The following is a 56135-nucleotide window of genomic DNA, read 5'->3' on the forward strand; positions in this document are numbered from 1 at the left end:
CGGCCGTACGATCAATTCCCTGCAGCGCGCCTTTCTGCTGCGCACCTGCACCGACAGCGTTTTCGAGACGCGGACGCGGCCCTGCCTTCTTTACCAGATCAAGCGCTGTTCCGGCCCCTGTACGCACGAGGTCAGCGATGCGGGGTATGCCGAACTGGTCAAGGAAGCATCGGACTTCCTCTCGGGCGAGAGCCAGAACGTCAAGACGATGATCGCCAGACAGATGGCGGAGGCTTCGGACGATCTCGATTTCGAGCGCGCGGCGATCTATCGCGACCGGCTGGCCGCACTTTCGCATGTGCAGAGCCATCAGGGCATCAATCCGGCCGGCGTCGAGGAAGCAGATATCTTCGCCATCCATCACGAGGGCGGCCTGACCTGCATCCAGGTGTTCTTCTTCCGCACCGGACAGAACTGGGGCAACCGCGCCTATTTCCCGAAGGCCGATCCGCAGATGCCGGGCGCGGAAGTGCTAAACGCCTTCCTGGCGCAGTTCTACGACGACAAGCCCATACCCAAGCAGATCCTGCTGTCGGAGACGGTCGAGGAACAGGACCTGCTGGCGCTCGCCTTTTCGGAAAAGGCCGGACACAAGATCGCGATCCTGGTGCCGCAGCGGGGCGAAAAGCGTGATCTGGTCGATCACGTCGCGGCCAATGCCCGCGAGGCGCATGGGCGCAAGCTGGCCGAAACCTCGTCACAGGCGCGGTTGCTGGCAGGGCTGGCCGAGACATTCAAGCTGCCCTACGTGCCGCGCCGCATCGAGATCTACGACAATTCCCACATCATGGGCACCAATGCGGTCGGCGGCATGGTCGTGGCCGGACCGGAAGGCTTCGTCAAAGGCCAGTATCGAAAGTTCAACATCAAATCGACCGACATCACCCCCGGCGACGACTTCGGCATGATGAAGGAAGTGATGACCCGCCGCTTCTCCCGCCTGATCAAGGAAGAAGGCATTCCCGACCGCAGCATTTCGGCGGGCACGAATGCACAGGCCCCGGCCGAGGCGACCGGTGACGACATCAGCGATGCCGCCTTCCCGGCATGGCCCGACGTGATCCTGATCGACGGCGGTCAGGGGCAGATGACGGCGGTACGCGCCATTCTCGACGAACTCGGCATCCGCGACGTTGTGACGGCGATCGGTGTCGCCAAGGGCGTCGACCGTGACGCCGGTCGCGAGCGGTTCTTTGCCGATGGCCACAGCGATTTCTCGCTGCCGCCGCGTGATCCGGTGCTCTATTTCGTCCAGCGCATGCGCGACGAGGCGCATCGGTTCGCCATCGGATCGCACCGGGCGCGGCGCAAGAAGGAGATGATCAAGAACCCGCTGGACGAGATTTCCGGTATCGGGCCAGGCCGCAAGCGCAAGCTTCTGCAGCATTTCGGCACGGCAAAGGCGGTTTCGCGCGCCGGCCTGAACGACCTGATGGCCGTCGAGGGGATTTCCGAGGCGGTCGCCAAACAGGTCTACAATCATTTTCACGAAACGAGGGCCAATTAACCCGTCGACCGGCCGTAATCGGCGGTTTTGCAACCGATCACGAAACCACTGACGCAATCGTCTGTAAAAAAGCCGCGAAACCGGTTGACGCTTCGTGCGAGAAACATCAACTAGGGACAAACCGCAGATACAGGTCCGCCATGGCATCCCGCGCATACAACATTCCGAACCTCCTGACCTATGCGCGCATCCTTGCCGTGCCGGTAATCGTCTTGTGCTTCTTCGTCGAAGGCAGGCTGGAAAGCTCCGATTTCGCCCGTTGGGCCGGCTTCTGGCTATTCGTCGTCGCCTCGATCACCGATTATCTCGACGGCTATCTCGCCCGCATCTGGAACCAGACGTCGAATATCGGCCGCATGCTCGATCCGATCGCCGACAAACTGCTGGTCGCATCCGTGCTGCTGCTGATGGCGGCCGACGGCACGATTGCCGGCTGGTCACTGTGGGCGGCGATCACCATTCTCTGCCGTGAAATCCTGGTATCCGGCCTGCGCGAATATCTCGCCGCGCTCAAGGTCTCGGTGCCGGTGACGCGTGTCGCCAAGTGGAAGACGACGATCCAGATGGTGTCGATCGCCTTCCTGCTGGCGGGGCCTGCCGGCGACAAGATCCTGCCCTACACGACCGAAACGGGCATCGCGCTTCTCTGGGTTGCCGCATTCCTGACGTTCTATACCGGCTACGATTACTTCAAGGCCGGCGTCAAGCATCTGGTGGATGAGGAATGAAAGCGAACCTCGTCTATTTCGCCTGGGTACGCGAGCGTATCGGCCGGGCGGAAGAGGAAATCGAGCTTCCGGAAACGGTCGTCACCGTCGGTGATTTGTTGAATCATATGAAGGGGCTGGGCGAGGAATACGAGAACGCGCTTCAATATCCCGACGTGATCCGCGTGGCGATCAATCAGGAACATGTCGAACATTTCGAGAAGATCGCAGGCGCCCGCGAGATCGGTATCTTTCCGCCGATGACCGGCGGGTGAAAGCGATCCGGCAAAGCCGGAGAACACCATGACGATCCCGACGATCCGCGTCCAGCAACAGGACTTCGACCTGCAGGCGGAAATCGATGCGATGACTGCCGGCCGCACCGATATCGGCGCCGTTGTCTCCTTCACCGGCCTGTGCCGTGGTGAACAGGGCACGCTTTCGGCGCTCGAGCTCGAACATTATCCGGGCATGGCGGAAACCGAGATGCGGCGCATCGCCGATCTTGCCGTCCAGCGCTTTTCGCTGATGGGCCTGACCGCCATCCACCGCTATGGCCGTATCGAACCGGGCCAGAACATCGTGCTCGTCATCGCCGCCTCGCCACACCGCCAGGCCGCCTTCGACGGCGCGAATTTCGTCATGGATTACCTCAAGACCTCCGCGCCGTTCTGGAAAAAGGAACACGGCACCGACGGCAAGGCCGGCGACTGGGTCTCCGCCAAGGACGCCGACGACAGCGCGCGGGATCGCTGGACGTAAGCGTTCCGGACATCACCAGAGGCGTATAACATCTGGCAGGCTGTCCAAGACCGCATCTGCCGAGACGACCGCCATATTGCCGAGCAGTGCCGTTGCGGCCAGAATGCGGTCGAACGGATCGCGATGATCCCAAGTCATGATACCCGCGCGCACCGATATTTCCGGCGTCAGCGGGGCGACATGACCGCCCTGCTCGCTCAGCAGCCGTGGCAAGCTTTCGACGAAGGGTTCCATCTCCGGCCATTTGCCGATGCGCACTTTCTGGGCGATCTCAAAGAAACTAATCGGGCTGACGAGCACGCTGTCCGCACCGAGAATAACTGCGGCCGCGGCGGATGACAGGCGCTCATCGCCCGTCAGCGACCAAACCCAGGCATGGGTATCCAGGACAACCGCACTCACGATCTCCCTTCCCAGAGATCGATGTCTTCAGCCGACATTGGTTCGAGAAAGTCGGGCGCCTTGCCTAACCCGTTGTCCTTCAAAAGGCCGATCTTGAACGGGCCGTGGAGGATCGGGACGATGCGGGCGATGGGCGTGCCGCGCTCGGCGATGACCACCTCTCCCCCATTGCGTACACGCTCGATCAGTTTTGACAAATTGGTTTTGGCCGCTTGGATGGTGACTTGCATACGCTGCACCCCGGTTTTCTGACCGGCGCAAGATAGCAAACTGCAAGCGCTCGATCCAGAGACCGTAAACCCGTATGACGGAACACAAAAAAGCCGAGGCGAGCCCCGGCTTTTTCGTTTGGTCTTAAACCTGATCGGGCAATCAGCCGACGATTTCGGTTTCTGCGAACCAGTAGGCGATTTCCTGGGTGGCGGTTTCCGGAGCGTCCGAGCCGTGAACCGAGTTTTCGCCGATCGACAGGGCGAACTGCTTGCGGATCGTGCCTTCGTCAGCGTTTGCCGGGTTGGTGGCGCCCATGATTTCGCGGTTCTTGAGGATGGCGTTCTCGCCTTCCAGAACCTGAACGATGGTCGGGCCCGAGGTCATGCCTTCAACCAGTTCGCCGAAGAACGGACGTTCCTTGTGAACAGCGTAAAAGCCTTCGGCTTCGCGCTTGGACATCCATACGCGCTTGGAGGCGATGATGCGCAGGCCGTTGTCTTCGAATACCTTGGTGATGGCGCCGGTGAGGTTGCGCTTGGTTGCGTCCGGCTTGATCATCGAGAAGGTGCGTTCAATCGCCATGTGTCTAATCCTTTAACTTCCGTGGAAAGTGGGCGGTATCTACCCGCCCCTTTGACCGGAAACAAGGGGGTTTGGCCAATTTCACGCGGCCGTCACACTGCGACCGATGCCGTCGTGGAGATCGAGGCAGCGTTCGAACCATAAGGCGACGGGATCACCGGCGGCAAAGACTGTCGCGCCCGCCGTGATCCGCATCCATTGCAGAGCACCGAACAGGATGTAGTCGGCAAACAGCGGCGTCTCGCCGCCGAGGAACGGCTGGTAACCGAGCGTCTGGCGCAGCGGCTCCAGTTTGGCGGCGAAGGCTGAGACTGCCGCGGCCCTGTCTGCCCTTATCTCCTCCAGCGTTCGGCCCAGCAGCTTTTCGCGCGTGGTCCTGAAATAAAGCTGGTCCGTCTCGTCCAGCATGTCGTGGATGTCGGCGACCGCGATGCCGGTGACAGCCGGATGAATTATCGACTGGGAAAAACGCTCGACGAAGCGCGACAGCGCGATACCGCCCTCACCGCCGAATAGCGTCGGACGATCCGGGTAACGCTCCTCCAGATAGAGCGCGATATCGAAACTGTCGCGGACCAGTTCATGACCATCACGCAGGATCGGCACCGTCGCGGAGAACCCGCCTTCGATAACCGGAACCTTCGTGAAGGGCGTCGGCTTCTCGATGAAATCCAGCCCCTTGTGCTTCAGCGCCAGAACAACCTTCCAGCAATGGGGCGAAAACGGCCGGGCCTCGTCGGCGCCGCAGAGGGAATAGAGAATACGGGTGGGCATGTATGGGGCTCCATAAAATACGCTTGCCCGATCATGACGGCGAATGCCGGCACGATCCAATTAGAAGATTTCATGGATTGCATCAGCGTGGCGCACCGCGCTTTATTTGCACGGCAGGATCGGACGGGAGGAACAGATGCAGCGCCATTTCCAGATGCTTTCCCATTACAACCAGTGGGCCAACGGGCGCATCTATGACGCCTGCGCCGGGCTTTCGGACGAGGAATACCGGGCGGATCGCGGCGCGTTCTTCGGTTCGGCCCATCGCACGCTCAACCACCTGCTCGTCGCCGATCGCATCTGGCTGCGACGCATTACCGGCACCGGCACGGCACCGATGGAACTGAATGTCATTCTCTTCGAAGACTTCGCGTCTCTGCGAAAGGCACGCGCGGCAGAAGACCGGCGCTTCATCGACCTGACCGGCTCGCTCACCCCAGACGCCTTTTCCCGGACCGTCACCTACACTCCGGTAACAGTGAAAACGGAGATGACCGAACCGCTCGGCGGCATGCTGGCGCATGTGTTCAACCACCAGACGCATCACCGCGGGCAACTCCACGCGATCCTGACTTCGCTCGACAAGCCAAGCGTCGTGCTGGACATGATCAGCTTCCTGCGCAACGAGGGAAGAGAGTGGATGTGAACCGCTGCTTAACCCTGTTTTGGTTCAGGCCACGTCCAGCCGTGCAATCCAGAGCGGTATTTTAGCGGATATTAACGCGGCAGCCCGATCAATCATGATCAAAGATCAAGATTTGGGGACGAGACGGATGCCGAACCAGGCCCGCAGACCATCGCAGGACAGAACATTGCAGGCGGTGACGCAGCACATGCTGCGGCTGGAGGCGAGCGGACTGCCACGCAATTACGAACTGTTCCACGAGGCGCTGTCCAGCACCGACGCCAATCTCAGCCGCGAAATCATGGCTTTGCCGATCGCGCCGCGCCAGGCAGTGCTCGACGAGATCGGCGCGCGCTACCAGCTTTCCGGCTTCGTCGCGAGCGGACTGCCGAAATCGCGCGACCACGACATCCGCATCCTGTCCGACCTGCGCGAGAAGATGACGAGCGGCGTCGAGCAGAAACGCGGCTTTACCCGCGTACTGGAATCGGTGGCACGCAGCCTGCGCGAGGATACCGGCGCCGGTCCCGGCGACATTCTGGCCGAGATCGAATATCTGAGCGTCTCCTTGTCCGACGCCGTGGTCGCAGAGACCGAGCTTGAGGCCGCGCTTCGCTCCGGTGCGACGCTTCTCAGCGAAGCCGAGCGCGATGTTTCCACGGCCCGCGCCGTGATGCTGCGCGACCGCATGACCAGCCTGCCGAACCACGCAGCCTTTACCGAAAAGCTCGAAGCGCTATACGGCGACGACGGCGAGGCAATCGACACGGCGCTGTTTCTGGTGGCGATCACCGACATTTCCGACCTGGCCGACACTTACGGCGAGGCGGCTGCGACGCGCATCGTCAAGAAGGCGGCGGCGATCTTCCGCAAGACGATCAAGAAGGACGATTTCGTCGCCCGTATCGGCAAGGGCGAATTCGCCTTCCTGTTCCGCCATGTCAGCCGCGATGCAATCAGGCCGATTGCCGATCGCCTGACGGCCTCGATCGCCGACAATCTGGTGTTTGCCACCTCGGACGGTGCGCCGGGTTCGCCGCTCATCAAGCTGACCATCGGTGCCGCCTTGCGGGCCGATGCGTTTTCTCCGCAACTGCTGCGCCAGCAGGCGGTGCTGGCGGCGGAAGCCTCACGCGCCAATCCGCGCGCGGGCGTCATCCTCCACACGGACGGCAGCAAATCCGGTCTGTGAAAGAGCGGGCGGAGCGCGCCCTCAGGGCGTCAAATCTGATGCCGGCACTCCCTTGCCTTGCGGTTCAGTTTCAGCCAAAACCGCGGCCATGATCACGATTACCGATATTTCCGCCCGCATTGCCGGCCGCCTTCTTCTCGACCATGCCAGCGTCTCGCTTCCGGCGGGCGCAAAGGTGGGCCTTATCGGCCGCAACGGGGCGGGAAAATCGACGCTTTTTCGTGTCATTACCGGCGATCTGGTGGCCGAAAGCGGGGCGGTGACAATCCCCAAGAACGCGCGGATCGGCCAGGTGGCGCAGGAAGCGCCGGGAACGGAAGATTCGCTGATCTCCATCGTCATGGCCGCCGACAAGGAACGCACGGCGCTTCTGGCGGAAGCCGAAACGGCGACGGATCCGAACCGCATTGCCGAGATCCAGGTGCGGCTTGTCGATATCGACGCCCATTCGGCGGAAGCCCGCGCCGCAAGCATCCTGGCCGGCCTCGGGTTCAATGCGGAAGCACAGCTTCGCCCGGCCTCGTCCTTTTCCGGCGGCTGGCGCATGCGTGTGGCGCTTGCGGCCGTGCTGTTTGCCGAGCCGGATCTGCTGCTGCTCGATGAGCCGACCAACTATCTCGACCTCGAGGGAACGATGTGGCTGGAGGACTATGTCCGCCGCTACCCGCACACGGTCATCGTCATTTCCCATGACCGCGACATGCTGAACAACGCGGTCAGCTCGATCGTGCATCTTCATCAGCAGAAGCTGACCTTCTACCGCGGCAATTACGACCAGTTCGAACGCCAGAAGGCCGAAGCCGACGAATTGCAGATGAAGGCCAAGGCGAAAAACGACGCCGCGCGCAAACATCTGCAGAGCTTCATCGACCGCTTCAAGGCCAAGGCGACCAAGGCCAAGCAGGCGCAGAGCCGCGTCAAGGCGCTGGAACGGATGGGCACGGTGGCGGCCGTGATCGAGGATCATGTCCAGCCGATCAGCTTTCCAAAGCCGGAAAAAATTCCCGCATCGCCGATCGTGGCGATCAACAAGGGGTCGGTGGGCTACGAGCCGGGCAAGCCGATCCTGAAGAACATCAGCCTTCGCATCGACAATGACGATCGCATCGCGCTGCTCGGTTCGAACGGCAACGGCAAATCCACCTTCGCCAAGCTGATATCCGGTCGTCTGACAACGGAAGCCGGCGAGATGAAACTCGCATCGAGCCTGTCGATCGGCTTCTTCGCCCAGCACCAGCTGGATGACCTGATCCCCAACGAAACACCCGTCGACCACGTGCGCCGGCTGATGCCGCAGGCGGCGGAAGCGCAAGTGCGCGCCCGCGTGGCGCAGATGGGACTGGCGACGGAAAAGATGGCGACCGCCGCCAAGGACCTGTCAGGCGGCGAAAAGGCACGCCTGCTGATGGGCCTTGCTGCCTTCCATGCGCCGAACCTGCTGATCCTCGACGAACCGACCAACCACCTCGACATCGACAGCCGCCGGGCGCTGATCGAGGCGCTCAACGATTACGACGGCGCCGTCATCCTGATCTCCCACGATCGCCACCTGATCGAGGCGACGGTCGACCGGCTGTGGCTGGTCAACGAGGGTACGGTAAAGCCGTTCGAGGGCGATCTGGAAGAGTATCGCGACCTGATCGTCGCGAGCGCCCGCAAGAAGGACGACAAGGCGGCGGCGGCCGGCGACGAAACCGTTTCCAGGGCCGACCAGCGCAAGGCGAGTGCCGAACGACGCGCCTCGCTTGCGCCGTTGAAGAAAAAGATCAACGAAATCGAATCCTTGACGGGCAAGCTTGAGAAGCTGATTCAGGCGCTTGATAAAGAGCTTGCGGACCCGGCACTCTACGAAAAGGCTCCAGCCAAGGCTGCACAAAAGGCCAAGGAGCGCGGCGAGGCGGCAGCAAAGCTGTCGAATGCCGAAGAGGAATGGCTGATGCTGTCGTCCGAATATGAAGAGGCGATGGCGGGGTAAAACCGCGGCCGTCGCCGCCCCATATCTCGCACGCCATGTTAACCCTCGGGAAAATCTCAATTCCTAGGCTGACTGACATTTCCTGACGTCAGTACCTGTTGAAGAGATTTTCCCTTGGCCGAACTGAATTCTGTAAGCATCGAAAAAACGGATCGCCCGGTTGACCTGCCCGAAATGAGGATCAACGGAAATAGAGTCCGTTTCTTTACCGACACGATCCTGGATACGAGCAGCATTACAGCCAACGCGGACAACAGCCACATCCAGACGGCCTTCTTTGAAGGATCACGGTTTGAGACAGGCCTGACCGCTACATATACCAGTGAGACCAGAGGCGATTGCCTCTTGCGCGGCATGTTCATCAACAGTGCTCCGGATCAGGAAGCCGTCAGGAGGGCATCACGGTTCCTGAGGAACTCCGACAGCCTTCAGTTGGAAGACGCAGAACGGATGTCGCAGGATGGATTGCTCTTCGTTGGCAATGGCGGCTTCGTCTATGTCGGGAAATATCTCCATAGATTCGAGCGCATGGTTCTGATCGCCATGCTGTGCCGCACTTATGTGGACATTCTCGAAAAGCAGGTGAAGGAACTGTCTGCCGCGGTGCGGGAGGATCCCGTCGCGGAAAAGAGCATCAGGCTTTACGAGGAGATGCTCACGTTCAATGCAGGCTTTTATCAGCGCCTGCCGGTCAGCCTCGCAGGCCATGAGGTCAGTGCAGCCTGGGATAAATTTTCACGCAGCTATCGCATCGACGAACTGCGGCAGGAACTCGATGCCCAGCTATCCGCGCTTGCTCTCTGGGTCGAGCGGGATCAGGCCAGAAAGGACGGAGATGCGCGGGAGAGGACGCAGGCGCGGGATGCGAGACGCGTCTACCGCATCACGACCGGGCTCACGCTTCTTTCCCTGCTACTCACCGCCATCTCCACGCCTCAGGAGACGCTTGCGGAGAAGAGAGACTGGCTGGTGGAGACATACGGCGCAGTCAGGAATGCCATTCGATGATCGTCGACAGGTTGTCAGCTTCACCGTTCATGCCTAGGTAGAGGCTTCCAAAGCGCATGAGGAGGCCTGAGATGAACCTGTTTCTCGAAACCGACACCGATCCGAACACGATCGCCTTCGTCAGCGAGCAGAACGACAAGGCAGACCATGCGTTCCGAACGGCAGAATTTGAGAAGGATCGCGATGCGCTGAAGACGATGATCGAGCGCGAGGACCGGCTGATCGTGCCGACGCGGCGCGGCGGGTGGCTGTTCGATTTCCATCGCTCGAAGGACAATCCGCTCGGCATCTGGCGTCGTCTGCCGGCGGAGCAGGTGCCACGCCATAACGCCGAATGGGAAACCGTCTTCGATTTCGACGCCTTCTGTCTGAAGGAGGGCAAGCGCTGGATCTATTCCGGTGCCATAACCTCTCCTTACGCGCCGAACCGGGTCATCCTCATCCTCTCCGACGGCGGGTCCGACCAGCTGCGCATGCTGGAATTCGATACGGATGCTAAGGCGATCGTCGAGGGCGGTTTCGACACGCCCCCTGCCCGTGCCCATGCCGCGTGGCTGAGCCCGGACGAGCTTGCCTATTTCGGTTCGGTCGACGCGTTTTCCGCGACCCGTTCCGGCTGGCCGCGCGTCGGCCGCATTCTCAAACGCGGCGTCGATCCGAAGGATGCGCCGATCCTGTTCGAGGCCGGCAATGACGACGTCTATGGTGCTGCAAGCGTCATCGATCCGCTCTACTGGGGCGGCAAAGCGGATGAGCGGAAGATCGAATTCTTCTCGGTCGGTCACGAGATCGGCAAGACGAGCGTGCATATCCGCAACGACGCGGGCGTGATCGTGCGTCTCGACCTTCCCGTCGAAAGTGACAGCGACCTCAACCACACACATGCGGTCTGGCGGGCACGGGACAGCGAGCGATATCCGGCCGGCACGCTTATCCTGCAGGATTTCGCCCCGTTCGGCGAAGTGCCGCTCAGCAATCCTCGCATCCTGTTTTCACCGAAGCCGGGGCAGTCGGTGTCACAATTCATCCTGCTCAAGACCTGGATCGTCTTCATCGTCGTCGACCGGATGGAGCCGAAACTCTATCTAGTCGATCTGACGAGCCCGACCCCAACACCGGTCGAACTGCCTTTGCCGGAAGGCCTTCAGACGGTCAGCCTGAAGGTGCTCGATGCCGACCTGACGCTCGGAGAGGAAGTGCTTACCGTGGTCGGCCAGGGCTTTCTGCAGCCATCGACGGCCTACAGCCTCGACCTCACCGATCATGCCGCGAACCATCAGCTTGTGCCGGTCGGCACCTCACCCGCCTATTTCGATGCCGCCGGCATGACATCGGAGCTGCTCGAAGCGACCTCGGAGGATGGCACGAAAGTGCCTTATCACATCGTTCTGCCGAAGGATTTCACCAAGGGCGAGCTGCCGGTGCTGATGTATGCATATGGCGGCTTTGGCGTATCGCTGTCGCCGGTCTATTCGGGCGCCTACGGCCTGTGGCTCGATCAGGGCGGCGCTTTCGTACAGGCCTATATCCGCGGCGGCGGCGAGCTCGGGCCGGACTGGCATACGGTCGCCAAGGGTCGGGGGCGAACCAAGGCGTTCGAGGATTTCGTGGCCGTGGCGCGCGATCTGGTCAGGCGCGGCTATACGAAACCATCGCGCATCGCCTGCAACGGCGGCAGCAATGGCGGGCTTTTGACCTCGGTCATGGCGACACGCTACCCGAAGGATTTCGGCGCGGTCTGGACTTCGGTTCCCGTCATCGACATGTCTCGCTTCCATCTTTTCCCTTCCGGCAAGGCCTGGATGGACGAATACGGCAATCCGGATGTCGCCGAGGAGCTGGCCACGATGCTCGCCTATTCACCGCTTCATCAGGTGAAGACGAAGGACGAGATCACCTATCCGCCGATCTACATCGACAGCTCGACGAATGACGACCGCGTACATCCCTCGCATGCCCGCCGTTTCGCCAAGCGGCTGATCGATGCCGGACATACGCCGTTCTTCCGCGAATACGACACCGGCGGCCATGGCGGCGCCGGCGACACGACGGAAATGGCCGAACGCCACGCCATGGGCTACAGCTTTCTGCGCCAGACGATCATGAAGGATTGAGGCGGGCGGAAGACGCCACCGACGCGGTGGTTGTGGCAATCCCGGAGATACACTATCTTCGGACCGGATTACGCCGAGGCGACCCGATCATGGCTCTGGACCTGACAGATACGGAACTCGATGCGCTGGCCGAGCGTGCGCGCCAGGTTCTCAACGCGCCCAGCAAACAGGATGCAGTGCGGCAGGCGCTGGAGCGGGTGGTTGAAACGCCTGCAGAGACTTCGGGCGCGCTTGATCGCCCGAGCAAACCAGTGGGCGAGCGGCTGAAAGCGCTCCAGGAGCAGTTGAGCAAAATGGGCACGCCTAACCCTGATTTCGACGACAAGGCCTTCCTGGACGAAATGTGGGAAATCTGATGTTCGTCGATACATCGGCAATTGTCGAAGCACTCATCGTCGGGCCTCAGGCTGACCGGGTTGCTTCCATACTCAAGTCTTCCGAGACGCCGTTGGAAACAGGCCCAACTGTCATTTACGAGGCATCGGCAGTCATTGCCGGGAAGCAGAATGTCTCGGTACAGGACGCCGAGGCGATCGTACGTGCTTTCATCGAAGACTTCGGCATGTCCATCACGACCATTACGGATGAAACCGCCTCCATCGCCCTCGACGCCTTTTCCCGATATGGCAAGGGCCGGCACCCGGCGCGGCTTAATTTCGGCGACTGTTTTTCCTATGCGGGGGCCAGATCCGCGCGGGTTCGCCTGCTGTATGTCGGCAACGATTTCGCCCAGACGGATCTGGGCTGATCCCGCCTCACGGCAGGCTCAGGCCTTTTTCACCCAGCGACCTTCCGGCGATTGCTGCCAATAGGTCAGCGCATGCCCCTCGCCCTTCAGTCGTTTCCATTCCGCGCGGGCGCCTTCAAGCTGTTGCTGATCGTAGCCGTCGAACATGAAGACGACCCGTTCATAGGCGTCGAGCGGCGGCGTTTGCGCGCCATCGACGATGAAGCGGACGGTGGCGCCATTGGCGTTTTCGCCGGCCGTCGTCAAAAGCACCGGCTGGGCTTCGGCCATCGGCCCCGCATCGGTTCCGTGCGGCAGAAAGCTTTCGTCGCGAAAGGTCCACAGATGCGCGTCGAGCATGTCGCGGCGCGCATCGTCATTGGTCTGGACGACCACCTTCCAGCCGCGTTCGACGCTCTTTTCGAGGAGCGCCGGCAGCGCATCCTCCAGCTTCGATTCGGTCAGGTGGTAGAAGAGTATTTCGGTCATCAGCCTTCGTAGTTCGCCCGGACCAGTTCGTCCAGCAGGCGCACACCGTAACCAGAGGCCCAGGACTGGTTGATCTCGGTCTGCGGCGAGCTGAGCGCGGTCGCGGCGATATCGAGATGCGCCCAGGGCGTATCGCCGACGAAGCGCTTGAGGAACTGCGCCGCGGTGATCGATCCCGCCTGACGGCCGCCGCTGTTCTTCATGTCGGCAAAACGACTATCGATGATCTTGTCGTATTCCTTGCCGAGCGGCATGCGCCACAGCTTTTCGGACGTCACCTCGCCGGCAGCGGTCAGCTGGCCGGCCAGCGTGTCATCGTTGGAAAAGAGACCCGCATGGGCGTTACCGAGGGCAACGACGATCGCGCCGGTCAGCGTCGCGAGGTTGACCATGAATTTCGGCTTGAAACGCTCCTTCGAGTAAAACAGCGCATCGCCCAGAACCAGACGCCCTTCGGCATCGGTATTGATGATCTCAATGGTCTGGCCGGACATCGAGGTGACGATGTCGCCCGGACGCTGGGCATTGCCGTCAGGCATGTTTTCCACAAGACCGATGACGCCGATCGCATGGACCTTGGCCTTGCGTGCGGCCAGCGCATGCATGAGGCCGGTCACGGCGGCGGCGCCGCCCATGTCACCCTTCATGTCCTCCATGCCGGCGCTGGGCTTGATCGAGATACCGCCCGTATCGAAAACGACGCCCTTGCCGACGAAAACGATCGGCTGATCCTTGGCCTTGCCGCCCTTCCAGTGCATGACGGCAAGCCGTGGCGGACGCACCGACCCCTGCGCCACGCCGAGAAGCGCGCCCATGCCGAGCTTCTTCATTTCCTTTTCGGTCAGCACTTCGACCTCGATGCCGAGGCTCTCGAGTTCCTTCGCCTTGTCGGCGAACTCGACCGGGCCAAGCACGTTCGGCGGCAGGTTGACGAGATCTCGGGCAAGCGTGACACCTGCGGCAATCGCCTGGGTGGCGGCAAAAGCCTTCTTCGCGGCCGAATGCCCTTCAGCCACGATGACGACGTCGATGGCCTTGCCATTCTTGTCCTCGTCATCCTTCGGCTTGGTCTTGTAGGCATCGAATGCATAGCTGCGCAGAAGCATGCCGAGAGCGAAATCGGCGATCTGGGCCGCACCGACGTCCAGACCCGGCACATCGAAGAAGACTACAACCTTTTTCGCGGTCTTGATGTTTGCGGCCGCGACACCGCCGGCGCGCAGCCAGTCATAGGCGGCAATCGCATCCGGCTTGCCGAGACCGATGATCGTCAGGCGGTCGGCATCCGACCCGTGCGGCGCGATCACATCAAGCACCGTCATCGGCTTGCCGGAGAATTTTGCAATCCCCGCGGCGCGCGTACCGACAGCTTCCGGATCGGCGAGTGCCGCACCGGAAGCGGCTTCATCGCCTGCGAGCTTCAACTGAATGGCGAGGGCATTTTTGAGAGGGGCGGACTTGGCAAACGATATCTTCAAATCGACGGACATGGGTACTCCACGCATTTACTACAAAAACAGAGGTTCGATCTTCACGGTTTCCGCCGCGAACGCAAGTGCAGGCATGGTTCGGGCAAGCGCGGCATGGTTCACGAGCGATGCAGCTTGTCCGAAAGTCACAACAAAAAATAAAACGCGCCTAGCCAACATATTTGTGACATGGCATCTGTCGAAAATGCCCCGCCGATCACTTAGATAGGCGCGGTTCGGTCGCCTTCCGATAATGGCGAAACAGCAATAGACGGGCGGGAATGAAGCTTCTCGAAACTTACATCCTGCGCCGGATTTTCCAGATGTTCCTCGTGGCACTCGTTCCGGTGCTGACGATCATCTGGACGATCCAGGTGCTCGGGCGCATCAATCTGGTCACTGACAGTGGCCAGTCGATGGGCTCGTTCATGCTGCTCGCCAGTTTCATTCTGCCGACCATCGTGCCCGTCGTCATGCCTTTCGCGCTTGTCATCGGCATCACCCAGACGCTGACGGCGATGAACAACGACTCGGAGCTGCCGGTCATCGACGCGGCCGGCGCATCGCGCAGCATCCTCTATCGCCCGGTCATCGCGCTTTCGATCGTGCTCAGCCTGTTTTCCTTCGCCGTCACCAATTTTGCCGAGCCGCTGTCGCGGCAAGGTGTCCGCTCGATGATCGCAGCCGCTTACGCCGATCTTCTCTCGTCGGTGATCGAGGAGAAATCCTTCCGCACCATCGAGCCCGGCCTTTATGTGCAGATCTCGGAGCGTCATTCCGGCCGCCTGCTGAAGGGGCTGTTCGTCGTCGACTATCGCGACCCGAATTTCGACCTCATCTATTATGCGCGCGAAGGTTCGGTCGATCCGGGCGGCACGTCGCTGACCATGCGTGACGGCGAAGTGCACCGCAAGACCGCCGATGGCCGCATCTCCATCGTCAAGTTCGTCTCCTACGCGTTCGACCTGTCGGCTATGACCAAGTCGGAGGGGCCGATGCCGCTCAATGCCGGCCAGCGCGACCTTTCATTCCTGATCAATCCCGATCAGAGCGACCCGTCCTACCAGCGTTCACCCGAGAGTTTCCGGGCAGAACTGCATCGCCGTCTTTCCGACTGGCTCTATCCGATCGCCTTTGCGCTCGTATCGCTTGTCGTCGCCGGCAGCAGCCGATCGCATCGTCAGGCACGCGTGCATCCGATGATCTGGGGGCTCGTCGTCGCGTTCGCCATCCGCTGGATGGGCTTCTCGGTCACCAACCTGACGGAGCGCAGCGCCGCCTGGGTGCCGGCTGCCTACGGGGTGCCGATCGTGACTTCGCTGATCGCCATCTACATGCTGGCCACTAATCGCCAGATCAAGGTTCCGGATGCCGTTGGCCGCGGCCTCAGCCGCATGACCGGCCCGTTGCAGAAACGGCTGTCGCGGTCGGCAGCGAAATCCGGCGGAGGTGCCGCCTGATGATCTTCTCCACACTCGGCCGCTATTTCTTCAAGCGCTATATTGCCATCGCCTTCTGGTTCCTGCTCGGCGTCAGCGGCATCATCTTCCTGGCCGATTTCAGCGAGACGACGCGCAGGCTTTCCGACCTGACGGATTACAATGTGTTCGGTGCGCTGGCGATGACGCTGATGCGCCTGCCGTCGATCCTGCAGCAGACGATCCCGACGCTCAGCCTGTTCATCGGCATGACCGTGCTGATCGCGCTCAATCGCCGCTACGAGCTGGTGGTGACGCGCGCCGCCGGCATTTCCGTCTGGCAGTTCGCCTCGCCGTTCCTTCTCGGCGCCTTCCTGCTCGGCCTCTTCACGCTGTTCGTCATCAGCCCGCTCGGCGCCTGGGGCCAGCGCGAATCGGCAACGCTGGAAGCCGACTGGCGTCAAAGCAGCAACAAGGCACGCGCCAGCAGGTTCGTGCCATGGATCCGCCAGATCAGCGGCGACGAGGATGTCATCATCGGCGCCAAGAGCTACCGCAACAACGGGACCGAACTCATCGATGTCGTGGTTTTCCACTTCGACGACGACAGCCGCGTGACGCTCAGGCAGGATGCCGCGACGGCAAAACTGGAAGATGGTTACTGGCTTCTTACCGATGTGCTCGAGAACAGGCCAGGCGAGATTCCGGCCCGCAAGCCTACGGTGCAGGTTCGTACCAACCTGAAACAGGAATACATTCAGGAGAGCGTCGCGCAGCCCGAAACCGTTGGCTTCCTTGAGCTTTCGCGCAAGATCGAAGTCGGCCGCTCGTTCGGCATCTCAACAAAGGCGCTTGAGACTCAGTTTCATTCGCTGCTATCGCTGCCGGTACTGCTCGTGGCCATGACTCTCATTGCTGCAACAGTATCGTTAAAATTCAGTCGCTTCGCACAGTCTCGCTCCATGATTCTGGGTGGCATAGTTTCGGGCTTCGTGCTTTATGTCGTCAGCGTGCTTGTGAAAGCGTTTGGAAGCAGCGGGGCAATCCCTCCCTTCGTGGCGGTCTGGATACCAGTCGTCGTCGCGACAGCGGTGGGAGCTACGATCTTGCTTCATCAGGAGGACGGCTAGTGGCGGTCAGTAACCGCAAGAATATCAGACGGCTTGCCGCCGCCCTGCTGACAGGTGTGTCCGCGTTCGTATGTGGCATCAGCTCCGATCTGGCTTACGCTCAAGGTCTCGTGCCGGCTCAGTCCGATGACGCGAAGATGCTTCTGCGCGCCAACGAGCTTGTCTACAATCAGGATTCCCAGCGTGTCACCGCTCGCGGTGGCGTGCAGATCTATTACAATCGTTACCGCATGGTCGCCCAGAGGGTCGAATACGACCAGAACAGCGGCCGCGTCATGGCAACCGGCAATATCGAACTGATCGAGCCGGGCGGCACGCGCGTCTATGCGGACGAACTCGACGTCACCAACGACTTCGGCCAGGGCTTCCTGAACTCGCTGAGGGTCGAGACGACCGACAATACCCGTCTTGCGGCCGAAAGCGCCGAGCGTCAGAGCGGCGACCTGATGGTGCTCAACAACACCGTCTACACCGCCTGCCTTCCCTGCGCCGAGACGCCCGGAAAGGCGCCGTTGTGGCAGGTCAAGGCACAGCGCGTCATCCGCGACGGCAAGGCCCACACGATCCGGCTGGAAAACGCGCAGTTCGAACTGTTCGGCATGTCGCTCGGCCGCCTGCCCTTCCCGATCACGGTTCCCGACGAAACCGTCGAGCGCAAGTCCGGGCTTCTGTTCCCGCGCTTCAGCGCCGACGACAATCTCGGCTTCGGCTTCGGCATCCCGTATTACCATGTCTTTTCGCCGAGCATGGATGCGACGATCACGCCGACCTACTACACCAACCAGGGGCTTCTGCTCGAGGGTGAGATCCGCAATCGCTTCGAAAGCGGAGATCACACGTTCCGGTTCGCCGGCATCAACCAGCAGAACCCGGATTCGTTCGACGCCGGCAGCGACCGGGAAGCCGATACGCGCTTCATGGCTGCGTCCAAGGGCGAATTCCAGATCAACCCCCGCTGGACCTTCGGCTGGGACGTGATGGCGCAGAGCGACAACAATTTCTCGCGTACTTACGATCTTCAGGATCTCGACAGCGAGACGATCACCAATCAGGCCTATCTGACCGGTCTCGGCGCCCGCAACAATTTCGACCTGCGCGCCTATTACTTCGACGTGCAGGACGATGCAGAGACGAGCCGGCTGGAGCGTCAGCAGGCGGTCGTCTACCCGGTTCTCGACTACAGCTGGTATGCACCTGAGCCGCTTGCCGGCGGCCAGTTGATGTTCAACGCCAACCTGACCAACCTGTCGCGGCGCGAGGAAGACCTCTATGAACTGGGTGGCGACTACCGCTTCCCGGGCCTCGAGGGCAGCTATACGCGCATCACCGCCGAGGCAGAGTGGAAACGTACCTTCACCACCGGCATGGGGTTGCAGCTGACGCCGCTGTTCGCGCTTCGCGGCGACGGTCTGCGCAGCACCTCTTCGAGTGCCGGAACGAACTATGACGGCAGGCTCGAAAACGATCCGAGCGGCCGCTACATGGCGACCGCAGGTCTGGAAGCCCGCTATCCGTTCCTGATCACGGCCGGCAGCAGCACCCATATCATCGAGCCGATTGCGCAGCTTTATGCACGCCCGGACGAGCAGATGGCCGGCGGCCTGCCGAACGAGGACGCACAGAGCTTCGTCTTCGACGCCACCAGCCTTTTCGAACGCGACAAGTTCTCCGGCTATGACCGTATCGAAGGCGGTACGCGTGCCAATATCGGCATTCGCTACACCGGCTCCTTCGACAACGGCATCGGCCTGCGCAGCATCTTCGGCCAGTCCTACCAGCTGGCGGGCGAGAATTCGTTTGCCAGCGCCGACCTGGTTTCCGCAGGCGCCAATTCCGGCCTCGAAGACGATGTTTCCGACTTCGTCGCGATGGCCGCGATCGACCTGCCGCAGGGCATCAGCCTGTCGACCAACACGCGTCTGGACAAGGACACGCTCGACGTGCGCCGTACCGATGTCGCGGTCGACTACAAGACGCCGCGCGTATCGGGCGAACTCGTCTACACGAAGGTCGCAGCACAGCCGGATTACGGCTCTACGTCCTCGACCAACATTCTCGAAAAATCGATGAGCCTGCGCATCAACGAGAATTGGTCGCTGTCCGGCAAGGCCACCTGGGATCTGGACCAGAACGATCTCACCCGCCGCGGCATCGGCATCAGCTATGCGGACGAGTGCATGATCTTCTCGCTTGCCTATACCGAGAAGACCGGCGACACGACCGATGCGAACGACTGGTCGATCGGTGCCCGCCTGAGCTTCAGGACGCTCGGCGACGTCAACATCGGCTCGACGGACGATTACGACCAGGACCAGAGTTTCCGCTACCAGTAACAGTCGCGAAAATGTGACGGCTCCGATCACGGGGCCGTCATCGTTTTGCCGCAACGATTGCGCATCCGGTCGGGCCTGTAGTAAAAGACGGCCCGAAATCCGTTGAAAACGCGCCACCTACAAGGGAGTTGACAGATGTTTGGAGTGACCGGAACACGCAGGCTGGCCATTGCCATGGCCGCGCTGGCAGCTTCGATCGTCATCGATCCGATCGCCGCGTCGGCACAGTCGACCAGCGGAGTGGCGGCTGTCGTCAATCGTGTGCCGATCACCACGGCCGATGTCGCCCGCCGCGCCGCCTTCCTGCGGCTGCAGCGCCAGAAGGCCGACACGAAGACGGCCCGCGACGCGCTGATCGAGGAATCCCTCAAGCGCCAGGAAATCGCCCGCGTGCGGATGTCGGTCAGCACGGCGGATGTGGATGCGTCCTTCGCCCGGTTTGCCGCCAGCAACAAGATGACCACGCCGCAGATTACCCAGGTGCTCAACCAGGCGGGCGTCACTGCCGAGCATTTCAAAAGCTACATCGCCGTGCAGATGAGCTGGCCGCGTCTGCTGAATGCGCGCTATGGCGGCGGCGGAAGCCGCATGACGGGCCAGGAGCTTGTCAGCCGCATGATGGAGAGCAAGGAAAAGCCTGTCACCACCGAGTATTTCCTCAAGCAGGTCATCTTCGTCGTGCCAGCCTCCAAGCGCAATGCGATCCTCAACAAGCGCCGGGCCGAGGCGGAAGCGTCGCGTTCGAAGTTTCCGGGTTGCGATCAGGCCAAGCAGTTTGCAGCGACGATGCTCGATGTTTCGGTACGCGACCTCGGCCGCGTGATGACGCCGAATCTGCCGGATGACTGGAAGCCGCTGATCGAGAAGGCATCCAACGGCACGACCGCGACCAAGATCAGCGAGCGCGGCGTCGAGTTTCTGGCGATCTGCGACCAGCGCCAGGTTTCCGACGATCTTGCCGCCGAAGCCGTATTCCGCGCCGAAGACCTCAGCAAGGCCGAGGAAATCGGCGACAACGCCAACAGCAAGAAGTATCTCGACGAACTGCGCTCCAAGGCGCAGATCGAGCTTCGCTGACCACCATTCATTCCGTCTTCCGGAGCTTACATGGCATTCGATCGCCCGCTCGCTTTAACCCAGGGCGATCCTGCCGGTATAGGCCCCGACATCACACTCGCCGCTTGGGCGGCACGCGATCAGAACGGCATTCCGCCTTTCCTGTTCATCGGCGACCCGGCGGTGCTGAAAGCCCGCGCCGGTATGCTCGATCTCGACGTGCCGATCCGCGAGGCGACGGCGGAAACCGCTCTTTCCATGTTCGACACGGCCCTGCCCGTCCTGCCGATAGCAGCGGGCGCGGATGTCGCCGTCGGTGAGCCCCATGTGGCGACCGCGCGGGCGACGATCGCGGCGATCGCAACCGCCGTCGATCTCTGCCTTGCCGGACACGTCTCGGCGGTCGTGACCAATCCGATCGCCAAGTCGGTTCTCTACGAAGCCGGCTTCGAGTTTCCCGGCCACACGGAGTTTCTTGCGCATCTCGCCGAGAAGGCGACGGGCAAGCCTGTACTACCGGTGATGATGCTGGCCGGACCGAAGCTGCGCGCCATCCCGGTCACCATCCATATCCCGATCAAGGACGTGCCCACGGCGCTGACCGAGGACCTGATCCTCGAGACCTGCCGCATCGCCGCGCATGATCTGAAAACGCGCTTCGGCATCGAGAAACCACGCCTTGCCGTCGCCGGGCTCAACCCGCATGCGGGCGAGGATGGCGCGATCGGCCGCGAGGACCAGACCATCATTCACCCGGCGCTGGTCAAGCTGCGCACGGAGGGCCTGCATGTGTTCGGGCCGCTGCCTGCCGACACGATGTTCCATGACGAGGCGCGTGCCCGCTATGACGTGGCGGTCTGCATGTATCACGATCAGGCGCTGATCCCGGCCAAGGCGCTCGGCTTCGACACGTCCGTCAACGTGACGCTCGGCCTGCCCTTCATCCGCACATCACCGGATCACGGCACCGCCTTCGGCATTGCCGGACAGGGCATCGCTCGCGAAACAAGCCTTGTAGAAGCACTGAAACTCGCCGGCGATCTGGCCGGCAAAAGCAAGGGCATGGCCAGCTGATGGCGACACTCGACGGACTTCCGCCACTGCGCGACGTCATCCAGCGCCACGGCCTCGATGCGAAGAAATCGCTCGGACAGAACTTTCTCTTCGACCTGAACCTGACGCAGAAGATCGCCCGCTCGGCCGGTTCTCTCGATGGCGTCACCGTGTTCGAGGTCGGCCCCGGCCCCGGCGGCCTGACACGCTCCATCCTCGCACTCGGCGCGAAGAAGGTGATTGCCGTCGAGCGCGATCCCCGTACGCTGCCGGTTCTGGCGGAAGTCTCGGATTTCTATCCGGGCAGGCTGGAAGTCATCGAAGGCGATGCGCTGAAGACAGATTTCAAGGCTCTCGCCGCCGAGAAGGCCGATGGCGGGCCGGTGAAGATCATCGCCAACCTGCCCTATAATGTCGGCACGCAACTGCTGCTGAACTGGCTTCTGCCGGAAGACGGACAGTGGCCGCCTTTCTGGGAAAGCCTGACACTGATGTTCCAGAAGGAAGTCGGCCTGCGCATCGTCGCCGACGAGGAAGACGATCACTATGGCCGGCTGGGCGTCATCTGCGGCTGGCGCACCGATGCGCATATGGTGTTCGACGTGCCGCCGCAGGCATTTTCACCGCCGCCCAAGGTTAACTCCACGGTGGTGCATCTGACGCCGAAGGCAAATCCTTTGCCCTGCGACGTCAACAAGCTGGAGCGCATTACCCAGGCGGCTTTCGGCCAGCGCCGCAAGATGCTGCGCCAGAGCCTGAAGCCGGTGGGCGGCGAGGCGCTGCTCGCCAAGGTCGGCATCGAGCCGCAGCGCCGTGCGGAAACGCTTTCCGTTGCAGAATTCGTGGCGCTGGCGAACGCGCTTTAAACGCGTCCGCCCCTGTCACCGGGTCATGATGCCTGCCGTTCCCATACTGCGAAGGGATCCGGCAGGTTCGCCCAGTTTTCCGGCGTAAACCCATCCGCCTCGATCAGGCACGCATCCAGCTCTGCCGTGACCCGCGCTTGATCCATAGTATCGGTGCCGATGAAGACGATTTCCTGCCGCCGGTCGCCCCAGACGGGATCGAGATAGGGCTGCATCATCCTGTAGAACTCCGGGCTGTCGGGCCAACGCTCCTTCGGCACGGCCGACCACCACATGCCGGTGCGGCCGGTGCGCACCAGCGCCCCCGCCTGGCTGATCTCGCCGACGAAATGCGGCCGCGTCGCCAGCCAGAAGAAGCCCTTGGCCCGCACGACGCCCGGCCACGAGCGATCGATGAAGCGCTGGAATTTTTCGGGCTCGAAAGGCTGGCGGGCGCGGTAGACGAAGGAGCGGATGCCATATTCCTCCGTCTCCGGCACATGGTCCTTGAAACCATGCAGTTCCTTGAACCACAACGGGTGCTGCTCTGCCTTGTCGAAATCGAAGCGGCCGGTGCCCAGCACGTCCTTCAATTCCACCTTGCCGAAATCCGTCTCGATTAATTTTGCATCGGGATTGAGCGCCACGATGATCTTTCGCGCGGCGTCGCGGTCGTCAGGGGTCGCGGTGCCGATCTTGTTGAGGACGACGACATCGGCAAACTCGATCTGCTCGACAAGGAGGTCGACGATGGTGCGGTTGTCGCCCTCGCCCGCCGTCTCGCCGCGATCGGCGAGGAAGTCGCCGGAGCCGTAATCCTTCAACAGATTGGCGGCATCGACAACGGTGACCATCGTATCCAGCCGCGCAACGTCCGACAGGCTCAGACCATTCTCGTCGCGGAAATCGAATGTGGCGGCCACCGGCAGCGGCTCGGCAATGCCGGTCGATTCGATCAGCAGATAATCGAACCGCCCCTGTTCGGCGAGCGCCCTCACCTCCTGCAGAAGATCGTCGCGCAGCGTGCAACAGATGCAGCCATTGGTCATTTCGACCAGCTGTTCCTGCGTGCGCGACAGGTTGGCGCCGCCATCGCGCACCAGTGCGGCATCGATATTGACCTCGCTCATGTCGTTGACGATCAGCGCCACCCGCATGCCCTCGCGGTTCGACAGGATGTGATTGAGCATGGTCGTCTTGCCGGCGCCTAGAAAGCCGGAGAGCACGGTGACGGGAAGTTTGTCTTTCATTTGCAAAAGCCCATTGCGTCATTTGTTACGTTATACTATTACGAAATCACAAGCAGCGACTGCCGTCAAGCCTTGTAGAGAAGACATGACGTCCGGCGGGGCGGCGGGCCGGTCGTGCGCAAGTCAACGGACAAGCCCAAATCACTAGACAAGCTTTGGCCTGTCTCCTATCAAGGCTGCGCTACGGTTCTGCATTCGCAGATGAAAAGGGAACGCGGTGAGGTTTATCAAAACCGATCCCGCGACTGCCCTCGCAACTGTAAGCGGCGAGCTTTTCGTCACAGCCACTGGTTCTCGAACCGGGAAGGCGACGGGCAGCGTTCGAGCCGCGAGTCAGGAGACCTGCCGCAGCGAGGCTAAAACCAATACCGGACGAGGTGTTCCGGCGGGAGAATGATATGACGCAAGCGACACTGTCGCCCGCCATCCTGATGTGGACCGCAAACGCGGCCTTGCATCGTCCTGCCTTTCATCCCGGCAAAGCCATTTCCCTTGAAAGGACAGGACATGAAACTCGGCCTTATCGCCGCACTCTTTGCGATTTCCGCATCGGCACTTCCCGCAACAGCCTTCGCCGCCTCGACCAGCTATCCGCTGACACTTGAGAATTGCGGCCAGCAGATCACTTTCGACAAGGCTCCGGCCAAGATGGTTTCCATCGGCCAAGGCATGACGGAAGTGCTCTATTCGCTCGGCCTCGCCGACAAAGTCTCCGGCACCGCCGTCTGGGTCGGTCCGGTTCTGCCGGAATATGCCGAGGTCAACGCCAAAATCAAACGGCTTGCCGATAACGACCCGAGCTTCGAATCCATCGTCGGGCTGGAGCCGGATCTGGTCGCCGCCGAGTTCGAATGGCATGTCGGCCCGATGGGTTCGGTCGCCAAGCGCGAGCAGTTTTCCGATATCGGCGTCAACACCTACATCTCGCCGGCCGATTGCGTTGCCAAGACCAACACCGATGGTGGCGACGGGGTGCGCAAGGAGCTGTTTACGATGGACCTGATCTATCGCCAGATCGGTGAGCTGGCGCAGATCTTCGATGTGCAGGACCGCGGGGCCAAGCTGATCGCCGATCTGAAGACCCGCGAAGCCGCAGCCGTCGCCTCGATCAAGGGCGCGGAAGCGAAGAACCTGCCGGTGGTCTTCTGGTTCTCCAGCAAAGAAACCAAGGGAGACGCCTTCATCGCCGGCAAGAACAGCGCGCCGGCCTATATCCTCAAGACGCTCGGCGCACAGAATGTCGTGACAACCGAAGAGGAATGGCCGCTGGTCAGCTGGGAAACGATTGCCGAGGCCAACCCTGCCGTGATCGTCATCGCCACCATGGACCGCCGCCGCTATGCCGCCGACGACCCGGCGGTGAAGGTGTCCTTCCTCGAAACCGATCCGGTAGTCAGCGAACTCGACGCGGTGAAGAACAGGCATTTCGTGATGATGGACGCACAGTCGATGAACCCGACGATCCGCACGATCGAAGGCATCGAGATCCTGGCAAAGGGCATCCAGTCCTTCGGACTTGCGAACTGAACAAGCCCCTTATGTCGCGCCTGCCTCACGGTGGGCGTGACGCTTCTTTCGCATGTCCATGCCCTTCCGAAAGGACAGACCATGAAATCCGGCCTGATCGCCGCCCTTATCGCGCTCCCCTTCACCGCCCTTTCCTCCGCAGCCTTCGCCGCCCCGGCCGGCTATCCGCTGACGCTGGAAAACTGCGGCGCGGACATCGTCATCGAAAAGCCTCCACAAAAGGCCGTTGGCCTCGGCCAGAACAGCACCGAGATCCTGCTGATGCTCGGCCTTGCCGATCGCATGGCCGGCAGCGCCATCTGGGTGTCTCCGGTTCTGCCAGCGCTTGCGGCGGATAACGCCAAGGTGCACCGCATCGCCGCCAACACGCCGAATTTCGAGGCCGTCGTCGCCCGCGAGCCGGATTTCATCGCCGCACAGTTCTTGACCTCGGTCGGGCCGCAGGGCCGTGTGGGAACGCGCCAGCAGTTTGCCGATCTCGGCGTGCCGAGCTACGTCTCGCCGACCGACTGCACCGTGACCGACAATGCCGTCTCGGATGGCGCGCGCAAACAGATGTTTTCCATGGACCTGCTCTATCAGGAGATCGATGAACTCTCGCGTATCTTCGACGTCGCCGACCGTGGTGAAGCGCTGATCGCCGAACTGAAAGGTCGCGAGGCCTCGGTGCGCGCCCGTGTGGCCGACAAGGCGAAGGATGTCAGCCTCGTCTACTGGTTCTCCTCGCCGGAACTTGCCGGCGACGCCTGGATGGCCGGCAAGAACGGCGCCTCGGGCTACATCACCGAAGTGCTGGGCGCAAAGAACATCGTCACATCCGAACAGGAATGGCCGCTCATCGGCTGGGAGGCGATCGCGGCAGACAACCCGAGCGTCATCGTCATCGGCACGATGGACCGCCGCAACCAGACGGCAGACGATCCTGCCGCCAAGAAACAGTTCCTTTCCACAGATCCGGTCGCAAGCAAGCTCGATGCGGTCGAAAACGGTCGTATCGTGGAGATGGATGCGCAGGCGATGAACCCGACGATCCGCACCATCAACGGGCTTGAAATCGTCGCGGATGCTCTTGGCAGGTTCGGATTGCTGAAGTGACCCCATCACGCATCAAACCGTGGCTCGCCGGCATTGCCGGCGTGCTCATCGTCATTGTCGCCCTGTTCATCGCGATCACCGCCGGTGTGGCGATCGGCGAAATGACGATCCCGATGGAGACGACGATTGCCGCCGTCACCAACCGGCTCGGCCTGACGGATATCGCGGTGCCGCGCATCCAGGAGGCAGTGATCTGGGATTACCGCCTGTCGCGCTCGCTCGTCGCCGCCTTCTGCGGCGCGGGGCTGGCGCTGTCGGGTGCGATCCTGCAATCGCTGCTGCGCAACCCGCTGGCCGAGCCTTACGTTCTCGGCATCTCGGCCGGCGCTTCCACCGGGGCCGTCTCGGTCATGCTGCTCGGCTTCGGTGGCGGGGCGATCTCGCTTTCTGTCGGTGCCTTCGGCGGCGCGCTTTTAGCCTTCGCCTTCGTCGTCATGCTGGCAAGCGGCCGGCAGACGGCGGATCGCACCATTCTGGCCGGCGTGGCGGCCTCGCAACTCTTCAATGCACTCACCTCGTATATCGTCTCCACCTCCGCCAATGCCGAACAGGCGCGCAGCGTGATGTTCTGGCTGCTCGGCAGCTTTGCCGGCGTGCGCTGGCCGGAGGTGGCACTCGCCTCTTCCGTCGTCGCCGTCGGGCTCATCATCTGCATCTGGCACTCGCGCGCACTCGACGCCTTCACCTTCGGCGAGGACGCCGCCCGTTCGCTCGGGATCGCCGTGGGCCGCGTGCGCGTCGTGCTGTTGCTCGTCACCGCGCTGATGACTGCGACCATGGTCAGCATGGTCGGCGCGATCGGCTTTGTCGGCCTCGTCATTCCGCATGCGGCCCGCTTCATCGTCGGTCCCGGCCATATGCGGTTGCTGCCGGCCTGTGCGCTCGTCGGCGCGCTGTTCATGGTGGTCGCAGACATCGTCTCGCGGATCATTATCGCCCCACAGGTGCTGCCCATCGGCGTGGTCACGGCGCTTGTCGGCGTGCCGTTCTTCTCTGTCATCCTCTATCGCGCACGGAGGGCCGCATGAGCGACCATCCCAAACTCGCCGCGACGGCCGTGCGCTGGCTTGCCGGCCGCAAGGTCATCGTCGATGGCGTGACGATCGATGTCGAGCCCGGCCAGACGCTCGGGCTGATCGGCCCGAACGGTTCCGGCAAGTCCTCGCTGATCCGCCTGCTTGCCGGGCTGCGTGCACCGGCAAATGGAGAGATCACGCTGGATGCGAGGGCAATCGGCGCTTTCGGTCGCCGTGAGCTTGCCCGCCGGGTGGCGGTGGTCGAACAGCATTCGATGACGGAGGCCAATGTCACAGTTCTGGACGTCGTCAAGCTCGGCCGCACGCCGCACCGTTCGGCGCTTTCCCCCTGGACCGGCGAGGATGACAGGATCGTGGAGGAGGCGCTTGTCCGCGTCGGGCTCGATGATCGCCGCGAGCAGTTCTGGCATACGCTGTCGGGCGGCGAACGGCAGCGGGTGCAGCTGGCCCGCGCATTGGCGCAGTCGCCCTCCGTGCTCATCCTCGACGAGCCAACCAACCATCTCGACATCCACCACCAGATCGACATCCTGCGGCTGGTCGAGGGGCTTTCTGTCACGACCGTCGTGGCGATCCACGACCTCAATCTCGCCGCCCGTTTCTGTGACCGGATTGCGGTTCTTGCGGAAGGAAAGCTGGTTGCCTGCGGCACACCGGCCGAAATCCTCACCGAGAGGCTGATTGCCGACGTGTTCGCCGTCGAGGCGCATGTCTCGACCTCGGCCCATCACGGCCGGCTTCATATCCAATTCCTGATGTAGGACGACGCATGCAGAACTGGTCGATCAAGGACGATATCCGCGCCTACTGGACGATCCGGGCCGAAACCTATGACGCAAGCCCCGGCCACGGCATTGCCCGCGAGACGGAGATGGAGGCCTGGGGCCGGCTGATACGCCGGCATCTCGGCGAAGGTGCAGGCCGGCAGGCGCTCGACCTCGCCTGCGGCACCGGTGTGATGACGATGCTGATGCACGGGCTGGGTTTTCAGGTAACCGGTCTCGACTTCACCGAGGCGATGATGGCACGCGCCCGGCGCAAGGCGGATGATGCGGGTGCGGCGATCAAATTCCTCACCCGCGATGCGGAAGAGACGATGGAGCCGGACAATGCCTACGACGTCATCATCGCAAGACATCTGGTCTGGACGCTCACCGATCCGCAAAAGGCCTTTTCGGAATGGCTGCGCCTCCTGAAACCCGGCGGCCGCCTGCTGATCATCGACGGCGACTTCGTGCGCAAGCACTGGCTGGAGCGGTTGCTGCCGCTGCTCGACCGCTATCTTGGCAAGCCGAAGGACGGCCATAGCCTGCTGACGCCCGAGCAATGGCAGAACCACGAGAGAATAGTCTCGCAGGTTCATTTCCGCGAAGGCATCCGGGCGGAGGATACGGTGAAGCTGTTCGAAAACGCGGGATTTGCCGCACTCGAGATCGATACAGATCTCTCCGACATCAGGAAGGCGCGCGGCATATCGCTCATGTCACGCAAGGGCCTCGCCTCGACGCTGCAGCACCGGTTCGCGATTTCGGGGCAGAAGCCCGCCTGATCAGAGTTTCGGCTCTTCCGTCAGAAGCGTGCCGACGAAATCGAACAGGCCGTGGCGGCGGTCGCGACGGACGCGCTCGGCGTTGACGATACAGTTGACGTGGCCGAAAGCCTCATCGAGATCGTCGTTGACGATGACATAGTCATATTCGCGCCAATGCTCGATCTCGGCGCGGGAGTTCAGAAGCCGCGTGCGGATGACCTCTTCCGAGTCCTCCGCACGGCGGTGCAGACGCGATTGCAGTTCGGTCATCGTCGGCGGCAGGACGAAAATGGAGACGATGTCGGCCTTCATCTTTTCCTGCAGCTGCAGCGCGCCCTGCCAGTCGATATCGAACAGCATGTCGCGGCCTTCGGCCATCGCCTGTTCCACCGGCTCGCGTGGCGTACCGTAGAAATTGCCGTGAACCTCCGCCCATTCCAGCAGCTCGCCATTGTCGCGCATGCGCTCGAACTGCGGGATCGAGATGAAATGGTAGTGCGTGCCGGCGATCTCGCTCGGGCGCTTGGCCCGCGTCGTCACGCTGACGGAGATTTCCAGGCTGTGATCGTCTCTCAGCAGGTTGCCTGCGATCGTCGACTTTCCGGCACCGGAAGGCGACGACAGAACGAGCATGAGCCCACGCCGGGCAATCTTGGCATCTGCCTTGTCTGACGGAGTCGGTGCCGGGCTCATCTCTTACTCCAGATTCTGGACCTGTTCGCGGAACTGGTCGATCACGACCTTCAGTTCTATTCCTGCTGCCGTTACAGCAGCGGAATTGGATTTGGAACAGATGGTATTCGATTCCCGGTTAAATTCCTGTGCAAGGAAGTCGAGCTTGCGGCCGATCGGGCCGCCGTTGTCGAGCAGATCGCCGACAGCAACGACATGGCCCTTCAACCGGTCGATCTCTTCGCGCAGGTCCGCCTTCGTCGCGAGCAGCGCCACTTCGGCATAGAGACGGTCACGGTCGAGGCCGGCCTTGTCCTGCAGCAGCTGATCGACCTGCTGAGACAGGCGCTTACCGATCTCGTCCGGACTGCGGGCGGGGTCCGCTTCGACGACATGTGTCAATTCAGCGATGCGACCGATCTGGCCTTTGAGAACGCCGCCAAGGGCTGCGCCTTCCGTCTGGCGCATCTGCTGCAGGTTCTCGAGCGCAGCGTCCAGCCCGGCGAGGATTGCCGTGTCGCGCAAGGCGACAGCTTCCTCGCCTTCGTCGGCCTCGCGAATGTCGACAAGACCACGGATGGAGAGGAGCGTATCGAGACGCAGCGGTGCCGGGTCGATGACGTCCTGCAGGTCGCCGCGCAGCGCCATGACGGCATCGAGCGCCTCGCGGTTGACCACCGCTTCCATGCGGGTTTGCTCGACCGAGATCGACAGGGAGGCCTGGACATTACCGCGGGCGAGCTTTTCGGCGACGAGCTTGCGGACATCCTGCTCCAGCCGTTCAAGGCCGGGCGGAAGACGCAGACGCACATCGAGGCCCTTGCCGTTGACGGATCGAAGCTCCCAGGCGAAGCGGCTACGCCCGCTTACCCCTTCGTTGCGTGCAAAACCGGTCATCGACTGCAATGTCATTCAACTCACTCCAAAATGCGGACTGCCGCCCTTTCGAGGCGGCAGCAATATGATCAGTTCGCGGCGGGCTTTTCGGCGTCGGCGCCATCCGGCTGGCCGTCGACGACCTCTTCCTCCTGGCTCGCGGCCGCAGTGCCGGCCTTGCGCTCGGCTTCGATGCGGCGCCAGCGGCGGACATTGGCGTTATGCTCTTCCAGCGTCGGGGCGAAGACGTGACCACCCGTGCCATCCGCGACGAAATAGAGGTCGGTCGTGCGCCACGGGTTGGCAACGGCTTCAAGCGCCGCACGGCCAGGATTGGCGATCGGCGTCGGCGGCAGGCCTCGGATGCGGTAGGTGTTGTAGGGCGTTTCCTTCTGCAGGTCCGAGCGATAGATCGGACGGTCGGATGGCTTTCCATCGCCACCGAACAGGCCATAGATGATGGTCGGGTCGGACTGCAGGCGCATGCCCTTGTCGAGACGGTTGAAGAAAACGGAAGCGACGTGAGCGCGCTCGTCGTCCTTGCCCGTTTCGCGCTCGACGATCGAGGCGAGCGTGACGAATTCTTCCTTCGTCTTGATCGGCAGGTCGGGGTCGCGACGCTCCCAGATCTGATCGATCAACCGGTCCTGGGCGGCCCGCATCTGCGACAGGATCTCGGCGCGGTTGGTGCCGCGGGAAAACTTGTAGGTATCCGGACGCAGCGCGCCTTCCGGCGGCAGTTCCGCAGGGAGCTCACCCTCGAGGATCGGGTCCTCCATCAGGCGCAGCGTCATCTGGCGAACGGTGAGGCCTTCGGGCATGGAGATCGAGTAGAGGATCGAGCGCCCCGATTCCAGCGTATCGGCGACATCCTTCATCGAGGCATTTGCCTTGATCTCGTATTCGCCGGCCTTGAGGCTGCGGCGGCTGTTGGACGAGCCGCCGGCATAGCCGAGGTGAACCGCGGTGATATAGCGGAAGATGCGGGCGTCCTCGACAATGCCGTTGCGCTCCAGCGCATTGGAAATCTCGGCAATGCCGGCGCCTTCGCGCACGACGAAATTGGCATTGGCTTCCAGCGGGCCGGGCTTCTGATAGGTCGAAAGCGCGTAGTAGAAGATGCCCGCGCCGGCGAGTGCGACAAGCACGATCGAAGTCATCAGGAAATTGAGAAAGATGACGAGCTGGCTGCGCGCCTTTCTGGAGCGCTTGGGCGGCGCTGGAACGCGTTCGGGCTTCAGGGCCTCATTCGGCGATTTCGGAATGATCGGGCCGCCATTGCCGCCGTTACCGTTGCCATTGCCGCCGCCTGGGGGAAGCTCGCCTACAGAATTGGAATTGCTCACGCACACCCCCCGCTTTCATCAGTCAGAATCATCGCCTGCGTTCTGACCAAGCAATACGGCAAAAGCAGGTTCGCAAAAATGACGCCGGCCGGACGCTGTGTCCAGCCGGCGAATAAAGGCTCCACGGCCTTTTGATCAGGCCTCGTAACGCTTCAGGACGAGCGACGCGTTGGTGCCGCCGAAACCGAAGGAGTTGGAGAGCGCGACATTGACCTCGCGCTTGCGTGCCGTATGCGGCACGAGATCGATCGCGGTCTCGACATCCGGGTTGTCGAGATTGAGCGTCGGCGGCACGATGTTGTCGCGGATCGCCAGCGTCGCGAAGATCGCCTCGACAGCACCGGCGGCACCGAGAAGGTGGCCGATCGCCGACTTGGTCGACGACATGGAGACCTTCGAGGCGGCATTGCCGACGAGGCGCTCAACCGCGCCAAGTTCGATCGTGTCGGCCATGGTCGAGGTGCCGTGAGCGTTGATGTAATCGATATCGGCGGCGGCAAGACCGGCGCGCTTCAGCGCCATGGTCATGCAGCGGAATGCGCCATCGCCATCTTCCGACGGTGCGGTGATGTGATAGGCATCGCCAGACAGACCGTAACCGACGACTTCGGCATAGATCTTGGCGCCCCGCGCCTTGGCGTGTTCCAGCTCTTCCAGAACCACGACACCGGCGCCTTCGCCCATGACGAAACCATCGCGGTCGCGGTCATAGGGGCGCGAGGCCTTCTGCGGGTCGTCATTGTGCTGCGTCGACAGCGCCTTGCAGGCGGCAAAACCGGCAAGACCGATACGGCAGACCGGCGATTCGGCACCGCCGGCGACCATCACGTCGGCGTCGCCGAACTGAATCAGCCGCGCTGCGTCACCGATCGCGTGCGCGCCGGTGGAACACGCGGTCACGACCGCATGGTTCGGACCGCGCAGCTTGTGCTTGATGGAGACCTGGCCGGACACGAGATTGATCAGACGGCCGGGAATGAAGAAGGGCGATACACGGCGCGGGCCCTTGTCCCGGAGCGTATATCCCGCTTCGACAATGCCTTCGAGACCACCGATGCCGGAGCCGATCAGGACGCCGGTCATGATCTGGTCTTCATCGGTTTCAGGGTGCCAACCGGCATCCTGCAGCGCCATGTCGGCGGCGGCCATGCCGTAGAGGATGTAAGGGTCGACCTTGCGCTGTTCCTTCGGCTCCATCCACTGGTCGGCATTGAACGTGCCGTCGGAGCCATCGCCTACAGGGATGCGGCAGGCGATCTTCGCCGGCAGATCCTCGACTTCGAATTCGGTAACCAGCCTTGCGGCATTCTGGCCGGCAAGCAGACGCTGCCAGGTGACTTCCGTTCCGCTTCCGAGCGGTGATACCATGCCGGTACCGGTGATAACGACACGCCTCATCGCCAGCGTCCCACCTTCTATCTTTTCAGAATTCCAGTTACTGAAACGGCCCGAACTAGCGGGCCGTCATAAGGGATCGACGCCCGCGCAAAGCGAGCCATCGTCCCCGATATGTCGTCGATTAGGCCTGTGCCTTTTCGATGAACTTGACAGCGTCGCCGACGGTCAGGATGGAGTCGGCAGCGTCGTCCGGAATTTCAACGCCGAACTCTTCTTCGAAAGCCATGACCAGTTCGACGGTGTCGAGCGAGTCCGCGCCCAGATCGTCGATGAAGCTTGCGCCTTCGACAACCTTGTCGGCATCAACGCCGAGATGGTCAATGACAATTTTCTTAACGCGTTCTGCGATATCGCTCATGTCGGTTTCCTCGACCTTTATCTTTTCCTGGATGCCGCTATGGCATCCACATCCTGTTAAACCTGCAACTGCACCTTAACGGGTGCCGATGCCGGCAAACCCAATCCCCCCTCATCCGGTTCCGCCAACGATGCTCACGCAATGTGACGACCTGAATTTCAGGGTGACATTTTCACAGTCATGGCCCGCTTAACACGGTTTAACTGTTCCGCAAAGCCAGAATTTGCGCCCTCCCACAGCCTAGAACCCTTGTTCTCCACTGGTTTAGGGCGCAAACGACGGCAAATCAGATCATTGCCATGCCACCGTTGACATGCAGCGTCTGTCCGGTGACGTAGCCCGCCTCATCGGAAGCGAGGTAGAGAACGGCGGATGCGATGTCCGATCCGGCGCCCATGCGCTTCATCGGGATCGCGCCCATGATCGCATCCTTCTGCTTGTCGTTCAGCTTGCCGGTCATGGCGCTCTCGATGAAGCCAGGGGCAACGCAGTTGACCGTGACGTTACGCGTGGCGATTTCCTGGGCGAGCGACTTCGAGAAACCGATCATGCCTGCCTTCGAGGCGCAGTAATTGGTCTGGCCCGGATTGCCGGTGACGCCGACGATCGAGGTGATGTTGATGATGCGGCCATGGCGGCGACGCATCATCGGATGCGTCAATTCGCGCGTCAGACGGAAGACCGAAGTGAGGTTCACTTCAAGCACCGCATCCCAGTCCTCGTCCGACATGCGCACGAACAGGCCGTCCTTGGTGATGCCGGCATTGTTGACGAGAATGTCGACGCCGCCGAGCACTTCCTCAGCCTTCTCGCCGAGCGCCTTGACCTCGGCGCGGTCGGACAGGTTTGCCGGGAAGATGTGGACGCGGTCGCCGAGCTCGGCGGCCAGCGCCTCCAGCTTCTCGACGCGGGTGCCGTGCAGGCCGACGATGGCGCCCTGCTTGTGGAGAAGGCGGGCGATCTCTTCGCCGAGGCCGCCGGTCGCACCGGTAACGAGGGCCTTGCGGCCGGTCAGGTCAAACATGATGGGTTCCTCTTTCAAGAGCGAATAGGGAGTAGCGAATGGCGAGTAGAAAGAGGCGGATTGGCGAAGCGAAAAACTATTCGCCATTCGCTATTCGCTACTCGCGATCCGGATCAGCCGAGAATGGCGGCGATTGCGGCGTCGATATCGGCCGGGGTGTTGACGGCTACGCCGGAGATATTCTTATCGATGCGGCGGGCAAGACCCGTCAGCACCTTGCCGGAGCCGATTTCGTAAAGTGTGGTGACGCCGTTGGCGCCGAACCATTCCACCGTCTCGCGCCAGCGGACCTGGCCGGTAACCTGGGTTACGAGCAGATCGGCAATGGTTGCCGCGTCGGATACCGGAGCGGCGCGCACGTTGGCGACAACCGGCACGACGGGGCTGTTCTTTTCGACCCTGGCGAGCGCATCGCGCATCGCGTCTGCGGCGGGAGCCATCAGATCGGAATGGAAGGGTGCGGACACGGCGAGCAGGATGGCGCGCTTGGCGCCCTTTTCGGTGGCAAGGCTTGCGGCCTTTTCGACGGCTGCCTTGGCGCCGGAGATGACGAGCTGGCCGCCGCCATTGTCGTTGGCGATCTGGCACACACCTTCAGCCTTCGCCTCAGCGCAGATTGCTTCGACGTCGCCATGTTCCAGGCCGATGATCGCGGCCATGCCGCCCTGCCCGACCGGAACGGCAGACTGCATGGCATCGCCGCGGATGCGCAGGAGCTTGGCGGTATCGGAGAGCGAAAAGGTGCCGGCGGCACAGAGAGCGGAATATTCACCCAGCGAATGTCCGGCGACGTAACCGACGTGATCCGCAAGCACGAGGCCGCGCGCTTCGAGAACGCGCATGGTGGCGATCGAAACGGCCATCAATGCCGGCTGGGCATTGGCGGTTAGCGTCAGGGTCTCTTCCGGGCCATTCCACATGATGTCGGACAGTTTCTGGCCGAGCGCTTCGTCGACTTCCTCGAAAACGGCGCGGGCCTCGGCGAAGCTGTCGGCAAGTTCCTTGCCCATGCCGACGGCCTGACTGCCCTGGCCGGGAAATGTGAATGCGATGCTCTTTGGGGCGCTCATGGGGCCTTTTCCTTCCCTTGCAGGGCTTATATTTTGCCCTTCCATTCACATTAAGCCCCGCAGAGTCAAGGCCGGGAGCATCCCGGCCTCGGGTGTTCAGGCAGCAATCAACCGGAAATCAGGCCGATGACCTCGTTGATGCACAGCACGGCAAAGAGCAGTGCGGATGCACCGAGCAGGCCATTGGACAGCCAGCCGTTGCGCCATTCCTTCGGTACGCGCGACGAGTTCAGCAGCCAGATCAAAGTGATCGCCAGGAACGGCATGAAGAAGGCACCCAGCGCTCCGTAGATGATGACGAGCGTGAACGGGCGACCGAACCACAAAAGCGCCATCGGCGGGATCGTCAGCCAGAACAGGTAGAACTTGAAGGCAGGCGTCTTTTCCAGACCTTCACGCGAGCCGCTCTCGCCACCGCGCATGGTGCGGACAAAATCGGCAAACAGCAGCGAGACGCCGTGCCACACACCCAGAATGGACGAGATGGTGGTGGCGAAGAAGCCGAACAGGAAGGCCTTGGCGACGAACGGGCCGAAACGATCCTGAAGAACCTTGTCGAGATCGAGTAGGCCGCGGTCACCCGTCGAAAGAGCGATCTGCGCCGTGTAGAGCAGTTCCGCGCCGACGATCAGCATGGCGACGACGAAAATGCCGGTCATGATATAGGCGACGCGGTTGTCGAGGCGCATGACGCCCATCCAGGCGGGCGTGCGCCAGCCCTTGGCATTCACCCAGTAACCGTAGGAGGCCATCGTGATCGTGCCGCCGACACCGCCGATCAGGCCGAGCGTATAGATGGCGGACCCTTCGGGGATCGTGGGAACGAGGCCGGTCAAGGCAGCACCGACATCCGGAACCACCAGAATGGCAATGCCGACGACGATGACGAACATGATTGCGATGAAGATCTTCATCACGCTTTCGAAGACTTCATAACGGTTGAAAGCGACGAAGGCGGCGCAGACGAGGCCAGACAGCATGGCCCAGGCCCAGAGCGGCAGGAAGGGAAAGAGAGCCGCGAGCGGCAGCGCCGTGGCGCTCATGGCGGTCGCGCCGTACACGAAACCCCAGATCATGATGTAGATGCCGAAATACCAGCTCGTCCACTTGCCGAGCGATTTCCAGCCGTCGAGCATTGTCGAGCCGGTCGCCAGATGATAGCGGGCCGAGCCTTCGGCCAGCGCGATCTTGACGATGCAGCCAATGACGGCCGCCCAGAGCAGCGCGTAACCGAAGCGCGAACCTGCGATCAGGGTGGCCACCAGATCGCCGGCGCCGACGCCGGTGACGGCCACGACGATGCCGGGCCCAATCAGCTTCCAGCGGCCCGTTTTGGGTGGATCGCCAGCATCGGGAAAGCCACGCTCATCATATTGCACTGCATTATCAGCCATGAAAACTCCTCCGCAAATTTATTCTCCTCTAAGTGAATTTTATGCGCGCACACTCGGCATCCTGGCGATAATTAGAACTTTTTCAGCATTTGCGACCCCTTCGACATAAAATTTTCGCGATCTCGACACAATTCGGACAGCCCTGAGCCTTGCGCTGCAGCAAATCCGGCCTAAAGTCCGAGCCTTCGAAAGACAGGACTTTTCTGATGAAATTCAATACACTCGGCCGGACCGGCATCTCCGTTTCGGAAATCTGCCTTGGAACCATGACGTGGGGTTCGCAAAACTCGGAAGCGGAAGCCCACGCCCAGATGGACTATGCCGTCGAAAGCGGCGTCAACTTCTTCGATACGGCCGAACTCTATCCCACCACGCCGGTGCGCGCAGAAACCCATGGCCGCACCGAGGAGCTGATCGGAACGTGGTTCAAGCAGCGCGGCAAGCGCGACGACATTGTGCTGGCGACAAAGATTGCCGGCGGCGGGCGCCCGCATATCCGCGATGGCCGTCCGATCACGCCGGAGACGATCCGCGAGGCGGTCGATGCCAGCCTGAAGCGGCTGCAGACGGACTATATCGATCTCTACCAGATCCACTGGCCGAACCGCGGCCACTACCATTTCCGCGGCTCCTGGACCTTCGACGCCTCGACACAGGACGGCCCGGCGGCGCTGCAAAGCGTGACGGAAAAGCTGGAAACGCTTGGAGAGCTGGTGAAGGAGGGCAAGATCCGCGCGATCGGACTGTCCAACGAGACGGCCTGGGGCACGATGCAATACGCCAGGATCGCCGAAGAAAAGGGCCTGCCGCGCGTTGCCTCGATCCAGAACGAGTACAACCTCCTCTACCGGACATTCGATCTCGATCTTGCCGAGGTCGCCCATCACGAGAGTGTCGGACTGCTGGCCTATTCGCCGCTCGCAGCCGGCCTCCTGTCGGGCAAGTATCTCGCAGGCGCGGTGCCGCACGGTTCGCGCGGCACGATCAACACCGACCTCGGCGGCCGCATGCAGCCGCTGCAGGAACCGGCGGTCAAGGCGTATGTCGACGTCGCAGCAAAGCACGGCCTCGACCCAAGCCAGATGGCCATCGCCTTCTGCCTGACGCGCCCGTTCATGGCTTCCGTCATCATCGGCGCCACGACGATGGAACAGCTCGCCACCGATATCGGCGCGGCCGATGTGACGCTGTCGGAGGCCGCGCTGAAGGACATTGCCGAAGTCTATCGCCGGTATCCCATGCCGATCTGACGCGGATGGAAGATCAGACCAGGCCCGCACCTGCGGGCCTGGCCGTGACACCGTCGACATCCGCTCCATCGACTGGCAGGCCCGCCAGCCGGATGATCGCCGGCAGCCCCCATTCATTATTGTCGGCAGAATGCGACGGACCGGGATGATCGACATTGTCGTCCGTCTTCAAAAGCGGATCCTTGCTCGGATGCCAACCGGGTTCGATATTGAACCATGACAACGGATCGCCCTTCAGCAGGCCCGCAAAGGTGGAACAGACGATGATCGAACCGATGACGCCGAGTTCATTGCCCGATCCTCCCGAAGCTCCCGCATCGGCCGCCTCCTTCAAGACATAGTACCAGAGCGTTTTGGGCTCGCCCTCGGCAAGCGAGATCGGCTCAAGGCCAAGGGCAAGCGCCACATCCGCGCCGGCCGGAAGCTTCATCTTCACTCCGCGAACGAGGTTTCGTGCGGCCAGCACGTTGAGGACACGCTTGGGATCACCGGGCTTGTCCGGATCTTCCGGCATATGCAGGAGCGCTCGCGACAGCTTCGTATCGAAGGCTCGGGCCCGCTGCGGAAACAGGTTTGCGGCAGACGAATTCATGTTGAGGAACCAGTCCCACTGGATCACACGCCGCATCGTCAGCGGGCGACCGCCGGAGATGCCGTGATCCTCGGTCGGCCCGACCTTCTTCGTCGTGAAGATCGGGAAAAACGTACTGAAACCCGCCGCCGCCGAAGCATTCGTCTGATAGGCATTGCGCACCAGCGTGTGGCCGAAGCGATAGGCAGCCACCGAGAATTCGAGCGGCATGAAGGGTTGGTGCTTCCAGTGAAAGACATCGTCCTTGTAGCCCAGCTTCCAGATCAGCCGGTCATCGCCCTGCTTTTCCTTCTTCAACGCGATCTCATGAACCTTCGCGCGACAGATCCTTTTTACATAGTCGTTCCAGACGATCCATTGATAGAGCCATTTCAGCGTCTTGCGGGCAACAGCGAACAGCTGATCACCTGAGGGCGCATTTGCCCCGGCCTGCTGCTTCGCCCGGTCAACCAACGTGTTGTGTGCCAGCAGAAATGCCGTATGCACCTGTGCGACGATGGCGTTCTCGTCATTACGCGGGTCGCCGATCAACGCCGCACCGGCATTGTTGCGCGGAAGATCCCTTATGGGTGCCGGGATGTTTTCAAATTTCGGATCGGAGATCGGCGACGTCAGAAACTTGCCGGTGAACTTTCCGCCGACGTGTTCGTATAGATAAGGCTGCGCCTGCGGCCCCAGCCCGTAAAGACAGTCCAGATCCAGGCGCGGCGTGCGAAAGTTATGCAACCGGTTCGGGTCGGTTTCCGCATCGCTCAGCGGCGTCACATCGAGCGTGATATCGTGATCGACGAACTGGCCGAAATAGACATAACCGGAGGGGAGCGACGAATTGCCGGCCCCGGGCGCGCCGGCAGCTGCAGGCGTCTCACCAGCGGCGAGTTCATCCGGTGTCCCGTCGACGACCTCCGACATGAGATCGGTCGCGACTTTCAGAAAATGCTCCTCCAGCTTGTATTCCAGCACGCCATCGGGCGCCCAAGGCTCCAGCTCTTGAAAGAGGCGACCGAAACCGCCCTGGTAGAATTTTGATCGCGGTGCAGTTATCTCGAAATTCTTCTGCCCATGATGCATGGCTTCCCCTCCGACATAGTTCAGAAAAGCGCGATCATCGCGCCGCTGGAAACGATACGCCCAATCCTTATATTTGCAACTTTGGATTTTATTCAGAAAACGCACATATCTATCTATGGATGCATCAATTCAATACAGCAGCGGCCATGAATAGCTCAGCTGCAGCTGCACTCGCTTAACCAAAAGCCGCATATCGCCCCTGCCTCTTGCCTTTCCGCCAAAAACCCGTATAAGCCGCGCTGTTCGAAACACCCGGTCTTCTGGCTGGTGGCTGAACGGAGGGCCGATCGGCATCGGGATATCCCGGCGCGGATCGCAGGAACCACAAGGTTTCCGGCCTCCCGTGTCTCCGCTCTCGACCGTCTCGAAACAACAGCTTTTCTTGCCGGCCTTCTTGGCCATCAGGAGCAGTCGTTGAGGCTTAGCCGCCGAAACCGGGTGACACAACAACCGCAAGAAAAGGCAAAGCTTACATGGCTCTTTACGAACACGTATTCCTTGCCCGACAGGATATGTCCGCACAGCAGGTTGAAGCCCTCGTCGAACAGTACAAGGGCGTCATCGAAGCTAACGGCGGCAAGGTCGGGCGCGTAGAAAACTGGGGCCTCAAGTCCCTGACCTACCGCATGAAGAAGAACCGCAAGGCTCACTACGCCCTGATGGACATCGATGCTCCGGCTGCTGCCGTGCACGAGATGGAACGTCAGATGCGCATCAACGAAGACGTTCTTCGCTACATGACGCTCGCCGTCGAAAAGCACGAAGAAGGCCCGTCTGCCATGATGCAGAAGCGCGACCGCGACGACCGCGGCCCGCGTGGTGACGACCGTGGCCCGCGCCGCGAATTCGGTGATCGCCCGCCGCGCCGCGACGGTGATTTCCAGCGCGCTCCGCGCCCGGCTCGCGAAGCCTAATCGGATAGAAGGAGAAAAGACCTATGGCTGACGTATCCTCTTCCCCGGCTCGCCGTCCGTTCCACCGCCGTCGCAAGACGTGCCCCTTCTCCGGCGCCAACGCTCCGAAGATCGACTACAAGGACGTTCGTCTGCTGCAGCGCTACATTTCCGAGCGCGGCAAAATCGTTCCGTCCCGCATCACGGCCGTTTCCCAGAAGAAGCAGCGCGAACTGGCCCAGGCCATCAAGCGCGCCCGCTTCCTCGGCCTGCTGCCTTACGTCGTATCGTAATCGATACCGGACCCGCTGATTAACCTCAGCGGGTCCAATCCCTTCCGCGTTGGGCGCGGATCGGAACCGAACTGCAAACCCCATGTTGGGGATGAAGCGCCTGTCAGATTGAATCAGGCCCGTCCCCTAACTGCTTGATTTGGCAGGACAGCGAGACCGAGAATGAAAAAGACACAGACAGTGCTGCCCACCGGCGTCCTTGCCGGCGTCGTCGCCACCGTGCTCGTCATGGGCGCGAGCGCGCAGTCGTCTTTTGCCGCCGTTCTCTATGCCGCTTCCGCCCTTCCCATCCTGATTGCCGGCCTCGGCTGGGGAAACCGTGCCGCGATCATCGGCGTCGTCACCGCCGCCATCCTCGGCGCGGTTCTCGTTTCCCCCTATTTCGCCGTTGCCATGGCGGTCTTTACGCTGATCCCCGCCGGCTGGCTGTCGCACCTGGCCAATCTGGCGCGCCCCGCTTCCGAGCTCGGTGGCCCGGATGATCTGCTGGCCTGGTATCCGCTATCCGATATCCTGCTGCATCTGTGCGGCCTCGTGGCGCTTGCCGTCATCGCGCTCGGCGTTGCGATCGGCTACGGCCCGGAATTCGTCGGCCAGCTCGTCGACGTGATCAGCACCAGCCTTGCGGCGCAGAATCCGGAATTTGCCAGCGAAGCCGCCGTGATGGCACAGACCAAGGCAATGTTCCTGCTGATGCTGCCGCTGGTACAGGGTGGCATGTGGGTGCTGCTTCTGTTCGCAGCCTTCTATTTCGCCATGCGAATCGTTTCCCGCTCCGGCCGCGCGTTGCGCCCGCGCGAGGACATGCCCTCGGCGCTGCGGATGAACCGCCATGCGATCTTCATCTTCCTCGCAGGCATCCTGCTCACCTTCTTCGGCGGCGTGCCGGCGATGGTTGGAGCGGTTCTCTGCGGCACATTCGGCGCGGGCTTTCTCATGGCCGGCTTTGCCACCATCCATTTCCGCGCCCAGGGCAAGGACTGGCGCCTGCCGGTTCTCGTTCTTGCCTACCTCTCCACCATGCTCGTGCTGCCGGCTTTCGCCATTCTCGTTCTCGGCCTGATCGACACGAGGCGCACGATCGCACTGACGCCTGCAAAGGCCGGTGCGGAAAAGACCGATACAACAGACACAGAAACTTGAAGATCAGAAAGGAAATCCACCATGCAAGTCATTCTGCTTGAACGCGTGCCGAAGCTCGGCCAGATGGGCGAAACCGTAAAGGTTCGCGACGGTTACGCACGTAACTTCCTGCTGCCGCAGGGCAAGGCGCTGCGCTCCAACGAAGCCAACAAGAAGCGTTTCGAAGCCGAGCGCGCAACGCTCGAAGCCCGCAACCTCGAGCGCAAGGGCGAAGCTGAAACCGTCGCCGAAGCGCTTGCCGGCAAATCCTTCATCGTCGTCCGTTCGGCCGGCGAAACCGGTCAGCTCTACGGCTCCGTCGCTGCCCGCGACATCGTCGACATCCTGGCCGCCGAAGGCTTCAACATCGGCCGCAACCAGGTCGACCTCAACACCCCGATCAAGGCGATCGGCCTGCACCAGGTTCTTCTGCACCTGCACGCCGAAGTTTCGCTCGAAGTCCAGCTCAACGTCGCCCGTTCGGCCGACGAAGCCGAGCGCCAGGCCAAGGGCGAAAGCCTCACCTCCGCCGACGCCATCTACGGCGTTGACGAAGACGCCCTGCGTCCGGAAGACTTCTTCGATCCGGAAGCCGACCAGGACGGCGAAGACGAATAATCGAACCTTTTCAGGTTCATTCAGGAACGCCCGGCTTATACAAGCCGGGCGTTTTTTTGTCTCTTTTTCTGGCTAGAATGAAACCTTAACGGGCGAGTCGCGCAGGGCGCACAGTCAACCGTATTCGTCGCTTCATTGGCTTATTTGTTTTGCGTCGGCCGGCCTGCGCTGTGGATAGCTGTGGGAATCGGAAATCGGTAAAAATCCGGTTTCGGCAGCGGCCCAATGCGACTATGACCGGCACCTTGAACGTGGACAGGACGGGTAGAAGATCATGAACGAAGCAGCGCGCAACCTGGCATCTCTCAGCAACAAGGATGCAGCGCCGCACTATCGCGAGGCGCCGAACAATATCGAAGCGGAACAGGCGCTGCTGGGGGCCATCCTCGTCAACAACGACGCCTATTACCGCGTGTCGGACTTTCTCAAGCCGATCCATCTCTACGAGCCGCTGCATCGCAAGATCTACGAAGTGGCCGGCGACATCATCCGCATGGGCAAGACGGCGAACCCGATCACACTGAAGACCTTCCTGCCCGCAGACGACAAGGTCGGCGACCTGACCGTGGCACAGTATCTCGCGCGTCTGGCCGCCAACGCCGTCTCCATCATCAACGCCGAAGACTATGGCCGCGCCATCTATGACCTGGCGCTGCGCCGCTCGCTGATCCAGATCGGCGAGGATGTGGTCAACATCGCCTATGACGCCCCGCTCGACATGCCGCCGCAGAGCCAGATCGAAGATACCGAACGCCGCCTGTTCGAACTGGCGGAAACCGGCCGTTACGATGGCGGCTTCCAGTCGTTCAACGACGCGGTATCGATCGCGATCAGCATGGCCGGCGAGGCTTTCGAGCGCGACGGCCAGCTTTCCGGCATTTCCACCGGCATCATGTCGCTCGACGGCAAGATGGGCGGGTTGCAGCGTTCCGACTTGATCGTGCTTGCAGGGCGCCCCGGCATGGGCAAGACCTCGCTTGCCACCAACATCGCCTACAATATCGCCGCCGCCTATGAGTCGGACGTCAACCCGGACGGCTCGTTCAAGGCCAAGAATGGCGGCGTCGTGGGCTTCTATTCGCTCGAAATGTCGTCCGAACAGCTCGCGACCCGTATCATTTCCGAGCAGACGGAAGTCTCTTCGTCGAAAATCCGCCGCGGCGACATTACCGAGGCCGATTTCGAAAAACTCGTCGCCTGCTCCCAGATGATGCAGAAGGTGCCGCTGTTCATCGACCAGACCGGTGGTATCTCGATCGCCCAGCTATCGGCACGCGCACGTCGCCTGAAGCGCCAGCGCGGCCTCGATTGCCTGGTGGTGGACTATATCCAGCTGATGACCGGTTCCGGCAAGTCGGGCGAGAACCGCGTGCAGGAAATCACCCAGATCACCACCGGCCTCAAGGCGCTCGGCAAGGAACTGAACGTGCCGATCATCGCGCTGTCGCAGCTGTCGCGCGGTGTCGAAAGCCGCGAGGACAAGCGCCCGCAGCTTTCCGACCTGCGCGAATCGGGTTCGATCGAACAGGACGCCGACGTCGTGCTCTTCGTGTTCCGTGAGGAATATTACGTCAAGAACATGGAGCCGCGCGATCTGTCCGATCCGAAATACCCGGAATGGGAAGCGCATATGGATCGGGTGAAGGGCACGGCCGACGTCATCATCGCCAAGCAGCGCCACGGACCGACCGGCACCGTCAAGCTCGCCTTCCAGTCGGAATTCACCCGCTTTACCGACCTCGCCGAACCGAGCTTTATCCAGTACGAAGAACCGTGAGGCGCCGGGCAGATATTATGTGATCAGGCTGCCTGGGCGGCCTGCTCAACGATCTCCGGGTGCGTCTCAAGCACCTTCAGCAGCAGGCGCCCTGCAGGATCGAGCGAGCGGCGCCCCTGTTCCCAGTTGTTGATCGTGGCCGCCGGAATTCCGAAACGGCGCTCGAATTCCTTGGCCGACTTGGCGACCTTCTTGCGGATCGCGCGAAGTCCCTGGATGCCTCCCCCGCCGTCGGATTTGCTGCGATACGCTCCATATCCTTCAGTTATCGCTTGGTTCGGATGATCCTCATCGCAGATACGCGATGCGCCATTGGCGTATTTCTGCAGGCGCTGCTCGATACAAACTCTGTGCAGGCAAGCCGAAATCTTCTCGGCCGACCTTTTGCCGGCCGTCAAAAAGGTTAGTTTGACCCCATCCTTCTCTGCGACGAGCACCCCATGACAGATCTGACCGACTTCGACAGCGACGAACTCTCCTTCGATGAATTCGATATCGCCCCCGTCCGGCTGACCGTCGATCTCGGCGCGCTTGCCGACAACTGGAGGGAAATGGCGAAGCGCTCCGGCAAGGCCGGGACCGCAGCCATCGTCAAAGCAGACGCCTATGGGCTCGGGCTTGAGGACTGTGGCACCGCCCTTTACGAGGCAGGCGCGCGCGACTTCTTCGTGGCCGTCGTGCAGGAGGGCGTGACGCTCAGAACCTACGCGCCGGATGCCCGCATCTATGTGCTTTCCGGTATCTGGCCGGGCCAGGAACGGCTGTTCTACGAGAACGATCTCGTTCCGGTCATCATCTCCGAAGAGCAGCTTGCCTTCTGGATGAGCGTCACCGCCGAGCATGGCGATCATCCTTGTGCGCTGCATATCGATACCGGTTTCAACCGGCTCGGCCTGCCGTTGGAAGAGGCGATAGCCTTTGCCGAGGACGTCTCGCGCCCGGCAAGCTTTTCGCCCGTCCTCGTCATGTCGCACCTGCATAGCGGCGACACACCCGCCTCGCCGCTCAATCGTACGCAGCTGGAATCGTTTCAACGGGTTGCGGCGGCTTTCGAAGGTGTTCCGGCAAGCCTTGCCGCATCCGGCGGCGTTTTTCTCGGCCCGGAATACCATTTCGACCTGACCCGCCCCGGCATCGCCGTCTATGGCGGAGAAGCGGTCAACGGCATGAAGGCGCTGAAGCCCGTTGCCAAGGCAGAGGCGCGCATCCTGCAGATCCGTGATGCCGCCTCGGGTTCGACGGTCAGCTACGGCGCCACCCACCAGCTTTCGCGCAACAGCCGGCTGGCAGTCGTCTCGGCCGGCTATGCCGACGGCTATCCCCGCTCCGCATCCGGCTCGGGCGTGCCGATCCGCGCCGGCGGCATGCCCGGAGCCTTCGGCTTCATCGCCGATACCCGCGTGCCGGTGATCGGCCGGGTGACGATGGATCTGACCATATTCGACGTCACCGATGTGCCGGAAGGCGCGATCCGTACCGGCGACTATGTCGAACTGTTCGGCCCCAATATCCCGGTCGACGACGTGGCGCGGGCTGCGGGCTCGATCGGCTACGAACTGCTGACCAGCCTCGGCCTGCGATACGAGCGGCGGTATCTCTATCCCGACGACTGAGCTTTATCTCTTCCTTGCATAGCCTCATGCAAGGCCCTCTTGGAAGCCGAAAAACTTCGTGCTAAAAGAGAACAAAAGGAGATCGAAATGACCGAGATCCATCTCAGTGAGCAAGATCAGGACTTTATCGACGAACAGGTAAAGGACGGCCGTTATAGGAGTGCGGACGATGTCATCGCTGCCGGCCTGCGGCTGCTCGGTAGCGAAGAGGGCAAGCTTCAGGAATTACGCTACCTTATCCAGCAGGGCGTCGACGATGTGGACGCTGGCCGTGTAGTGACCTTCGAAAATGCAGAGGAAATGACAGCGCATATCCTGCAGATGGCAGAGGACCGAAAGAATGCGCCAACGTCAGCTGAGAATGTCATTTCAGGCCCTCAACGATCTTCTCGGAATCTATGACTATATCGCCGGCTTTGACCATGTTGCCGCCAGACGTTTTCTTGATGACATCAATGGCAAGATCGAATGGATGGCGGCATATGGAGTTACCGGAAGCCCGCGTGACTTCATTCCAGGGTTAAGAGCCTTTCCTTACAGGAAACGGTGCATCTACTTCTTTATCAACAATGACGAGTTGATCGTGCTGCGCACCCTTCATGGGCGGCAGAAGATCAAACCTGAAGACTTCCTCCCGTTTTACCAGACAAAAGAAAAAGACTGACCTCATCCCATGGCAAAACCCAAAACCCAATTCGTGTGCCAGAACTGCGGCACGGTGCATAGCCGCTGGGCCGGCAAGTGCGATGGCTGCGGCGAGTGGAACACGATCGTCGAGGAAGACCCGATGGGAGGCATCGGCGGCGGCCCCGGCAAGGCGCCGAAAAAGGGCCGCGCCGTGGCGCTCACGTCGCTATCGGGCGAGACCGAAGAGGCACCACGCGTCCATACGGGCATTTCGGAACTCGACCGCGCCACCGGCGGCGGCTTCGTGCGCGGATCGGCGGTGCTGATCGGCGGCGATCCGGGGATCGGCAAATCCACGCTTCTGATGCAGGCGGCGGCGGCGCTTTCGCGGCGCGGTCACCGGATCATCTATGTATCGGGTGAAGAAGCGGTCGCCCAGGTGCGGCTGCGCGCCCAGCGCCTCGGCGCTGCCGACTCGGATGTTCTTCTCGCGGCCGAGACCAATGTCGAGGACATCCTTGCCACGATTTCGGAAGGCAAGCGGCCGGACCTGGTCATTATCGATTCCATCCAGACGCTGTGGAGCGATACCGCCGACAGCGCGCCCGGCACCGTTACCCAGGTGCGCACCGGCGTGCAGGCGATGATCCGCTTTGCCAAACAGACGGGCGCCGCCATGGTTCTTGTCGGCCACGTCACCAAGGAGGGGCAGATCGCCGGACCGCGCGTCGTAGAACACATGGTCGATGCCGTTCTCTATTTCGAAGGCGACCGCGGCCATCATTACCGTATCCTGCGCACGGTGAAGAACCGCTTCGGGCCGACGGACGAGATCGGCGTGTTCGAAATGTCCGACAAGGGCCTGCGCGATGTTTCCAATCCGTCCGAACTCTTCCTCGGCGAGCGCAACTCCAAATCGCCGGGTGCTGCCGTCTTTGCCGGGATGGAGGGCACGCGTCCGGTGCTGGTCGAAGTACAGGCGCTTGTCGCCCCTACCTCGCTCGGCACGCCGCGCCGCGCGGTGGTCGGCTGGGACAGTTCGCGCCTCGCCATGATCCTTGCCGTGCTCGAAGCCCATTGCGGCGTGAAGCTCGGCAGCCACGACGTCTATCTCAACGTCGCCGGCGGCTATCGTATTTCGGAACCGGCGGCCGACCTGGCGATCGCCTCCGCGCTCGTCTCGTCGCTGGCGGGCCTGGCGCTTCCTGCCGATTGCGTCTTCTTCGGCGAGATCAGCCTGTCGGGCGCCGTGCGCCCCGTCTCGCAGACGGCGCAGCGCCTGAAGGAGGCGGAAAAGCTCGGCTTTGCCAGCGCCATGCTGCCGGCCACCTCGGCGGAACTGCCGAAGGCCGGCAATGCGCGCTGGACGATGATCGAGGATCTGCCCGACCTCGTCTCGCGCATCGCCGGTTCCGCCAGGAAGCTGGGGCAAGAAACTGGGGAAAGGCCATGAAAATGCCGGGGAAGATGATTGATCTTCCGTTAATGAAGCGGCTGATGTAAGAGAACGCGCCCAACATCCGTGTGGCGCGCGCAGTGCCGGGATGAAACAACCGGCACGAAACGGCAGTCTGGAGTAGAGTTTACAATGCCCATCACGATTTTCGACGGCATCGTCATCGGCGTCACCCTGTTTTCGGCGGTGCTCGCAATGGTCCGCGGTTTTTCCCGCGAAGTGCTGTCGATCGCCAGCTGGGCGGGCTCGGTTGCCGCCGCCTATTACCTCTATCCGCTGCTTGTTCCTTACGCGGAAAGCTACACCTCGGATAACCGCATCGCGATTGCGGCGTCCGCCGGCATCATCTTCCTCATCGCGCTGATCGTCATCTCGTTCATCACCTCGAAGATTGCCGATTTCATCATCGACAGCCGCATCGGCGCGCTCGACCGCACGCTCGGCTTCCTGTTCGGCGCTGCACGCGGCCTGCTGCTTCTCGTCATCGCCACCGCCTTCTGGAACTGGCTCGTACCGATCCAGGCGCAGCCTGAATGGGTCACCCAGGCCAAGTCGAAGCCGTTCGTCGATACACTGGTGGCACGCCTCGAGGCCGTGCTGCCGGACGATATCGAGCCGCAGATCCGCGCCCGCATCACCGGCCGCGAAGAAGCTCCAGCCGAGATCCAGCCCGGTCAGGAAATGCCGCCGGTCGGCGATGCACCTGTGACAAATAATTGACGCTGTGTTGCGCTTGATGCAGGCGTAATTCATTCCCATTTGTGGTAGTAATCGAATTCAGATAGAGAACGGGCTGGCTCCGGGGATTTTCAATCCCCGGCCGGCCTTTCCATTTTAGATCAAGGGCACGGGCTCACGATGGACCAGTCGGCTTCACAATCCTTCGACATCAACCATTCCAACGAATGGGAGGATGACACCCTTCACGAAGAGTGCGGTGTATTCGGCATTCTCGGTCATCCGGATGCGGCAACGCTGACGGCGCTCGGCCTTCATGCCCTGCAGCATCGCGGCCAGGAAGCGGCCGGTATCGTCTCCTTCGACGGCCTGCGCTTCCATTCGGAACGCCGCATGGGTCTCGTCGGTGATCACTATACCGACCCGGCGACCCTCGCCAAACTGCCCGGCAACATCTCCATCGGCCACGTCCGCTATTCGACGACCGGTGAAGTGGCGCTCCGCAACGTCCAGCCGCTGTTTGCTGAACTGGAAGTCGGCGGTATCGCGATTGCCCATAACGGCAATTTCACCAACGGTTTGACGCTGCGTCGGCAGCTGATCGCCGGTGGCGCCATCTGTCAGTCTACTTCCGATACCGAAGTCGTCCTGCACCTCATCGCCCGCTCCCGTTATTCCTCCACTGCCGACCGCTTCATTGATGCGGTTCGACAGATGGAAGGCGGTTATTCGATGCTGGCGATGACCCGCACCAAGCTGATTGCAGCGCGCGATCCCACGGGCATTCGTCCGCTGGTCATGGGCGAACTCGACGGCAAGCCGGTCTTCGCCTCGGAAAGCTGCGCCCTCGACATTATCGGCGCCAAGTTCGTCCGTGACGTCGAAAACGGCGAAGTCATCATCTGCGAAACGCAGCCGGACGGTTCGATCAGCATCGATGCACGCAAGGCCGGCAACGGTCAGCCGGAACGCCTGTGCCTGTTCGAATATGTCTATTTCGCCCGTCCGGATTCGGTCGTCGGCGGCCGCTCGGTCTATGTTGCCCGCAAGAACATGGGCATCAACCTCGCCAAGGAAGCCCCGGTCGAGGCCGACGTCGTCGTACCGGTGCCGGATGGCGGCACGCCGGCAGCGCTCGGCTATGCCCAGCAGAGCGGCATCCCGTTCGAATACGGCATCATCCGCAACCACTATGTCGGTCGTACCTTCATCGAACCGACGCAGCAGATCCGCGCCTTCGGCGTGAAGCTGAAGCATTCGGCCAACCGGGCGATGATCGAAGGCAAGCGAGTCGTTCTCGTCGACGACTCGGTCGTGCGCGGCACGACATCGCTCAAAATCGTCCAGATGATCCGCGATGCCGGCGCCAGGGAAGTGCACCTGCGCGTTGCCAGCCCGATGATCTACTATCCCGACTTCTACGGCATCGACACGCCGGACCGGGAAAAGCTGCTCGCCAACCAGTATGAAAACCTGGAAGCGATGTGCAAATATATCGGCTGCGACAGCCTCGAATTCCTGTCGATCAACGGCCTTTACCGCGCCGTCGGCGGCGAGGATCGCAACAATGCGCGCCCGCAGTTCACCGACCACTATTTCACCGGCGATTACCCGACCCGCCTCCTCGACAAGGAAGGCGAAGCGGTCGGCCGCAAGGTGTCGTTGCTTGCCAGCAACGGGTGAGACACTCTGTCCCACCGGTTCCCAAAGGTTGAGAAACATTCTAGAAGGCTGCGGAAACGCGGCCTTCTTTTTTGGCCGGGACAGAACAGTATCGGGAGCGCGACCAGACCATGACCATCGATCTCAACGGCAGGATTGCGCTCGTCACCGGCGCCTCGCGCGGTATCGGCTACTTCACGGCGCTGGAACTGGCCAAGGCCGGCGCGCATGTGATCGCCTGCGCCCGCACGGTCGGCGGGCTGGAAGAGCTGGATGATGCGATCAAGGCCGCGGGAGGCGCTGCAACGCTGGTTCCCTTCGACCTTGCGGACATGGATGCGATCGACCGGCTCGGCGCCTCGATCCATGAGCGCTGGGGAAAGCTCGACATTCTCGTCGCCAATGCCGGCATTCTCGGCGTGATCTCGCCGATCGCCCATATCGAGGCGAAGGTGTTCGAGCGGGTGATGACCACCAATGTCACCTCGATGTGGCGGCTGATCCGCTCGCTGGAACCGCTGCTGGTCAAATCCGATGCCGGCCGGGCACTGCTGCTTTCTTCGGGCGTTGCCACCAATCCCCGCGCTTTCTGGGGCGCCTATGCGATGTCGAAGGCGGCGGTCGAGACGATGGGCCGGATCTGGGCCGAGGAAATGGCGCACACGCCGCTGAAGATCAATCTCGTCAATCCCGGCGCCACCCGCACCGCCATGCGCGCCCAGGCCGTGCCCGGCGAAAACCCGGAAACCCTGCCGCATCCTTCCGAAGTGGCGGAAAAAATCCTGCCGCTCACCTCTCCGGAAATGATCGAAAGCGGCAAGCTGTTCGTCGTGCGCGAGAACCGCTTCGTGGAGTACCGCCTGCCGGAGTGAGGCACGTGCGGGGTGGGCCTTGCGACAAGCGAGGCCGCCCTCCCCTTGACCAATCACCGGCCTCGCGCCATAACCGCCTCATGAACACGGCAATTTCCATTTGTGGGAAGACTATCCGCTAGCGATCGCGCTGGCCCGGCCGTTTTCGTCTCTCGAAAAGCCTTGAAGACAAACGCCCCGGTCCGGTACCGGTTGCTGCACGCCGTTTCGAGCCTGGGAGAATTTTTCGATGAGCGCTACGCTCAAGCTATACAATACCTTGAACCGCGAGAAATCGGTATTCCAGCCGATCGATGCCGACAATGTCCGCATGTATGTCTGCGGTCCGACCGTCTATGACTTCGCCCACATCGGCAATGCCCGCCCGGTGATCGTGTTCGATGTGCTGTTCCGGCTGCTGCGGCATGTCTATGGCGAGGCGCATGTCACCTATGCCCGCAACATCACCGACGTCGACGACAAGATCAACGCCCGCGCCCTTCGGGATTTTCCGCATCTGCCGCTCAACGACGCCATCCATGCGGTGACGGAAAAGACGGCAAAGCAGTTCCATGCGGACGTGGCGGCGCTGGGCTGCCTTGAGCCGACCGTCGAGCCGCGTGCGACCGACAATATTTCGCAGATGATCGAGATCATCGAAAAGCTGATCGGCAATGGCCACGCTTATGTGGCCGAGGGCGAAGTGCTGTTCGATACGAAGTCGATGACCGATTACGGCCAGCTTTCCAAGCGGCCGCTGGACGAGCAGCAGGCCGGTGCGCGTATCGCGGTCGATGCGCACAAGAAGAACCCCGGCGACTTCGTGCTCTGGAAGCTTTCGTCCGAGAACGAACCGGGCTGGGACAGTCCCTGGGGTATCGGACGCCCGGGCTGGCATATCGAATGCTCGGCGATGAGCGGCCGCTATCTCGGCGAAGTCTTCGACATCCATGGCGGCGGGCTGGACCTGATCTTCCCGCACCACGAAAACGAGATCGCCCAGTCGCGCTGCGCCCACGGCACGCAGGTCATGGCGAATGTCTGGATGCATAACGGCTTCGTGCAGGTCGAAGGCCGCAAGATGTCGAAGTCCGACGGCAATTTCATCACCATCAACCAGTTGCTGGAAACGGACACGTTCGGCGGCCGCAAGTGGCCGGGCGAAGTGCTGCGACTGGCGATGCTGATGACGCACTACCGCGAGCCGATCGACTTTTCTGTCAAGCGGCTGGAAGAGGCGGAGAGCACGCTGTCCAACTGGCAGGAGGCCATGGACAACAAGGGACTGTCCTGGCAGGAGGGCAATCGTGACCAGTATGACGGCCTGGCGCCGTCTTCGACATTCGTCGATGCTCTTGCCAACGACCTCAACATGAGCGCCGCCATCGCAGAGCTGCACCAGCTGGCAAAGGGCAAGGATATTGCCCATGGACACGCGCTTTACGCGAACCTTGCCCTGCTGGGCCTGACCAGCTTCGATCACATGCAGGCGTGGGAACAGGCGCAGCAGGCACGGGAAGTATCCGTGGCCGCGCCGATCGCGGAGGCCGTCGAGGCGCTCGTCGCGATGCGTCTGGAAATGCTCAAGGCCAAGAACTTTGCCGAGGCCGACCGTATCCGCGACGAACTCGCCGAAAAGGGCATCCAGCTGAAGGACGGCAAGGATGCCGCGACCGGCGAGCGGGTGACAACCTGGGAGCTGAAGCGCTAGTCTGTTCTGCCCCAAACGCCGATGCGGCGCGCCAAACCAGCGCGCCGCGTCAAGGCTTGCAGCTTTTAGGCGAACGGCCCTATGCTGCCATCCGGCATAAGGGAGGAAGACATGGCTGGATCTCACCATTTTGCCGACATTCGCATTACTCTAGAGAGGCGCGGCGCGCCTGTCGGGGCAACCGACCTCTTCATCGCCGCCCATGCCCGATCGCCTGGGCTGACGCCGGTGACCAACACCCACCGGGAAGCCTCCCGTGTCGGGAGCCTCAAGGTCGAGAACTGGCTGGAGGAGCCGTCGGCATGACACAGCTTGTCCACACTGGCGGATGCCAATGCGGCGCGGTGCGTTATCGGGCGGCAGGCGAAATCGGCTTTCCGCATGTCTGCCACTGCCGCATGTGTCAGAAGGCGGCGGGCAATTATTTCATGCCCTTCGGCGGTGTAGCCCACGAGAATTTTTCGCTCACCCGCGGCGAACCGCAATGGTTCCGGTCCTCCGATACCGTTCGCCGGGGTTTCTGCCGAGACTGCGGCACGCCGCTGTTTTACGATGGCGGGCATGATCATATCAGCATCACCCTCGGCTCGCTCGACAATCCACAGGCTGTAAAGCCGCAGATGCAGACGAATCTTGCCCGCAAGATGCCCTGGTTCGGTGAACTCGACGGGCTGCGGCACGAAGCCGGAATGGATGTGTCGGCCGAACAGGACGCGGCGATCGCCGTCGGCAGCAAACAGCATCCGGACCACGACACCGGGGCCGACTTCATGATCCCAGCCTCAGGGAAACCGGAGACACGCACGTGACCCAGCAAATCCACCGAGGCGGATGCCAGTGCGGCGCGCTTCGCTTCCTGATCGACGGAAAGCCGAACGAGACCTCCATCTGCCATTGCCGCATGTGCCAGAAAGCCTTCGGCGCCTATTATGCCCCGCTCGTCTCCACCCGCGGGCTGCATTTCACCTGGACACGCGGCGCGGCGAAATACTTTCAGTCGTCGAACCATGTGCGGCGCGGTTTTTGCGAAAACTGCGGCACGCCGCTCACCTACGAGGCGGCCGACGGAATTGCGGTTGCGGCCGGTGCGCTGGATAATCCCGCGGCGCTGCCGCCATCTCTCCAGTACGGCATCGAGGCGAAGCTGGCCTTCGTCGATCATCTCGGTGCGCTGCCTGCACATCACACATTGGACGATATCGACGAGGCATCCTTTCTTGTCGATATCGTCTCGAACCAGCATCCCGATTTCGAGACGGATGACTGGCAACCGACCGCCGCCATAGGCGGGACCAGCAAACAGGGGCAAGCATGAGCGAAACAACGAGATCAGGCGGCTGCCAGTGCGGTGCCGTGCGCTTCAGGATCAACGGCAAACTCGGCCGCGCGTCGATCTGCCATTGCCGCATGTGCCAGAAGGCATTCGGCGGCTTCTTCGGGCCACTGGTTTCGGCGCCTGAAGGTGGTGTCGAATGGACACGCGGCGAACCGAAATATTTCCAATCCTCGGTCAATATCGACCGTGGCTTCTGCGAGAATTGTGGTACACCGCTGACCTATCGCACGCCTGCCAGCCTCGAAATCGCCATCGGCGCTTTCGACGAGCGAGACGATCTGGCCCCGCAAGTTCAGGTCAACCACGCTTTTCGGCTACCGTGGGTCGAGACCATATTCGAGGCACCGGTTCACGGCGATGCCGACTATTATTCCCGGCAGGAGCAGATCATCTCCTTCCAGCATCCAGACCAAGACACTGAAAACTGGCCCGAGAAAGGCCTTCACCTCTAGTCCGCAGATTTACCGACATAAAACCTGAGACCTACAATGCTCGCACAACAAGCCTATGCCGTTTCCGCACGCCCCTGGTACCTGCTCACCGTCGCCTTGGCGGGAGCTGCCGTCATGTTCGCTATAGACCTCGCAAGTAACGGTTTTACGACAATGCTCGTGAAGGAAAGCGGCGCAATCGAAACATCGACCGCCCTGCTTTACGCCTATACCGCCATGGTCTGGCTATGGACCCGCACGGGTGACACATGGCGTCGCTACTGGGAAGTCGCGGCGATCATGCTGATGATGATGGGCCGCGAACTGGACCTCGACAAGAAGCTGACCAGCGTCGGCATGCTGAAAAGCAATCTCTACCTGACCACGATGGCGCCGCCCGTCGAGCGCATTTTCGGCGTTCTGGTGATCATTTTCGGCGCGATCGTCGTCTATCGGCTGATCACCCGCAGTGGCCACGAACTGGTTTCCGGCCTGCGGCAGCGGACGGTCTGGGCATGGAGCCTCGTCGCCGCGATCGGTCTTGCCGTCGTGTCGAAGTCGATCGACGGTATCGGCCGCAAGCTCGCGCCATTCGGCGTCACCGTCAGCGACCACATGAACCTCGTCATGGGCATACTGGAGGAATTGCTGGAATTCGGCATTCCCGTCATGTTCCTGGTGGCGACGATCAGCTCGATCGACCTTCTCACCTCCGCACCGCGCACCGGCCGGAAGTGAGCGGCCGGACATGGAGGATATTCAGGCTGCCTACCGGACGCTCTATCCCGCAACCGTCGCTTACGACAGCGGCACGCTCGATGTGGGCGACGGGCATGTGATCTATTGGGAACGCCACGGCAAGAAAGGCGCCAAACCGGTCGTCTTCCTGCATGGCGGACCGGGTGGCGGGATTACCTCGATCCAGTCGCGACTGTTTGATCCGGGCCTCTACGACATCCTGCTCTTCGACCAGCGCGGATGCGGGCGCTCAACGCCGCATGCGCATCTGGACGCCAACACGACCTGGCATCTCGTCGCCGATATCGAACGGCTGAGGCAGATGGTCGGCGTTGAACAGTGGCAGGTCTTCGGTGGCTCATGGGGCTCGACGCTGGCGCTCGCCTATGCGCAAAAGCACCCGGAGCGCGTCACGGAACTGCTGCTGCGCGGCGTCTACACGCTGACGAGGCCGGAG

Annotated in this window: 59 protein-coding genes and 1 riboswitch (2 of these 60 cut by a window edge); of the genes, 42 read left to right on the plus strand and 17 right to left on the minus strand. The window is 61.7% G+C overall.

Features of this window, described 5'->3' with window-relative positions; all coding sequences use genetic code 11:
• From uvrC to AC0JZ4_RS17520, 4 genes are all read left to right on the plus strand, one after another.
• On the plus strand, positions 1-1507 hold the 3' portion of the coding sequence (gene uvrC, locus AC0JZ4_RS17505) for an excinuclease ABC subunit UvrC (protein WP_471887588.1). 560 nt of this gene lie to the left of the window's left edge; only the last 1507 of its 2067 coding nucleotides appear in the window; the start codon falls outside the window, past its left edge; its stop codon occupies positions 1505-1507.
• Positions 1508-1647: 140 nt separating this feature from the next.
• Entirely contained in the window at positions 1648-2235 is a 588-nt protein-coding gene (pgsA, locus tag AC0JZ4_RS17510) for a CDP-diacylglycerol--glycerol-3-phosphate 3-phosphatidyltransferase (RefSeq protein ID WP_471887589.1), read from the plus strand.
• Positions 2232-2489 carry a molybdopterin converting factor subunit 1 gene (moaD, locus tag AC0JZ4_RS17515; RefSeq protein ID WP_471887590.1) on the plus strand — a complete coding sequence of 86 codons (258 nt, stop codon included), beginning with the start codon at positions 2232-2234 and terminating at the stop codon, positions 2487-2489. Before pgsA ends, moaD begins: the two co-directional genes overlap by 4 nt.
• Before the next feature lie 28 nt (positions 2490-2517).
• Positions 2518-2976 (plus strand): molybdenum cofactor biosynthesis protein MoaE, encoded by a 459-nt coding sequence (locus AC0JZ4_RS17520; RefSeq protein WP_471887591.1) that lies wholly within the window; start codon positions 2518-2520, stop codon positions 2974-2976.
• Positions 2977-2988: 12 nt separating this feature from the next.
• On the opposite strand, the gene AC0JZ4_RS17525 is transcribed toward AC0JZ4_RS17520, so the two are convergent.
• From AC0JZ4_RS17525 to AC0JZ4_RS17540, 4 genes are all read right to left on the minus strand, one after another.
• Positions 2989-3378 (minus strand): type II toxin-antitoxin system VapC family toxin, encoded by a 390-nt coding sequence (locus AC0JZ4_RS17525; protein WP_471887592.1) that lies wholly within the window; start codon positions 3376-3378, stop codon positions 2989-2991.
• The gene (locus tag AC0JZ4_RS17530) at positions 3375-3608 is read right to left on the minus strand and encodes a type II toxin-antitoxin system Phd/YefM family antitoxin (protein ID WP_471887593.1); all 234 of its coding nucleotides are present in this window, start codon (positions 3606-3608) and stop codon (positions 3375-3377) included. Before AC0JZ4_RS17530 ends, AC0JZ4_RS17525 begins: the two co-directional genes overlap by 4 nt.
• A 142-nt stretch (positions 3609-3750) precedes the next feature.
• Positions 3751-4173, minus strand: a complete 423-nt coding sequence (gene ndk, locus AC0JZ4_RS17535) for a nucleoside-diphosphate kinase (RefSeq protein WP_471887594.1) — start codon at positions 4171-4173, stop codon at positions 3751-3753.
• Positions 4174-4254: 81 nt separating this feature from the next.
• Complete coding sequence (locus AC0JZ4_RS17540; RefSeq protein WP_471887595.1) at positions 4255-4947, minus strand: glutathione S-transferase family protein; 693 nt, start codon at positions 4945-4947, stop codon at positions 4255-4257.
• A 136-nt stretch (positions 4948-5083) separates the two neighbouring features.
• Between AC0JZ4_RS17540 and AC0JZ4_RS17545 the strand changes: the two genes are divergently transcribed.
• From AC0JZ4_RS17545 to AC0JZ4_RS17575, 7 genes are all read left to right on the plus strand, one after another.
• Positions 5084-5593 carry a DinB family protein gene (locus AC0JZ4_RS17545; RefSeq protein WP_471887596.1) on the plus strand — a complete coding sequence of 170 codons (510 nt, stop codon included), beginning with the start codon at positions 5084-5086 and terminating at the stop codon, positions 5591-5593.
• 127 nt (positions 5594-5720) lie between these two features.
• Positions 5721-6764 (plus strand): diguanylate cyclase domain-containing protein, encoded by a 1044-nt coding sequence (locus AC0JZ4_RS17550; protein ID WP_471887597.1) that lies wholly within the window; start codon positions 5721-5723, stop codon positions 6762-6764.
• An 88-nt stretch (positions 6765-6852) separates the two neighbouring features.
• Positions 6853-8739 carry an ABC-F family ATP-binding cassette domain-containing protein gene (locus tag AC0JZ4_RS17555; RefSeq protein WP_471887598.1) on the plus strand — a complete coding sequence of 629 codons (1887 nt, stop codon included), beginning with the start codon at positions 6853-6855 and terminating at the stop codon, positions 8737-8739.
• A gap of 114 nt (positions 8740-8853) precedes the next feature.
• Positions 8854-9747, plus strand: coding sequence for a hypothetical protein (locus AC0JZ4_RS17560; protein ID WP_471887599.1), 894 nt, complete (start codon positions 8854-8856; stop codon positions 9745-9747).
• Between the two features lie 71 nt (positions 9748-9818).
• On the plus strand, positions 9819-11861 hold the full coding sequence (locus AC0JZ4_RS17565) for a prolyl oligopeptidase family serine peptidase (RefSeq protein ID WP_471887600.1): 2043 nt from the start codon (positions 9819-9821) through the stop codon (positions 11859-11861).
• Between the two features lie 89 nt (positions 11862-11950).
• Positions 11951-12217: a type II toxin-antitoxin system VapB family antitoxin gene (locus AC0JZ4_RS17570; RefSeq protein WP_471887601.1), complete on the plus strand. Its 267-nt coding sequence runs from the start codon at positions 11951-11953 to the stop codon at positions 12215-12217.
• Positions 12217-12609, plus strand: a complete 393-nt coding sequence (locus tag AC0JZ4_RS17575; protein ID WP_471887602.1) for a type II toxin-antitoxin system VapC family toxin — start codon at positions 12217-12219, stop codon at positions 12607-12609. The genes AC0JZ4_RS17570 and AC0JZ4_RS17575 overlap by 1 nt, the downstream gene beginning before the upstream one ends.
• 18 nt (positions 12610-12627) lie before the next feature.
• Here AC0JZ4_RS17575 and AC0JZ4_RS17580 read toward each other — a convergent pair whose 3' ends face one another.
• Both AC0JZ4_RS17580 and AC0JZ4_RS17585 read right to left on the minus strand, forming a co-directional pair.
• On the minus strand, positions 12628-13077 hold the full coding sequence (locus tag AC0JZ4_RS17580; protein ID WP_471887603.1) for a DNA polymerase III subunit chi: 450 nt from the start codon (positions 13075-13077) through the stop codon (positions 12628-12630).
• On the minus strand, positions 13077-14567 hold the full coding sequence (locus tag AC0JZ4_RS17585; RefSeq protein WP_471887604.1) for a leucyl aminopeptidase: 1491 nt from the start codon (positions 14565-14567) through the stop codon (positions 13077-13079). The genes AC0JZ4_RS17580 and AC0JZ4_RS17585 overlap by 1 nt, the downstream gene beginning before the upstream one ends.
• Before the next feature lie 260 nt (positions 14568-14827).
• Between AC0JZ4_RS17585 and AC0JZ4_RS17590 the strand changes: the two genes are divergently transcribed.
• The 6 genes from AC0JZ4_RS17590 (at position 14828) to rsmA (ending at position 22402) form a co-directional block, all read left to right on the plus strand.
• Positions 14828-16006, plus strand: coding sequence for an LptF/LptG family permease (locus tag AC0JZ4_RS17590; RefSeq protein WP_471887605.1), 1179 nt, complete (start codon positions 14828-14830; stop codon positions 16004-16006).
• On the plus strand, positions 16006-17094 hold the full coding sequence (lptG, locus tag AC0JZ4_RS17595) for an LPS export ABC transporter permease LptG (protein ID WP_471887606.1): 1089 nt from the start codon (positions 16006-16008) through the stop codon (positions 17092-17094). The genes AC0JZ4_RS17590 and lptG overlap by 1 nt, the downstream gene beginning before the upstream one ends.
• Entirely contained in the window at positions 17094-19427 is a 2334-nt protein-coding gene (locus tag AC0JZ4_RS17600) for an LPS-assembly protein LptD (RefSeq protein ID WP_471887607.1), read from the plus strand. The genes lptG and AC0JZ4_RS17600 overlap by 1 nt, the downstream gene beginning before the upstream one ends.
• A 144-nt stretch (positions 19428-19571) precedes the next feature.
• A complete protein-coding gene (locus AC0JZ4_RS17605) occupies positions 19572-20504 on the plus strand; it encodes a SurA N-terminal domain-containing protein (protein ID WP_471887930.1) in 933 nt (310 codons plus the stop codon).
• A 30-nt stretch (positions 20505-20534) separates the two neighbouring features.
• Positions 20535-21557 carry a 4-hydroxythreonine-4-phosphate dehydrogenase PdxA gene (pdxA, locus tag AC0JZ4_RS17610; RefSeq protein ID WP_471887608.1) on the plus strand — a complete coding sequence of 341 codons (1023 nt, stop codon included), beginning with the start codon at positions 20535-20537 and terminating at the stop codon, positions 21555-21557.
• Positions 21557-22402, plus strand: coding sequence for a 16S rRNA (adenine(1518)-N(6)/adenine(1519)-N(6))-dimethyltransferase RsmA (gene rsmA / locus AC0JZ4_RS17615; RefSeq protein ID WP_471887609.1), 846 nt, complete (start codon positions 21557-21559; stop codon positions 22400-22402). The genes pdxA and rsmA overlap by 1 nt, the downstream gene beginning before the upstream one ends.
• Before the next feature lie 23 nt (positions 22403-22425).
• On the opposite strand, the gene zigA is transcribed toward rsmA, so the two are convergent.
• Positions 22426-23631, minus strand: coding sequence for a zinc metallochaperone GTPase ZigA (gene zigA / locus AC0JZ4_RS17620; protein WP_471887610.1), 1206 nt, complete (start codon positions 23629-23631; stop codon positions 22426-22428).
• Positions 23632-23798: 167 nt separating this feature from the next.
• A riboswitch (cobalamin riboswitch) is annotated at positions 23799-23995 on the plus strand.
• A gap of 143 nt (positions 23996-24138) precedes the next feature.
• On the opposite strand from zigA, the gene AC0JZ4_RS17625 reads away from it, so the two are divergent.
• From AC0JZ4_RS17625 to AC0JZ4_RS17645, 5 genes are all read left to right on the plus strand, one after another.
• Complete coding sequence (locus AC0JZ4_RS17625) at positions 24139-25158, plus strand: ABC transporter substrate-binding protein (RefSeq protein WP_471887611.1); 1020 nt, start codon at positions 24139-24141, stop codon at positions 25156-25158.
• 81 nt (positions 25159-25239) lie between these two features.
• Positions 25240-26253 (plus strand): ABC transporter substrate-binding protein, encoded by a 1014-nt coding sequence (locus AC0JZ4_RS17630; protein WP_471887612.1) that lies wholly within the window; start codon positions 25240-25242, stop codon positions 26251-26253.
• A gap of 11 nt (positions 26254-26264) precedes the next feature.
• The gene (locus tag AC0JZ4_RS17635; protein WP_471887931.1) at positions 26265-27281 is read left to right on the plus strand and encodes a FecCD family ABC transporter permease; all 1017 of its coding nucleotides are present in this window, start codon (positions 26265-26267) and stop codon (positions 27279-27281) included.
• A complete protein-coding gene (locus tag AC0JZ4_RS17640) occupies positions 27278-28051 on the plus strand; it encodes an ABC transporter ATP-binding protein (protein WP_471887613.1) in 774 nt (257 codons plus the stop codon). Before AC0JZ4_RS17635 ends, AC0JZ4_RS17640 begins: the two co-directional genes overlap by 4 nt.
• A gap of 8 nt (positions 28052-28059) precedes the next feature.
• Positions 28060-28839 carry a class I SAM-dependent methyltransferase gene (locus AC0JZ4_RS17645; RefSeq protein ID WP_471887614.1) on the plus strand — a complete coding sequence of 260 codons (780 nt, stop codon included), beginning with the start codon at positions 28060-28062 and terminating at the stop codon, positions 28837-28839.
• On the opposite strand, the gene gmk is transcribed toward AC0JZ4_RS17645, so the two are convergent.
• The 8 genes from gmk to AC0JZ4_RS17685 form a co-directional block, all read right to left on the minus strand.
• Positions 28840-29514, minus strand: a complete 675-nt coding sequence (gmk, locus tag AC0JZ4_RS17650) for a guanylate kinase (RefSeq protein WP_471887615.1) — start codon at positions 29512-29514, stop codon at positions 28840-28842.
• 3 nt (positions 29515-29517) lie between these two features.
• Positions 29518-30405 carry a YicC/YloC family endoribonuclease gene (locus AC0JZ4_RS17655; RefSeq protein WP_471887616.1) on the minus strand — a complete coding sequence of 296 codons (888 nt, stop codon included), beginning with the start codon at positions 30403-30405 and terminating at the stop codon, positions 29518-29520.
• Positions 30406-30458: 53 nt separating this feature from the next.
• Positions 30459-31721, minus strand: a complete 1263-nt coding sequence (gene mltG / locus AC0JZ4_RS17660) for an endolytic transglycosylase MltG (protein WP_471887617.1) — start codon at positions 31719-31721, stop codon at positions 30459-30461.
• A 129-nt stretch (positions 31722-31850) separates the two neighbouring features.
• Positions 31851-33113: a beta-ketoacyl-ACP synthase II gene (fabF, locus tag AC0JZ4_RS17665; protein WP_471887618.1), complete on the minus strand. Its 1263-nt coding sequence runs from the start codon at positions 33111-33113 to the stop codon at positions 31851-31853.
• Between the two features lie 121 nt (positions 33114-33234).
• Complete coding sequence (locus AC0JZ4_RS17670) at positions 33235-33471, minus strand: acyl carrier protein (protein ID WP_003502080.1); 237 nt, start codon at positions 33469-33471, stop codon at positions 33235-33237.
• A 286-nt stretch (positions 33472-33757) separates the two neighbouring features.
• Complete coding sequence (gene fabG, locus AC0JZ4_RS17675) at positions 33758-34495, minus strand: 3-oxoacyl-[acyl-carrier-protein] reductase (RefSeq protein ID WP_471887619.1); 738 nt, start codon at positions 34493-34495, stop codon at positions 33758-33760.
• Positions 34496-34608: 113 nt separating this feature from the next.
• A complete protein-coding gene (gene fabD / locus AC0JZ4_RS17680) occupies positions 34609-35565 on the minus strand; it encodes an ACP S-malonyltransferase (RefSeq protein WP_471887620.1) in 957 nt (318 codons plus the stop codon).
• Between the two features lie 107 nt (positions 35566-35672).
• Positions 35673-36959, minus strand: a complete 1287-nt coding sequence (locus AC0JZ4_RS17685; RefSeq protein WP_471887621.1) for an Nramp family divalent metal transporter — start codon at positions 36957-36959, stop codon at positions 35673-35675.
• Positions 36960-37165: 206 nt separating this feature from the next.
• On the opposite strand from AC0JZ4_RS17685, the gene AC0JZ4_RS17690 reads away from it, so the two are divergent.
• Complete coding sequence (locus tag AC0JZ4_RS17690) at positions 37166-38209, plus strand: aldo/keto reductase (protein ID WP_471887622.1); 1044 nt, start codon at positions 37166-37168, stop codon at positions 38207-38209.
• 13 nt (positions 38210-38222) lie between these two features.
• Here the strand turns inward: AC0JZ4_RS17690 and AC0JZ4_RS17695 are convergent, their stop codons facing one another.
• Positions 38223-39872, minus strand: a complete 1650-nt coding sequence (locus AC0JZ4_RS17695; protein ID WP_471887623.1) for a peroxidase family protein — start codon at positions 39870-39872, stop codon at positions 38223-38225.
• 473 nt (positions 39873-40345) lie between these two features.
• Between AC0JZ4_RS17695 and rpsF the strand changes: the two genes are divergently transcribed.
• The 5 genes from rpsF to AC0JZ4_RS17720 all read left to right on the plus strand — a co-directional run bounded on the left by rpsF (position 40346) and on the right by AC0JZ4_RS17720 (position 44575).
• Entirely contained in the window at positions 40346-40786 is a 441-nt protein-coding gene (rpsF, locus tag AC0JZ4_RS17700) for a 30S ribosomal protein S6 (RefSeq protein WP_471887624.1), read from the plus strand.
• Between the two features lie 23 nt (positions 40787-40809).
• Positions 40810-41058 (plus strand): 30S ribosomal protein S18, encoded by a 249-nt coding sequence (gene rpsR, locus AC0JZ4_RS17705; RefSeq protein ID WP_112457119.1) that lies wholly within the window; start codon positions 40810-40812, stop codon positions 41056-41058.
• Between the two features lie 162 nt (positions 41059-41220).
• Positions 41221-42201 carry a DUF2232 domain-containing protein gene (locus tag AC0JZ4_RS17710; protein ID WP_471887625.1) on the plus strand — a complete coding sequence of 327 codons (981 nt, stop codon included), beginning with the start codon at positions 41221-41223 and terminating at the stop codon, positions 42199-42201.
• A gap of 21 nt (positions 42202-42222) precedes the next feature.
• Entirely contained in the window at positions 42223-42798 is a 576-nt protein-coding gene (gene rplI, locus AC0JZ4_RS17715) for a 50S ribosomal protein L9 (protein WP_471887626.1), read from the plus strand.
• 274 nt (positions 42799-43072) lie between these two features.
• Positions 43073-44575: a replicative DNA helicase gene (locus AC0JZ4_RS17720; protein WP_471887627.1), complete on the plus strand. Its 1503-nt coding sequence runs from the start codon at positions 43073-43075 to the stop codon at positions 44573-44575.
• A gap of 23 nt (positions 44576-44598) precedes the next feature.
• On the opposite strand, the gene AC0JZ4_RS17725 is transcribed toward AC0JZ4_RS17720, so the two are convergent.
• Positions 44599-44973 (minus strand): helix-turn-helix domain-containing protein, encoded by a 375-nt coding sequence (locus AC0JZ4_RS17725; protein WP_471887628.1) that lies wholly within the window; start codon positions 44971-44973, stop codon positions 44599-44601.
• A gap of 42 nt (positions 44974-45015) precedes the next feature.
• Between AC0JZ4_RS17725 and alr the strand changes: the two genes are divergently transcribed.
• From alr to pip, 14 genes are all read left to right on the plus strand, one after another.
• Positions 45016-46188, plus strand: coding sequence for an alanine racemase (gene alr / locus AC0JZ4_RS17730; protein ID WP_471887629.1), 1173 nt, complete (start codon positions 45016-45018; stop codon positions 46186-46188).
• A gap of 87 nt (positions 46189-46275) precedes the next feature.
• The gene (locus tag AC0JZ4_RS17735; RefSeq protein WP_471887630.1) at positions 46276-46590 is read left to right on the plus strand and encodes a type II toxin-antitoxin system ParD family antitoxin; all 315 of its coding nucleotides are present in this window, start codon (positions 46276-46278) and stop codon (positions 46588-46590) included.
• Entirely contained in the window at positions 46529-46852 is a 324-nt protein-coding gene (locus AC0JZ4_RS17740; protein ID WP_471887631.1) for a type II toxin-antitoxin system RelE/ParE family toxin, read from the plus strand. The genes AC0JZ4_RS17735 and AC0JZ4_RS17740 overlap by 62 nt, the downstream gene beginning before the upstream one ends.
• 9 nt (positions 46853-46861) lie before the next feature.
• On the plus strand, positions 46862-48268 hold the full coding sequence (gene radA / locus AC0JZ4_RS17745; RefSeq protein WP_471887632.1) for a DNA repair protein RadA: 1407 nt from the start codon (positions 46862-46864) through the stop codon (positions 48266-48268).
• A gap of 135 nt (positions 48269-48403) precedes the next feature.
• Positions 48404-48991, plus strand: a complete 588-nt coding sequence (locus AC0JZ4_RS17750) for a CvpA family protein (protein WP_471887633.1) — start codon at positions 48404-48406, stop codon at positions 48989-48991.
• 138 nt (positions 48992-49129) lie between these two features.
• Positions 49130-50632 carry an amidophosphoribosyltransferase gene (gene purF, locus AC0JZ4_RS17755; protein ID WP_471887634.1) on the plus strand — a complete coding sequence of 501 codons (1503 nt, stop codon included), beginning with the start codon at positions 49130-49132 and terminating at the stop codon, positions 50630-50632.
• 110 nt (positions 50633-50742) lie between these two features.
• Complete coding sequence (locus tag AC0JZ4_RS17760; protein ID WP_471887635.1) at positions 50743-51483, plus strand: SDR family NAD(P)-dependent oxidoreductase; 741 nt, start codon at positions 50743-50745, stop codon at positions 51481-51483.
• Positions 51484-51712: 229 nt separating this feature from the next.
• Entirely contained in the window at positions 51713-53173 is a 1461-nt protein-coding gene (cysS, locus tag AC0JZ4_RS17765; RefSeq protein ID WP_471887636.1) for a cysteine--tRNA ligase, read from the plus strand.
• A 111-nt stretch (positions 53174-53284) separates the two neighbouring features.
• Positions 53285-53479 (plus strand): PIN domain-containing protein, encoded by a 195-nt coding sequence (locus AC0JZ4_RS17770; RefSeq protein ID WP_471887637.1) that lies wholly within the window; start codon positions 53285-53287, stop codon positions 53477-53479.
• On the plus strand, positions 53476-53982 hold the full coding sequence (locus AC0JZ4_RS17775) for a GFA family protein (RefSeq protein ID WP_471887638.1): 507 nt from the start codon (positions 53476-53478) through the stop codon (positions 53980-53982). Before AC0JZ4_RS17770 ends, AC0JZ4_RS17775 begins: the two co-directional genes overlap by 4 nt.
• A complete protein-coding gene (locus tag AC0JZ4_RS17780; protein ID WP_471887639.1) occupies positions 53979-54488 on the plus strand; it encodes a GFA family protein in 510 nt (169 codons plus the stop codon). Before AC0JZ4_RS17775 ends, AC0JZ4_RS17780 begins: the two co-directional genes overlap by 4 nt.
• Complete coding sequence (locus AC0JZ4_RS17785) at positions 54485-54961, plus strand: GFA family protein (RefSeq protein WP_471887640.1); 477 nt, start codon at positions 54485-54487, stop codon at positions 54959-54961. Before AC0JZ4_RS17780 ends, AC0JZ4_RS17785 begins: the two co-directional genes overlap by 4 nt.
• A 36-nt stretch (positions 54962-54997) precedes the next feature.
• Positions 54998-55678: a hypothetical protein gene (locus AC0JZ4_RS17790; protein ID WP_471887641.1), complete on the plus strand. Its 681-nt coding sequence runs from the start codon at positions 54998-55000 to the stop codon at positions 55676-55678.
• Between the two features lie 10 nt (positions 55679-55688).
• A protein-coding gene (pip, locus tag AC0JZ4_RS17795; RefSeq protein ID WP_471887642.1) for a prolyl aminopeptidase crosses the window boundary here: on the plus strand, positions 55689-56135 show its 5' portion. The gene runs 522 nt beyond the window's last position; the window shows 447 of its 969 coding nt (coding positions 1-447); it begins with the start codon at positions 55689-55691; its stop codon lies off the right edge, out of view.

Source organism: [Rhizobium] kunmingense (assembly GCF_977018605.1).

Bases quoted from the DNA above. Each gene is read 5' to 3' on its own strand.
- pgsA (WP_471887589.1), top strand. From the start codon at position 1,648: ATGGCATCCCGCGCATACAACATTCCGAACCTCCTGACCTATGCGCGC.
- moaD (WP_471887590.1), top strand. From the start codon at position 2,232: ATGAAAGCGAACCTCGTCTATTTCGCCTGGGTACGCGAGCGTATCGGC.
- AC0JZ4_RS17520 (WP_471887591.1), top strand. From the start codon at position 2,518: ATGACGATCCCGACGATCCGCGTCCAGCAACAGGACTTCGACCTGCAG.
- AC0JZ4_RS17530 (WP_471887593.1), bottom strand. From the start codon at position 3,608: ATGCAAGTCACCATCCAAGCGGCCAAAACCAATTTGTCAAAACTGATC.
- ndk (WP_471887594.1), bottom strand. From the start codon at position 4,173: ATGGCGATTGAACGCACCTTCTCGATGATCAAGCCGGACGCAACCAAG.
- AC0JZ4_RS17540 (WP_471887595.1), bottom strand. From the start codon at position 4,947: ATGCCCACCCGTATTCTCTATTCCCTCTGCGGCGCCGACGAGGCCCGG.
- AC0JZ4_RS17545 (WP_471887596.1), top strand. From the start codon at position 5,084: ATGCAGCGCCATTTCCAGATGCTTTCCCATTACAACCAGTGGGCCAAC.
- AC0JZ4_RS17550 (WP_471887597.1), top strand. From the start codon at position 5,721: ATGCCGAACCAGGCCCGCAGACCATCGCAGGACAGAACATTGCAGGCG.
- AC0JZ4_RS17555 (WP_471887598.1), top strand. From the start codon at position 6,853: ATGATCACGATTACCGATATTTCCGCCCGCATTGCCGGCCGCCTTCTT.
- AC0JZ4_RS17565 (WP_471887600.1), top strand. From the start codon at position 9,819: ATGAACCTGTTTCTCGAAACCGACACCGATCCGAACACGATCGCCTTC.
- AC0JZ4_RS17570 (WP_471887601.1), top strand. From the start codon at position 11,951: ATGGCTCTGGACCTGACAGATACGGAACTCGATGCGCTGGCCGAGCGT.
- AC0JZ4_RS17575 (WP_471887602.1), top strand. From the start codon at position 12,217: ATGTTCGTCGATACATCGGCAATTGTCGAAGCACTCATCGTCGGGCCT.
- AC0JZ4_RS17580 (WP_471887603.1), bottom strand. From the start codon at position 13,077: ATGACCGAAATACTCTTCTACCACCTGACCGAATCGAAGCTGGAGGAT.
- AC0JZ4_RS17585 (WP_471887604.1), bottom strand. From the start codon at position 14,567: ATGTCCGTCGATTTGAAGATATCGTTTGCCAAGTCCGCCCCTCTCAAA.
- AC0JZ4_RS17590 (WP_471887605.1), top strand. From the start codon at position 14,828: ATGAAGCTTCTCGAAACTTACATCCTGCGCCGGATTTTCCAGATGTTC.
- lptG (WP_471887606.1), top strand. From the start codon at position 16,006: ATGATCTTCTCCACACTCGGCCGCTATTTCTTCAAGCGCTATATTGCC.
- pdxA (WP_471887608.1), top strand. From the start codon at position 20,535: ATGGCATTCGATCGCCCGCTCGCTTTAACCCAGGGCGATCCTGCCGGT.
- rsmA (WP_471887609.1), top strand. From the start codon at position 21,557: ATGGCGACACTCGACGGACTTCCGCCACTGCGCGACGTCATCCAGCGC.
- zigA (WP_471887610.1), bottom strand. From the start codon at position 23,631: ATGAAAGACAAACTTCCCGTCACCGTGCTCTCCGGCTTTCTAGGCGCC.
- AC0JZ4_RS17625 (WP_471887611.1), top strand. From the start codon at position 24,139: ATGAAACTCGGCCTTATCGCCGCACTCTTTGCGATTTCCGCATCGGCA.
- AC0JZ4_RS17630 (WP_471887612.1), top strand. From the start codon at position 25,240: ATGAAATCCGGCCTGATCGCCGCCCTTATCGCGCTCCCCTTCACCGCC.
- AC0JZ4_RS17640 (WP_471887613.1), top strand. From the start codon at position 27,278: ATGAGCGACCATCCCAAACTCGCCGCGACGGCCGTGCGCTGGCTTGCC.
- AC0JZ4_RS17645 (WP_471887614.1), top strand. From the start codon at position 28,060: ATGCAGAACTGGTCGATCAAGGACGATATCCGCGCCTACTGGACGATC.
- gmk (WP_471887615.1), bottom strand. From the start codon at position 29,514: ATGAGCCCGGCACCGACTCCGTCAGACAAGGCAGATGCCAAGATTGCC.
- AC0JZ4_RS17655 (WP_471887616.1), bottom strand. From the start codon at position 30,405: ATGACATTGCAGTCGATGACCGGTTTTGCACGCAACGAAGGGGTAAGC.
- fabF (WP_471887618.1), bottom strand. From the start codon at position 33,113: ATGAGGCGTGTCGTTATCACCGGTACCGGCATGGTATCACCGCTCGGA.
- AC0JZ4_RS17670 (WP_003502080.1), bottom strand. From the start codon at position 33,471: ATGAGCGATATCGCAGAACGCGTTAAGAAAATTGTCATTGACCATCTC.
- fabG (WP_471887619.1), bottom strand. From the start codon at position 34,495: ATGTTTGACCTGACCGGCCGCAAGGCCCTCGTTACCGGTGCGACCGGC.
- fabD (WP_471887620.1), bottom strand. From the start codon at position 35,565: ATGAGCGCCCCAAAGAGCATCGCATTCACATTTCCCGGCCAGGGCAGT.
- AC0JZ4_RS17685 (WP_471887621.1), bottom strand. From the start codon at position 36,959: ATGGCTGATAATGCAGTGCAATATGATGAGCGTGGCTTTCCCGATGCT.
- AC0JZ4_RS17690 (WP_471887622.1), top strand. From the start codon at position 37,166: ATGAAATTCAATACACTCGGCCGGACCGGCATCTCCGTTTCGGAAATC.
- AC0JZ4_RS17695 (WP_471887623.1), bottom strand. From the start codon at position 39,872: ATGCATCATGGGCAGAAGAATTTCGAGATAACTGCACCGCGATCAAAA.
- rpsF (WP_471887624.1), top strand. From the start codon at position 40,346: ATGGCTCTTTACGAACACGTATTCCTTGCCCGACAGGATATGTCCGCA.
- rpsR (WP_112457119.1), top strand. From the start codon at position 40,810: ATGGCTGACGTATCCTCTTCCCCGGCTCGCCGTCCGTTCCACCGCCGT.
- AC0JZ4_RS17710 (WP_471887625.1), top strand. From the start codon at position 41,221: ATGAAAAAGACACAGACAGTGCTGCCCACCGGCGTCCTTGCCGGCGTC.
- rplI (WP_471887626.1), top strand. From the start codon at position 42,223: ATGCAAGTCATTCTGCTTGAACGCGTGCCGAAGCTCGGCCAGATGGGC.
- AC0JZ4_RS17720 (WP_471887627.1), top strand. From the start codon at position 43,073: ATGAACGAAGCAGCGCGCAACCTGGCATCTCTCAGCAACAAGGATGCA.
- alr (WP_471887629.1), top strand. From the start codon at position 45,016: ATGACAGATCTGACCGACTTCGACAGCGACGAACTCTCCTTCGATGAA.
- AC0JZ4_RS17735 (WP_471887630.1), top strand. From the start codon at position 46,276: ATGACCGAGATCCATCTCAGTGAGCAAGATCAGGACTTTATCGACGAA.
- AC0JZ4_RS17740 (WP_471887631.1), top strand. From the start codon at position 46,529: ATGCGCCAACGTCAGCTGAGAATGTCATTTCAGGCCCTCAACGATCTT.
- radA (WP_471887632.1), top strand. From the start codon at position 46,862: ATGGCAAAACCCAAAACCCAATTCGTGTGCCAGAACTGCGGCACGGTG.
- AC0JZ4_RS17750 (WP_471887633.1), top strand. From the start codon at position 48,404: ATGCCCATCACGATTTTCGACGGCATCGTCATCGGCGTCACCCTGTTT.
- purF (WP_471887634.1), top strand. From the start codon at position 49,130: ATGGACCAGTCGGCTTCACAATCCTTCGACATCAACCATTCCAACGAA.
- AC0JZ4_RS17760 (WP_471887635.1), top strand. From the start codon at position 50,743: ATGACCATCGATCTCAACGGCAGGATTGCGCTCGTCACCGGCGCCTCG.
- cysS (WP_471887636.1), top strand. From the start codon at position 51,713: ATGAGCGCTACGCTCAAGCTATACAATACCTTGAACCGCGAGAAATCG.
- AC0JZ4_RS17770 (WP_471887637.1), top strand. From the start codon at position 53,285: ATGGCTGGATCTCACCATTTTGCCGACATTCGCATTACTCTAGAGAGG.
- AC0JZ4_RS17775 (WP_471887638.1), top strand. From the start codon at position 53,476: ATGACACAGCTTGTCCACACTGGCGGATGCCAATGCGGCGCGGTGCGT.
- AC0JZ4_RS17785 (WP_471887640.1), top strand. From the start codon at position 54,485: ATGAGCGAAACAACGAGATCAGGCGGCTGCCAGTGCGGTGCCGTGCGC.
- AC0JZ4_RS17790 (WP_471887641.1), top strand. From the start codon at position 54,998: ATGCTCGCACAACAAGCCTATGCCGTTTCCGCACGCCCCTGGTACCTG.